We start from the raw sequence: 52,545 nt of genomic DNA on the forward strand, positions 1-52,545 counted from the left end.
TTGAACCCCTGGCGCGCCAGCACGTCGACATGCTCGGCCTCACCGAGCGAGCCCTTCGGATCGGCGATGTAGCGAAGCTCGTATTTGCCGAACATCCAATGCGGGCTCCAGGACGTAGCGACGAACCACTTTTCAGTTCTGATTGCGCGATCCAACGCCGTCAGCATCCCGGCTTCGCTGGAGATCTGAAGCTTGTAGCCGTCGAGGCCATAATCCTTGAGCGCCTTTTCCGAGAGACGCGTCAGCCCGGCGCCCGGATCGATACCCTGAACCGTCGAAGTAAGCTTTTCCTTGATCTCGGGCTTCTGCAGATCCTCGATCGAGTTGAGTTCGCTTTCGGGAATGTAGGCCGGGACGACCCAGCCGAGTTTGGCGCCCTCATAGACAGTGCCGAGGGTCTCGACCTTGTCCTTCACCTTGCCGTAGTAATCGGCATGGGTTTGCGGCAGCCATGCCATCATCATCGCATCGAGATCGCCACGGCTGACCCCTTGATAGAGCGGAGCGACGTCTGTCTGGACAAGCTCGACCTCGTGGCCGAGTTCATCCTTGATGATTTTCGCCGCGAGCTTGGTGACGAATTCCGCATCCGACCATGCTGCCCAGCCGATTTTCACAGGCTTTGTCTCCTGCGCGAAGCTTGCGCCTGCCGGCCCGCCAATAAACATGGCCGCAAGGCCGATGGTTGCGATTGTCTTGAACATATCCAATCCTTCCTATGCATTTCGAATGACAGCGGGCGGAACGCCCGCCGATGAAGACGCTGCGCTCAGGCCGTCTTGGCCTCGGGCTCGCGCTGTGCGAACTTCACAAACGGCAGGCGCCAGGAAGCGCCTTTCTTTCCAAGGCTCTGGGTAAGGCGATCGAGAATGACGGCGAGGATGACCACGGCCAGGCCGCCTTCGAAGCCGGTGCCGACATCGAGCCGCTGGATGCCCGTCAGCACCGTGTTACCGAGGCCGCCCGCGCCGATCATCGAGGCGATGACCACCATCGACAGCGACAGCATGATCGTCTGGTTGATGCCCGCCATGATCGACGGCATTGCGTTGGGTAGCTGGACCTTGAGGAGAAGCTGGGTCGGCGTGCAGCCAAAGGCATTGCCTGCCTCGACGAACTCCACATGCACCTGCCGGATGCCGAGATTGGTCAGACGCACGACCGGGGGCATGGAAAAGATGACGGTCGCAATGGTGCCAGGAACCGCGCCGAGCCCAAAGAACATCGCCGCCGGGATGAGGTAGACGAAGGCCGGCATCGTCTGCATCAGATCGAGCCCCGGGCGGATGACCGCGGCGACGGAATCCCGTCGCGCCATGGCGACGCCGAGCGGCAAGCCGATGATCATCGCGATGACAGTCGAAGCAATGACAAGAGACAACGTCTCCATCATCGCTGCCCACAGTCCCATTTGCCCGACCAGCGAAAGCGACAATCCGGCAAAGACCGCAAAGCCGAATGAGACGCGCCACAGGGCGAGAAGAGCGAAGATCGCTATACCAACCGGCGCGGGAATGCTGAGCAGACCGTTCTGCAATCCGTTCGTCACGAACCCGATCGACGCAGCGATGAAGTCGAGCGCGGGCGAAAAATTGTCGAGGATGTAATTGACGGCCGAATCGATGCCGTCTCCGATGTCGAAGCTCATAATTTTATCCGATTGGCTGGTGAGGTTCAGTTGGCGCGGTCGAGCGTCTCAAGCAGCGCCGACTTGCTGATGGCGCCGATGTAACGGTCTTGGTCGTCGACAACAGGAACCGGCCATGCGCTTGCAGCCACTTGCCCAAGGACACTCGAGAGCTGTTCGCTGGCAAGGATCGGCGCTGCGTCGGCAAGGAAAGCCTTGCGATATGGATCTTCCGCCTTGGAGCGGATCTTCTCCATCAATGACGCCTGGCTGACCATGCCATGGTATTTCATGTCGCGGCCGACGATGATCGCGAACTCCCTGTCGCGGCTCTTCATCTGCTCCAGCGCGGCAGCGGCGGAAACACCCTGACGCTCTATGATGGTGATCTGGGTCTTTCGCGCGACGTCGCCGGCCTTGAAAACCTGCGAGACGTCGACATTGCGGAAGAACGACCGAACATAGTCGTTGGCGGGATTGCCGACGATTTCGTCAGGTGTGCCGACCTGGACGACGTTTCCGTTCTGCATGATGCAGATACGGTCACCGATGCGCATCGCCTCGTCGAGATCATGGCTGACGAAGACGATCGTTCGGCTGTGTTCGGACTGCAGCCGAACCAGTTCGTCCTGCATTTCCGTGCGGATGAGCGGATCAAGCGCCGAAAACGCTTCGTCCATAAGCAGGATCGACGGTTCGCTTGCCAATGCCCGGGCAAGGCCGACGCGCTGCTTCATGCCGCCGGAGAGTTCGTCAGTGCGGCTTTCGCTATAACCGTCAAGCCCGACGGCTTTCAGCGCCACCATGGCCTTCGCCTTGCGCTCGGCTTCGCCGACGCCTGCCACTTCCAGCCCGAAGGCGGCGTTGTTTAGAACATTGCGGTTTGGGAGAAGCGCGAAGGACTGGAACACCATGCTGATGTCTCGGCGACGGAGCTCGATCAGCGCCTTGCGCGACATCTTCGTGATGTCTTGGCCGTCGATCTCGATGGAACCGGATGTCGGCTCGATGAGCCGATTGAGCAGGCGCAGAAGCGTGGATTTGCCGGAACCGGACAGGCCCATGATCACGAAGATCTCGCCTGCCTTGATATCGAAGCTGGCGTCGTTGACGCCAATGGAGCAACCGGTTGCTCGGTGAATGTCTGCCTTGCTCTTGGCGGAGCGAATGAGCTCCAGAGCATCTTCCGGGTATTCCCCGAAAATCTTGTAGACGTCCTTCAATCTTATCTTGGTCGAACTCTCGGACGTGCCGTTCTCATGTTCCATCGTAAAAGCCATAAAAAATTGCCGCCTGCTCAATAGCTGACGCACTCTCCTTGTTTGTGATCTTCAGCATTCCTCAAGCAAATACCGCTCAAGGAAACGATTTCTTTAGGCACCAATTCCATCGCGCGGAATATGGTGAAGTTAATCCTCGGCAATCGTCAGATGAGCATTATTATAATAATACATGCTGCGTTGATGAGCGCGGAGAAACTGTCGTTTCTACAATGGCGAATGATGGCCGAGGCGCAAAGGATTGCCTTTATTACGACACAGAGTTCCGGATGTCCATTGAAAATTCTATTTTTTTGGCAATCTGGGTGCGCCTGAGAAACTCAACGAGGTCCCGTGGACGCCCGAACACCCTGCAAAAGCGCGCATGCGCGTGCTCGGTTTGACGCCGGTTGAAAGGGTTTTCCGGAGTGATATGCGACATCGAGAAGGAACCGCTGACGGCTAGCCGACAACCTCATTGCGGTAGACGCACCATAATCCACCCGCCTGACATATCCAATGAGACCGTGTCGCCTGACCATCACTTCGCACCAGGTTCCATCACAACGATCAAGCCTGAGCAGCACGCCGCCTTGCAAGCTGGCGCGCTCCGTGGCTGTCGCTGCAGGCGCGCTTCTCAGTGCTGCGTTCGAATCCAGCCAGTTTCCGACGGTGGGCCATCCGTTGACCGGAGAGCAGCGCTGCCGACATCCAGCCGATAGCGCCGTCCGCGTCGCGAATCATTCGCCAGTTGCCGGACTCTTCCACAACCCTCGAGCGGCAAACCGGGCGTGACATAAAGCCAGATGATCAGCGAGGCCATCTGGCGCTGGACTCATCGTGTGCAGCGGGCAGCACCTTTGAGGGCTGCCGTCATGCCTTTCAGTGAAAACGAATAGGTCGTTTCCGTGCCGCGGCGTGAGCGCGCATTCAGCGTCATTGTGGCGCCCGCCTTCATGGCGGCTACGAGCTCGGCATCACGGGCCTCGCGTCGCGTCCATGCGGCCCTGCCCTGCGGTGCCAGCGTGAAAGCCTTGTCGCCCACCGCGGCAGTCAGGGTGGAACCGGCCTCGAGATCATAGCCCATGATGGCTTGTGGCACATATCCGGTGGCCGGCCGCGGCGACGGCGCGACAAGGAAGAAGTTGTCGCCGTGGTCGACGTGATCAGGTTTCATCGTCGTTGGGATCGAGAGAATGTAGCAGGTGTCGCGCCCTTCATTTTCGTAGGAATACACGCCCCAGGCGCCGAAGGAGTTGAGCTTTACGGGTTGCGCCTGCGCTGAAGCGTACGTGGTAAGGACGATAGCGCAAGCAGCAATAACTCTGGATTTCATCTTGTTTCCTTTGGCATGGAGGGATCAGGCAGTGCGTTTCGACCGCACACAAGATGCGCCATTCGCGGTCGCAATCGTTGTCAAAGTGTTAACGAAAAGCACCCGAAAAAATGCCCATTGCCGCCGACCAGGCGCAAGTCCCGCGCAATGCACTGCTTGTGCCTCGCCTGACTGAACGTGCGACCTCGATAAAAATATCGTGACCGGATTGTGTTCACTTGAGGGGTCGACATGTGGTCGGTTAGTCGCGAACATGAACGGGAGATGAACAGATGTTTGATCAAAGTTTGGAACGGGCGCCCATGTTCGGCCTAACGTTCGCTTCACAATTCTCTTTGCAACCCATTGACATTGCTGGGGTCGTGGCGGTCAGGACTGCCATCGCCTACTCTGACGTGTTGACGGACGTCGACATTTCGGTAACGCACGAACACGGTGTCATCTACCTGGATGGGGTGGTGTCATCCGTCCGGATGCGCGATGCAGCCCAGAAGATAGCTGCTGAAGTTACCGGTTCACCCATCAGAAACCGGCTTGCGTGGCACATTGACCGTTACCTTTGAAAACGTGACCGTCGGGATCGGTCACGGCATCTTTGCGCCCGACGATTAGCGCTGATCACGACACCCGGCAGGTTCATTCCGCAGCAAGGGTGCGGCCATACATGGCCGTCAAACGCCTGGAATTAACGCGATCGAAAGCCGGTGATGTTAGCACTCCTGGGTTGAAAAGGGAGAGCTGTCATGCTGCCTGCACCATGGAAGCCGATTGAATCCGGTGGCCTGATCCGGCTGGGATCCGCACGCGACGGCGGTTATGTCGTTCCGAAGCGCGCCGTGCTTGCCTCAAAGCGCTTGATCAGCATGGGACTGAACGACGATTGGCAGTTCGAGAAGGAGTTTCGGCAGCTCGCAGGCGTTGGCATCGTCTGCTTCGACCATTCCGTCACTTGGAAGTTCTGGCTGCGGTATTATGTCGAGCAGGTTCTGCGGCTTCGCTGGGGCAGACTGGCGCGATATCTGGATTATCGATGGTTCTTCAGCCGGCCAGGCGTCGAGCACCAGCCCATCAGAATCGGCTATGATCAACCGGGGGAAGTTAGCGTCAAGGGGCTGCTCAAGGAGTTCTCCGAAGACAATATTTTCCTCAAGATCGATATTGAGGGATCCGAGTACCGGATACTGGACGATATCGTGAAATATTCGGACCGCTTTACCAGCGTCGTCATCGAACTCCACGATATCGACATACACGAAGATCGAATCCGCAGGTTTGTGGAGGGAATGTCGAATTTCTCGATCGTTTTCCTTCACCCGAACAATTTTGGCGGCACGGACGATCAGGGCGATCCATTGGTTATCGAAATGTGCCTTGTGAGGAATGATCTGCTGGACCCGGCAGCACCAGGCGAGACACGCCCCGAACTGCCGGCAAACACCTCACGCCTCCCCGATATCGAATTGCGCTTCGCTCCGGTCGGCATCAGTTCGACGGTCGGGCCGCGCCGCGATCTCACGGCTTAAGCTGACATCCACAGCATCCCAGGAGTAGCGGCCCTCGTTGGTACCGCCACTCCGTACTCAGCGTTTGAACAAGGGTGTGCGAACGTGCCCCGAAGCAGCGTATGTGAGCGAGGATTCGAGTTGCTCGAACGGCAAGCCGCGGCGGAGCAGATGAGCGACAGCGACCTCGACGATCAGCGGTGCGAATTTCTCTGCGGGACAGGCATGCACGCCGGCACCGAACTCAAGAAACTTTCTGTCCGCCCGTGTGATATCGAAACGATCCGGATCCGGGTTTAACGCCGGGTCCCGGTTTGCCGCCGCCAGCAATACGATGATCATCTCGCCCTGCCGCACCATATGACCTGCGATCTCTGCGTCACGCGCCATGAAGCGAAAAGTGCTGTTGGTGACGGGATCACACCGCAAAACCTCCTGAATAAGCGGTCGCAGCAATGTCGGATCCGCGACGACCTGCGTGCGCAGCGCCGGTTGGCGCGCCAGCGCCAGGAGCGTCGATCCGATCAGAGACGCCATCGCCACATAGCCCTGAACCAGGTAGCCGATGGCGTTGACGACGACATCAGTTTCATCATCGCACCCGACCCGCCTTGCCTCGTTTGCCAGGGCGTGAAGCAACGGACCGCACTGTTGACTGTCGCGCCTGATCTTCATGACGAGCTCGAACAGCGCCTGGGCGCCGTGGTCGCCCCGTGCGAGCAGTTCTGCTGTCAATGCGGGGATCCCGGTTGCCGCGGCCGCAGCGGCGGCGCCATAATCGCCGAGCCACGCCATCACATCGCCGAAGCTGGCCTTGGGGATGCCAAGCAGTTGCGCGACGACCTGCACCGGCAACGCAAACATGAACGTCATCGTTCTATCCACGCTGAACATCTCTTGTGCGTCACCGTCGAGTTCCATGGCACGCCGATGCGCAACGACAGCGACCTGCCCGAGATCGACGCTACGCAAGGCGCTTGCGACCGCCAGCCTCAACTTGTCACCGGCGTCGTCATCGCGCAGACGCACCAAGCGCCCGAATATCTGGCCGGCCGCGCCACCCAGCAAGGCCTCGGGAATCGGTTCGCTCAAGGGGCGCGTGAGACAGATCTTACTGGTCAGAACCTCCTTGACTGCTGCCGCGCTCGCAGCCACCCACCAGCCATTTGCCTCGTCATGAAAGAACGGCTGCTCTTGTGCCAGACGGCTATAATAGGCGGAAGGGTCACGATGAGATGGCGCAGCACGAACATGCGCGGGTTCGTCGGGGGACAGTATGATTGTGTTCATGGCAATACTCCTGCGTTCGGGCCAATGAGCCGCCTTGTCCCTTAATGTCCCTTGCCTTTGCATTTGTCCAAGTTATAGTATTTCTGATACTGATCAGCTTTATGCATGGCCATGGACAGCGAAGCACTGCTCACATTCGTGACCATCCACCAGGCCAACGGGTTCTCGCGCGCCGCTGACATTCTCGGCCGCTCCCAGCCCGCCATCAGCCGGCGCATTGCCCTGCTCGAAGAGGAACTGGGCGTGCCGGTTTTCGAGCGTGCCGCCGGTGGCATTGTGTTGAGCGAAGCGGGCCGCACCCTGCTCCCACATGCAGAGCGCGTACTTGCTGCGCTCGGCGATGCCTCGAGTGCAATCAAAGCCATGCAAACGAACGTCGTGGGGCGTGTCGCGATCGTCGCTGTTGGCACACTCGCCGGCACGAACCTGACCGTGGTTCTCAAACACTTCACGGCCGAGCATCCCGGGATCGAACTTGCGATCAGCACCGCAACCAGCGCCGAAGTCAGCGAGCTGGTTCGGCGGGGTGAAGCTGCGATTGGTCTGCGCTATCTCCTCGACATCGCACCGGATCTCATCTGCGAGCATGTCGCCTCGGAACCCATGGCCGTCATCTGTCACGCCGACCATCCCCTGGCTGGCAAGGAAATCAAATCTCTGACTGAGCTGCGCCATGAGACCTGGTTCGCTTTCCGCAATTCTTACGATCAGCGCGAAACGTTCGCCGACAACATCTTTGCCCAGTTTCAGGCGCGCGGCGTCGCCGAAATCCGCTGGTCGGCCATAGACAGCCTCAATGCGATGAAACGCCTGGTCGAGGCCGGCCTCGGCATTGCGTTACTGCCGGAAAGCGCGATCGATGAGGAAAGGCGCGGAGGTTCACTCGCCACGGTCGGGGTTGCAGACCTGATCGTCGCAAACCCAATTTACACGGTCACGCGTCGTGGCGGTTATCTCAGCCCCGCCACGCTTCGCCTGCTGGAACTTCTGCGAACATCTCCCAGTTTCACGGGCAACGCTGACCTGCAACCACAGGGCGGGAGACTTGAGTCTTCGTAAGACACAATCCGGTTGGGCAGGTCCTATACAAGCACGTGAGGCTGTAGACGGTCCAGCTTAGCATTGCGGAAAAAGCTGGTGACAGCACAAGACACCTTCGCAGCGGGCGGCCACTTCCTGATGCATTCAATGTGGTTTCGCTATTCCGGCTCGCGCAGATCGCAACGCCGGAGATGGAAAAGGCCGGTGGTGGCGCCATACTCGCTATCGCATCGATGGCGGGTAACGACCTCCGTGCGGTCAATCACATCGAGCTGCCGTGGCCTTGGAGCCATGGCGACCTGTTCCTTGCCAATCGCCGCTTGCCGGATCGGCGGACGGCAGTCCCCGCCGACCGGCGGGCACTGACATCTTTTGCCCATAGGCAGCAAGACCGAATTTCGACGGTTCGCAGCAGCGGCAATCTCACGCGATCTTACGCCCGGCGCGCTCAGCTTACTGTTGGGCTGGGGGCGTGGTTTGAATTTTTTCCTGAACCTTCTTGGCCAGAGCCGGGTCGTTTTGGGCGGCTGTCAGGATAGAAGAGTATTCCTCCACCGAAATAGCGGACGAGGATTCCACAGCCTCCACCATCTGCTTGCTGGCTTCAGTCTGCAGCTTCTCCTTTGCCGCTGCGTCCGTTGTTGCTTCTATCTTCGCGGAATACGCCTGCCGGACCTTGTCGACCTGAAGGTAAGCGACTGCAAATGCCTGGATCTTCTGATCGCTGATGGCATCCGTGCCCTTGCCGGCCTGGCCCTGGGTCGGCTGCGTCTCTTGTGCCTGGGCCATTTCCAAGGCAGACGCCGGACTGAAGGCCGTGAAACTGACAAGTGTGGCGGTCAGCGATGCAATGAGTGCGTAACGATTGATCATGTCCATTCCTCTATAACGTGCCAGGCAGCAATACAGCGCCTTGCTCATTCGCCCCCAAACCGGATGAATGCGGGGCGTGGTCTGGACAATGAAACCCTCGAAAGGGCCAGGTGGGGCAGCGACAGGGCAATTTGCTGACCATTGAACGGCAGCTTTGTGGCTTTCACCGAGCGCCGAAAACGCCACCGCGGCCCTGTCGCCCTGCGGAAATCTTGCTGCGCGGCTGGCTCTTAACTGCAATGCGATCGTCGGCCGCCGCCTTTGTTGGCGAGCCGGTACGCTACGGATATCGAATGTCCAAAGCGCACCGTTTGCGGACGCCAAGGTCGAATAGCGTCATCTGCCGCGTCCGCGATGGTCGTTGAACGCAGCGGTACCAAACTCGACGTTCTTGGCAAGTGCCGGCCATTCGCTCGTCACGCCCGGCTGCACCGGCCGCTCCAGATAGGTCGAAAGAACGACATAGCTCCGGGTCGCCTTGACGCCAGGCGTGTCATACAGGCGCGCCAGCAGTCCTTCCAGCGCATGCGTGCTCTCCGTGCGCACCTTAAGGAGCATGCAGGTGTCCCCCGCCACCGAATGCACCTCCTCCACTTCGGGATGTTCTTCAATAGCAAGCAATGCTGGGGTCTTGCCCCAGCCGGTGGTGTCGACATGAACGAAGGCAAGCAGGGTCTTGCCAACGGCCTCGGGATCGATGAGCGCCGCCACGCGACGAATTGCGCCAGAGCGCCTCAGGCGCTTTACGCGCTCGTGCGCGGCCGGTGGTGATAGTCCGACACGGTCCCCGAGTTCGGCGTAGCTCATGGTCGCGTCCTCGACCAAGGCGCCTAATAGCTTTCGGTCCATCGCATCCAGATCACGTTCGGGATGACGCTTGCGCCGAACCTCTTCTGTATTTTGGTCCATTCTGATGTTTCCTCTTGTGGCAGAATGACATTCTGCAATCATCGCTCCATGACGAATGCAGATCAACATATTTCCACTAAATCAGTCGAGCGCTCCCGCATCCCTCCGTTTGCCTTCGTGTTAACGACCTGCATCGGCGTCATCGGGTCGAACTCGCTGGCGCTGGGGCCGATTGCGCCAGAAGTTGCACGCAGTCTTGACGTGGGCGCTCCGGCCGTCATGACGGCATCGGCGGTTTTTGGTCTCGGTACGGCGGCGAGCGCCATCTTCCTTGGACGTTTCATTGATCGCTACGGCCCGAGCCGAATGCTTGTGATCGCATTGCTTCTGCTTGCGATCGGGCTTGGCGCCAGCGCGGCCGCACCGGCGCTCCCCTTCCTTGTGACAGCACAACTGCTGGTCGGGATTGCCGCCGGCATCGCGCTGCCGGCCATCTACACGCTGGCAGCCATTGTCGCGCCGGCGGGACGCGAGAGCGAGACCATCGGCCTGGTGTTGACGGGCTGGACGCTGAGCATGGTCGCAGGTGTACCGTTGTCGGCGGCTATTGCCGATTTCGCCGGCTGGCGCGTGACCTTCCTTGTCGTCGCCGCGGCCGCCCTTATCGTATGTGCTGCGGTGCGGATGGCTGTCGTCCGGGACGCGCCTCAAGCGGCGGCTTCGTCGCCGTTGACGGCGCTCGGCGTTCGTGGGGCCGTGCCACTTCTTTCCGCCTGCGCCGCTTTCATGGCCGCCTTCTATGGCGTCTATGCCTATATCGGCGATCATCTCCATGCCGCCTTGGAACTGCCCCTCAGCGCCAACGGTTTCATTGCGGCCTTCTATGGAGTCGGTTTTGGAAGTGCTGCCTTCCTCGACCGTCTGATCGATCGCCTCGGTGCCGGGAAATTACTGCCGCTCATTTTTCTCGTTGTCGCCGCAGTCTACGTTGCGATGGCAGCAGCCAGCGGTTCCTACAAAGCCATGCTGGCGGTCGTCTTCTTCTGGGGACTTGCCAACCATCTCGGACTCAATGTGCTCATCATGCGGCTGACGGCGCTCAGCCCCACCCGGCGCGGCGCCATCATGGGACTAAACAGTGGCGTCACCTATCTTGCCCTGTTTGCCGGCACACTTGCCTTTGGCAACCTCTATTCTGCGGCGAGCTTCTTTGCTCTCCCTGTTGCCGCCGGCGGTCTGATGCTTGCGGCAGCGCTTTGCGCGGCTCTTGCACCGCGCTAGAGCATGTCGCGCAAAAGTGCACAGCGGTTTTGCGATTACGACATGCGCAAAAACAAGAGCTTAGAGCGCAGCAAGCGAATCCGAGAGATCGCAACGCGCTTTAGCGGCCCTCGTCGTTCGACCAGTTGGAACGCCGATCAGCGTATAGGCGGGATGGGTTGCCGAGGCGCCTGGTCTAATGCGCGGTGTAGGCGCCATCCACCAGATGGTAGCTACCGGAGATGAAGCTCGCTTGTTCGGACAGGAGAAAACACACAAGAGCTGCAACTTCGTCCGGCGTGCCGCGTCGACCCATGGGCTGAAGCGCCTCCAAGCGTCGGTTGCTTGTCAACTCGGACTGCTCGGATAGCAGTGGCGTTTCGATCATGCCCGGCCCGACCGCATTGATTCGTACGCCCCTTTTTGCATACTCGATCGCGGCGACCTTCGTCAGGCCGACAACCCCATGCTTGGCTGCGGTGTATGCCGATGCGGTCGGCAGGCCGACGGAGCCCAGAATCGACGACATGTTGACGATAGATCCACCACCCTGCGCCGCCATGGCGGCGATCTCGTACTTCATGCAATAGAACACGCCGTTGAGATTGACGCTGATCAACCTTTCCCACTCGTCTACCGGGTAATCAGCCGTCGCCCTTCGAATGCCGTCGACTCCGGCATTGTTGACCGCCAGATGCAGCCCCCCGTGTGTCTGGACAACGGTTTCGACCAGCTTCGCCACGTCGCCGGCTTTGGCGACATCGACCTCCACGGGGAAGGCCGTCCCGCCAGAGGAACAGATCTCGTTGGCGACCGCACGCGCCGCATCGGCATTGATATCCGCTACGACGACTTTCGCCCCCTCTGCGCCAAGCTGACGGGCGACCGCGGCACCTATCCCAGACCCTGCGCCGGTTACAAGCGCGACTTTACCGGCGAAGCCAAGCTCCATTCTGTGTATCCTTATTCAAGAGCCCAATCGACCAGAGGCGGACGCAAGCTGCAAGCAGGTTCATCAATTGTGGCGTGCTTTGTTAGCCTGCACCTGCGAAACGCGAAGTGCAATGGCCTTTACTCTTCCTGCACTACTAGTTTTCTCCTCGGAAAAGCGAAGAATAGCGACTTGGCCAACGAACGCTTGAGTGTTAAAGACGAAACAGTGCTCACCGATTACTCGTAGGTGGATATGAACAGTAACCGCGTTACCCGGCGGGCGATCCTGCTCGGCAGTTTGGCTTTAACGGCATCTGGATGCACATCAACGGCACAACGATTGGGCGAGCCCATCTTTTCTGCCTTCGGAGGTGGCCCGTCTTCCCGCTATCGGCGTCGAGATGTGGCTTATGACGGAGGTGAGCCCCCTGGGACGATCGTCGTCGACACCACGGAACGCTACCTATATCTGGTTGAAGGCGGTGGTCGGGCCATCCGCTACGGCGTTGCTGTCGGCGAAGATGGACGCACGCTCAAGGGCCCGGCGTCAATCGGGCGCAAGGCCGAATGGCCGTCCTGGACGCCGACCGAAAGCATGATGGAGCGCAAGCCGCATTTACGGCAATATGCCGGAGGCGTCAGCGGTGGGAACCATAATCCACTTGGCGCAGCCGCTCTTTATCTCTATCGCGGCGGGCAGGATACCATGTTCCGGCTGCATGGAACAAACGAGCCCTGGACGATAGGCCAGGCAGTATCGAGCGGATGCGTCCGCTTGACCAATGAGGATATCGTCGATCTGTACAACCGAACTCCCGTTGGGGCCAAGGTTCTGGTCATCTGATCAAGCTTTTATGCTCGCCGACGCAAATTGTGTTCTTTTTGCACTAGGCGAGAGCGAAGAACGCCCTATTAATATAAGCGTTGCCTTTGATTCCCATTCCGCATAGAGGAGAGGACTTCTTGATGAGCAGAAATCTAATCATGATCGTTACCTTGCTTTCCGTCGTCGGCCTGAGTGGCTGCGATACTATCGGCAAAGGCAAGGGTAAAGCCCCGCCGCCGGTCGAGTCCGCCGAACCGGCACCGGTCTATAAATAACTTGAACTTCTGATGGGTGGGGAGGGCAAGTGCCCTCCCCACGTCATCCCAACCGGTCGGGCCGGCCGTAAGGCTGCAATGTCTGCCGGGCTGTGCTCATCGGAGTTCAGGAGATATTCCACAGTGATGCCGCATATGATTGGCCGACTAACACTCGTGGCAATGCTCGCGTTTGCGACGGCTGCCTGCGAATCAACTGATAAAAAACCCGAACCGCGTTTTGTCTCGAGTACCAGTGGCGCACCTGCCGTGAGCGCAGGCGTAGCCCGGGAAGCCGGTTACTTTATCGAATTCAGATCCCGATACGCCCTAAGCTACGGCCATACCTATGTGATTTTCGGGCGCACGGATCAGGCTGGTGCGATGATTGATCCCGAAGTCGCGGGTCTTGCACCGGCCAGTACCAGCGCAACTCCCTATGTCCTCGGTCACTTTTTGCCCGTACCGGCCGAAACTGGTGCCAGCGACGGTGATCTTGAGGAGGCATACAGGTCAGCAAGCTGGCGCGTGATGCTGACCGAAGCGGAGTACAACAAGACCGTTGCCGATATCAGGAAACTTAAAGCCAAATCGCGATTCTGGCAGGCGTCGGTTTACAACTGCAATGCCTTCGTCGCAGATATCGCACGTTCCATGGGATATCAGACGCCCAGCATCTGGCTAAGGCCGCAGCAGTTCGTTACAAAACTCCGGCAGATGAACGCGGGCTAAAGGCGATCGGTCCGGCGTTTCGCGCCCAATCGATCGTATATCGCAGAAAGGCTTCGGTGACTTGAAGTGATCATATCGATCGCCGCTCTGGGCAAAATCGTGTGGGTAGTCGGCATCATCGCCTGGTACTTTATTCGTGTGCCGTTCGAACGCCGGGCAAAGCGCGTGCAGGTCGTCAGCACCCGCCGCTCGCCGGTTGACATGTTCGGGCTTGCGTCCGGCCTCCTTGGCCTGGCGATCATCCCAGCTTTCTACGTTGCCACTGGAATGCCGGGGGCCGCCGACTATTCGGCCCGTCCGTGGGCCATCGTGCTAGGCGCAGTCATTTTTTTCTTTGCCCTGTGGGTTTTTCGCCGGACACATAAGGAGCTCGGTCGGAACTGGTCGATCACGTTGGAGATTCGTGACAAGCACGAGCTGATCTCCGGCGGACCGTACGCCTTTGTTCGCCACCCGATGTATACGTCCTTCATGCTGATGGGTCTCGGTCAGGCCTTTCTGCTTTCCAATTGGGTGGCAGGGCTGGCGGGCTTGCTCGGGTTCGCGGTGCTTTTTTTTCTAAGGGTGGACAAGGAAGAGCGTATGATGCTGGAGATTTTCGGGCCGCAGTACCGTGACTACATGCAGCGGACCAAGCGAATCGTCCCGTATCTCTATTAAAGGTGACATGATGCGAGGCCGAGCCATCAAGCTTTCGGTGCCACGGCGCCTTGTCTGTGACCTGATGCGGTTTTCGATCGGGGTGCCGCGCGTTACCGTTCAGCGGCAAATGAACCTCGACCCGCTGCAAAGGGCGAGAATCGCCCAGACCAGCAGGCCGTCTTGGACCGCGCTGTTCTTGAAGGGATACGCGCTTCTTTGTCGGGAGACGCCGGAGTTCCGGCGTGCATACGTCAAGCTCCCCCGACCTCAGCTTTATGAATACCCGGAAAGCGTAGCGTCCATTGCGCATGAACGCGAGCATGACGGCGAGCGGGTGGTCCTGCTCAGCAAGATCAAGTCTCCGGAGCGCCTCCCGATCCCTGAACTGGCCGCCCTGATCGATGCGGCGCGGTCGCGCCCGGTGGCGGAGATAAAGGAGTTTCGGCGCGCGCTGAAGATTGCCCGCATGCCGGGCCCATTCCGTTGGCTGCTCATGTGGCTGGCGCTCAATCTCGGCTCGCGGCGCGCCCACTACTTCGGCACCTTCCAACTGTCGGTCTATTCGGGCCTCGGGGCGGAATCGCTCAATCCCCTGACCCCCCTCACCACCCTCTTCAATTACGGCCCCATCGCCGCGGACGGCACGGTCACCGTACGCATCCACTACGATCACAGGGTCATGGATGGTGCCAATGTCGCGCGCGCGCTGGAACGCTTCGAAGCGATCCTGAACGGTGATGTTGCCCAGGAAGTGTTGGGTCTTTCTCAAGACGAAGCCGTTCACACGCCCTTGCTGTCGCGGAAGACCACATGATGGTACAGGCCGAATTGCGACCGGCGGTCGTGGTCATTGGAGCCTCGCGCGGTATTGGTCGGGCGATCGCCAAAGTTGCCGCGCGAGAAAAAGCACCCGTCGTACTTGTCGCGAGATCCCACAAAGATCTGGTCGCAGTGGCGAGCGAGATTGGAGAGGCCGGCGGCGAAGCATTCGTGCTGGACCTCGACCTGTTTTCGGCCGATACGGCGGCGCGCCTGGAGGATTTCCTCACGGCAAACAACCTTTGCTGCGACGTCCTCGTCAACAGCGCCGGCTACGGTTTGCGGGGGGCGGCAACAACACTCCCCGTCCAAGATCAGTTGGGGATCATCGACCTCAACATCCGCGCGCTTACCGACTTGTCTCTTCATTTCCTGCCGGGGATGGTGGCGCGCGGTCGCGGCGGCGTCCTCAACCTCGGCTCCATTGCCGGCTTCATGCCCGGCCCTAACATGGCGCTTTACTACGCAAGCAAGAGCTACGTGCGCTCCTTTTCCGAGGCCCTTCACCAGGAATTACGCCGTACCGGCGTCACGGTGACATGCGTTGCTCCCGGTCCGGTATCGACCGAATTCCTGCAGCGATCCGGCGCCGATCGCGTGCCGCTTTTCAAGGTCCTGCCGAAGCTTGATGCCGACTATGTCGCCGAGCGCGCTTGGCGCGGGTTCAAGTCGGGGCGGCGTCTCGTCGTGCCGGGAATATCCGCCAAACTTGCGGCGTTTGCCGCAGCGTGGCTGCCATCCGCAGTCATGTTGCCATTGATCGGCCGATTGCAACGTCGCAGCAATGATCCCTGCCCTTGCGGCTCCGGCATAAAATTCAAGGATTGCTGTGGCGCCCGTTCGCGTCGGGATGCCTTGCGGCAAAACACCCCTCTAAACCGCTGATCGGTTTGACACCGTCGAAAAATGCGCCTTCGGATCGCCTCCGGATACCGCAACCAATGTGAGGGGTGCCGTTTGCGAATGCGCTCCATGGCACCTGCGTCAAACGCCTCAAAAATTGGATGTGGTCGATGATGGCGGAGTGACTGGTGATGTCGGAGGATCCCGTCGACGCGTGTACCAAAAAAGCAGTGTCAGACACTTGAAGGCCAGCCAGCGCCCTCCCATCTGCCGGACAACCCGCTGGTCCGGGCCCCTCTGGCGAGACTTCCGGCGCTCTTGCGATGTCGGACCTTATCCGACATCTGCGCCGGCGGAGCTCTATTCCGTGGATACTTCCCTTTTGTTTATCGATTGGCTGGGTACGCCAATCTGGATGTGGCTCAGCTTCATCACGCTGGTCATCGCTATCCTGTCCTTCGACCTTGGCGTGCTGCACAACGATAACAAGGAAATCGAGGTCGGCGAGAGCATCAAGCTCTCAGCGCTCTACATCTCGCTTGGCCTCGCTTTCGGCGGCTGGGTCTGGTGGTATCTGGGCGCCGACGCCGGCCTTGCCTACATGACCGGCTTCGTCGTCGAAAAGACGCTCGCGCTCGACAACGTGTTCGTCATCGCCCTCATTTTCTCATTCTTTGCCGTCCCGCGTCTCTACCAGCATCGGGTGCTTTTTTGGGGCATCCTCGGCGTCATCGTCCTGCGCGCCATCATGATCGGCGTCGGTGCGACGCTTGTCGCTGAATTCTCGTGGCTACTCTACATCTTCGCTGCCTTCCTCGTCGTTACCGGCTTGAAGATGCTGTTCATGAAAGAAGCCGAGCCCGACATCTCCAACAACGCGTTGGTGCGCTTCATGCGGAACCGTTTCAATGTAACGGAGACCCATCACGGCGAACATTTCTTCGTCAAGCGGGCAGATCCGAAGAGCGGCAAGCTGATCTGGTTCATCACGCCGCTGTTCATGGCCCTCGTGCTTATCGAGGTGGCTGACGTTATCTTCGCCGTCGATTCGGTACCGGCGATCTTCGCCATCACCACCGATCCGTTCCTGGTCTATACGTCCAACATCTTCGCCATTCTCGGCCTGCGGGCGCTCTACTTCGCACTGGCAGCGATGATCCACCGCTTCCGCTATCTGAAGCCGGCTCTGGCCGTGGTTCTGATCTTCATCGGTTCGAAGATCTTCGTTGCCGATCTGCTGGGCCTGGAGAAATTCCCGGCGGCGCTGTCGCTTGGCATCACCTTTGCGATCATCGCAAGCGGCGTGATCTGGAGCCTGGTCAAGACGCGCGGGGAGGCGATACCGGCCGAGTAAGTCTCGGCAAAGCGACCTCCGTCAAGACGAGGCGATACGCCCGGAGGCTGCCCAAGAGGGCAGCCAATCCATTTCAGTGACAATCAGCTAAGCCGCGGGTGCTCGAAAGAACGCCCGCGGTTCGCGTTTATCGGATCGGCGTCTGCTCGCCCAAAGCGGCGACCATCGCGCGGATCTTCACGGCTTTCTCGAAATGGTCGAGCCGATGGGTCCTGATCCACCATTCGGCCGCCTCCATCAAAAGCTCTGGGTCTTCGTTTTTGTTGGCAAAGAAGGCATAGAACGAGAGGCCCACCCCGGGTCCCTTTTCAGCGATCTTCCGATCGCAAACTTCCAATATCTTCCGTTGCAAGGCGGTTCTCATGATCCGGCTCCAATGCGTTTGCTGATTGTCTCTGGTGAAGGGGTCGGCTTCGCCCTGCCCGCTCAAAGGGCTCTTTTCAAGACGAGGTCTTAGCCGCAGCCGGTCGGGCTGCGCAATCCTTGACAGGGCGGTCACGATTCATCGGGTGATTGTCTGATTGACCGGCCGTTGCCGCACCCTTGGATGTGCCATCGCACGCAGGGCTTGACGCCAGAATATTGCGTGTATATACACGCAATATGTCCTATTGTTATTGCATCCTCCTGCGCAAAGCCTCGAGACGAGTGACGTCGCTCTATGACGACGCGCTTGCGCCTATTGGCGTCAATCTCGCGCAGTTCAGTCTGCTGCGAAACATCCAGCGGGCGGAGCCCATCTCTCTGACGGATCTCGGCCAGCGCACGGAACTCGACCGTTCGACGGTCAGCCGGAACGTCAAGGTCCTTGAAAAAATGGCGCTGGTCGTAATGGTGAGCGGGCAGGATCAAAGGGAGTCGGCTGTCGAATTGTCCGAGAAGGGGCGGCAAGTCCTGCGTGACGGGGCTCCTCTCTGGGACGGCGTGCAGACGGCAATCGAGGCCAAGCTCGGGGATGAAGCGTCGGCCCAACTGACGGCCCTGCTGCAGGCTCTCTAGTCAAATCAACACAATCGATCGATGGAAGGAAATGGCCGATGTTCGGACCGGTGCTTGCGCGATATCTCGCCAAACGTGACATCCATTATGGCTGGGCTGTCGCGGCCGTTACATTCCTCGTCATGCTGGCGACGGCCGGTGCAATGGGGTCCGCGGGCGTTCTGATCAAGCCACTCGAAACAGAGTTCGGATGGTCGACTGCCGAGATATCGTTTGCGCTCGCCATTCGCCTCGTGCTCTTCGGTCTGCTTGGGCCGTTCGCGGCAGCCTTCATGAACCACTTCGGCGTCAGGAAGGTCGTTTCCGCGGCGCTGGTTCTCATCGTTACCGGCATCATTGCGTCGTTCTTCATGACGCAGTTGTGGCAGATGGTAGCGCTTTGGGGTGTCGTTCTCGGCGTCGGCACGGGCATGACCGCGCTAGTGCTCGGCGCCACCGTCGCCACGCGCTGGTTCGACAAAAGGCGCGGCCTCGTTGTCGGCCTGATGACGGCCAGCAATGCCACCGGGCAGTTGGTGTTCCTGCCCCTCCTCGCCTCTCTCACCGAGGCGATCGGCTGGCGCACCGCCCTCACCGTCGTCATCGCGGTCCTGTCCTTTGCCTTCCTCCTCGTGCTCCTGTTCATGCAGGACCGGCCTGCTGACGTCGGCTTGGCGCCCTATGGCGGCCGGGCGATCGTGCCGGCTCCAGCACAGAAGCATAATCTGCGCACCCTGTTGCTTTCGCCATTGAAGGCGCTGCAGGAAGCGTCCCGTTCAAACACGTTCTGGGTGCTGTTTGCGACCTTCTTCGTCTGTGGCTTCAGTACCAATGGCCTGATCCAGATGCATTGGGTGTCGATCTGCGGCGATGTCGGCATCGCTGCCGTCGGTGCGGCCGGTTTCCTGGCGCTGATCGGCGTATTCGACCTCGTCGGTACGGTCTTTTCCGGCTGGCTCTCCGACCGCTATGACAATCGTTGGCTGCTCTTCTGGTTCTACGGCCTTCGCGGCCTGTCGCTGTTGTTCCTTCCCTTCAGCGGCTTCAACATCTACACGCTGTCGATCTTCGCCATCTTCTATGGCCTCGACTGGGTCGCGACCGTCCCGCCGACCGTGAAGCTTTCGGCGGAACGCTTTGGTGCAGAGCGGGCGGCGCTGGTCTTCGGCTGGGTGTTTACCGGACACCAGCTCGGCGCGGCGAGCGCTGCATTCCTCGCCGGCGCGAGCAGGACGTCGCTCGAGACCTATACGCCAGCGCTTATTGCCGCCGGCTTGCTGTGCATCGTCGCCGCACTGTTGGTCCTGACCATCGGTCAGCGCGCACCGGCAAACCTGGTGCCGCAGGCGGGGTGAAATGCTAGCAGTTGCCGCCGCAGTTCTTCATTGCGGCCGGCAATCGACTATTGAACTGCCGTGGTCCCGTAAACGAGGTTCGGCAGCCAGAGCGAAAGCTGCGGGAACATGCTGAGCATCAGCAACAGCACCATCATCATCGCGAGATAGGGCAGCACTTCGCGTGCATAGGCCATCATCGGAACCTTCAGCACCATCGACGAGATGTACATCAGACCACCGACCGGCGGCGTAATGCCGGCAATGGTCAGGTTGGTGATGAAGACGACGCCGAAATGCACGCGATCGATACCGACGCCGTCGATGATCGGGATCAGCATCGGCGTGAGGATGATCAGCGCTGCCGACCCCTCGATCGCCGTACCGATGACGATCAGAAGCACGTTGATCAGCAACAGCATCAACAGCGGGTTGTCGGTTGCTGCACCCAGCCAGCCGGACATCGCTTGAGGCACCTGTTCCCAGGCGAGATAGAAACCGAAGGCCGCGGCCGCGCAGATCATGATCATGACCACGGCCGAATCGCGCACCGACTCGGCAAGCACTTCCGGGATCTGGCGGATGGTGAACTCACGGTAACCGAAGACCGCCACGAACAGCACGTAGACGACGACGACTGCACCAGCCTCCGTGGTGGTGAACAGCCCATAGCGAGTTCCGGCGAAGATGACGATCGGGATCGACAGCGCCCAGAGACCGTCGACCAGCGCCTTCATCGCTTCGGCACGGCTCGCCCGCTCCTTGCGCAGCGGCTTGTAGCCACGCTTCTTGGCAATGAAGTAGGTGGTGATCATCAGGCCGCCGGCAAGCACAAGGCCGGGCACGACGCCAGCCGCAAACAGCCGGCCGATCGAGGTTTCGGCAAGGAAGCCATAGACGATAAGACCGATCGACGGCGGGATCAGGCTGGTGATAATGGCGGCCGATGAGGTGATAACCGCAGCGAAGGCACGGCTGTATCCCCGCTCCGACATTTCGACGCCCAGCGTCTTGGCAAGCATCGCCGCATCGGCGTTGGCGGATGCAGTCAAGCCGCCAAGCAGCGTGCCGAGAACCGTGCACATCTGGGCGAGTGCCCCGGTCATATGGCCGACGAGGACGTCTGCGAGGTTGAGCAGCCGGCGGGTGATGCCCGAGGCGTTCATGATGCAGCCGGCGAGTACGAACAGCGGCAGCGCCAGCAGCGACACGGACTGGCTACCTTCGGCCATTTCCTGGGCGAAGTTGGCAAGTGGAATCATGTCCATGTTGATGAGGAAGAACGCCAGCGCGCCGATCGCCATCGCCCAGGTGATCGGGGTGGACAAAAGGAAGAGAACGACGACCAGCAGCGACGGGCCGGCAAGATGAAAGAAGGTCATATCAGCGATTCCACATTGCGATGCACCCGCGCGGTCCACGGTCTCTCGACGATCAGGTGCTGAACGAACATGCCGGCGGATGCCAGGGCGAGCGGGCCATAGGAGAGGCTGCGCGACAGGTCGAGCGCGATGGTGTGGACCTGGCGCGACGTCCATGCCTGCCAGGCAAACAGCACCGTCATCACCAGGAAGAAGACGGCGAGCAACAGGTAATTGAACCAGGCAATCGCCTTCTGCCAGCCTGCGGGGAAGGCCGTGACCAGCACATCGATCGCCGCATGCGTCCCCAACCGAACACCGGCAACGGCGCCGAAAAACACGAGATAGGCAAAGGCCATGATCGCCAGTTCGTAGGTCCATGCAGCCGGCTGCGGGAAAATATAGCGACTGACGACACCCCAGAGGATCGAAAAGACGATGACGATGAGCGCGACAACGCCAATCGCCTCGTCGGCGCGGCGAAAACTGAGAAGAGGAATTGTCTCTTCCTGAAGGTGTGAGGTTTCCATGGCGGCCTCGGTCATGTGAAGAGAAGGATATGGGTGGCCGATAGCGCCACCCATTTGCGGTCGGCTGTACCAGTCTCACATTCCCTGTGAGCTGATCTGCCAACCCGGCGTCGACCGTCGAGCCGACGCCGGGTTGGCGGCGGGAGCGAGCGTGTCCGCCTACTCGGCCATCGCCTTCTGGACGCGGTCGTAGATGCCGGGAGTAATGTTCGGCACCTTGTCATAGGCGATGCGCGACGCCTCGACGAAGGCTGGAACGTCGACGTCTGTAACGATCTCGACACCGGAGTCGGCGAGCTGTTTGGCATAGGCGTCGTCGGTTTCGAGCGTCATCTCAGTCAGTTCCTTGGCGATCGTCTGCCCCTCCTCCAGAAGGATCTTCTGCAGATCTTCCGGCAGGCCGTTGAAGAACTGGCTCGATGCGACCCAGGCGGTGAACATGATCTGGTGGCCGGTCTTGGAGACGACCTTGCGGGTCTCGTTCAGCTTCGCACCGGCGATCGAACCGAATGGCCCTTCAGCGGCATCGACGACGCCGGTCTGCAGCGCGTTGTAGACATCGCCCCAGGGAAGTTCCGTCGGGCGTGCGCCGTAGCTGCCAAAGGTCGCCATCATGATCGGCGAGGACGGCACGCGGATCGTCACGCCGGCAAGATCGGCCGGGGTACGGACGGGCTTGTTGGAGATGATGTGGCGGTAGCCGAAGAGGCCGTTGGGCATGATGATCTTGATGCCCTGCGCCTCGAGCTTGCCCGACAGTTCCTTGTAGAGGTCCGATGCAAACAGGCGGTCCGTGGCCTCAAGACTCGGATAGACGTAGGGGCCGGCCAGGATCGACATATCGGGCACGAACTGACCGAGCTGGCCGTAGTCGGTGGCGCTGAGCAGGCTGGCGCCGCTCATCACCATCTCATTGACCTTCTTCTGCGCGCCGAGCTGGTCGCCGGTCATCACGGTAATCGCGATTCGGCCGTCAGAACGCTTCTCGACGCGCTCGGAGAAGGTCTTCATCGCCTTGACGATCGGCTCGTTGGGATTCACCTGCGAGGTCGAAAAACGCAGGCTGTATTCCTGCGCATTGGCGCTACCGCAATAGGACAGAGCGGCGATGGCAGCCGCGAGCACGAACTTCTTCATTGGATCCTCCTGTTCCGGACTCCCCTCCGGAATTCATTCATAAGCGAATGAATAAGTTATTTACGAATGAGTCACAAGCGTCAAGTGGAATGTCTCGGTGCCGCGGCTGTTCGAAGGTGAGAGCGCCATTCCGCGTCCCGTTGGCGGAAAAAGCAAAAGCCGCCGCAGAGATCCTGCAGCGGCTTCAAGCAACACGTTTGAATTCACACCTTATATATGAATACCCTCTCAGGGATAATCGGCGCTACTAGCCCTTGAACGTGTAATCCTTGATGGACTGCGGCTTCATCTCGATCGAAAAGCCTGGACGTTCCGGCGGCATGTAGGCGGCGTTGTGGATGATGCACGGCTCGAGGAAGTGCTCGTGCAAATGGTCGACATACTCGATCACCCGGCCATCCTTGGTCCCAGACACGGCGATGTAGTCGATCATCGACAGATGCTGGACGTATTCGCAGAGCCCTACCCCGCCGGCATGCGGCCAGACTGGAAGCTCATACTTCGCCGCCACCAGCAGAACCGCCAGCACTTCGTTCAGGCCGCCCATGCGGCAGGAATCGATCTGCACCACGTCGATCGCGCCCTCGGCGATGAACTGCTTGAACATGATCCGGTTCTGGCACATCTCACCGGTTGCGACTTTCACCGGGCCGATCGCCTCACGGATCTTACGGTGGCCGGCGACATCATCGGGACTTGTCGGTTCCTCAATGAAGAACGGCTTGGCAAAGGCCAGTTGTTTGACCCAGTCGATCGCTTCACCGACCTCCCAGACCTGGTTAGCATCGATCATCAGGTAGCGGTCCGGGCCGATGACTTCGCGTGCAATGGTCAGGCGCCTGATGTCGTCGGCGAGATCACGCCCGACCTTCATCTTGACGTGATTGAAGCCCTGGTCGATTGCCTCCTGCGCCAGCCGGCGAAGCTTGTCGTCGTCATAGCCGAGCCAACCGGCAGACGTCGTATAGCAGGCGTAACCTTCGCTCTTCAGCGTCGCGATACGCTCCGCCTTGCCGGCTTCGGCACGCTTCAGGATCGCCACGGCTTCGTCGCGGGTCAGCACATCGGTCATATAGCGGTAGTCGACAATGTCGGCGATCTCTTCCGGCGACATGTCGGCGACGAGTTGCCAGACGGGCTTGCTGGCTTCCTTGGCGAGCAGATCCCAGATCGCGTTGACGATGGCACCGGTGGCCAGATGAATGGCCCCCTTCTCCGGGCCGATCCAGCGCAGCTGGCTGTCGCTGGTCAGATGTCGCCAAAAGCGGCCTGGATTGGCGAGTATCTCCGCCGTATCGCTGCCGACGACGAGATGCTGCATGGCTTTGATCGCCATGCAGCAGATGTCGTTGCCCCGCCCGATCGTGAACGTCAGGCCATGGCCCGCCAATCCGGGGCTATCGGTGTCGAGGATGACATAGGCCGCGGAATAGTCAGGGTCCGGGTTCATGGCATCGGAACCGTCGAGGCTCTGCGATGTGGGAAAGCGCAGATCGAAGACGCGCAGATCGGTGATGCGGGTCATGTTTGCTCCAATGAGAATAGATCAGTCGTCCGCGCGTACGGACTGCTTCTGGGTGCCGAGACCTTCGATGCCGAGTTCGACGACATCGCCGGCCTTGAGGTAACGCGGCGGCTTCATGCCCATGCCGACGCCCGGCGGCGTACCGGTCGAAATGATGTCGCCCGGCTGCAGCGACATGAACTGCGACAGGTAGGAGACGAGATAGGCGACACCATAGACCATGGTCTTGGATGAGCCGTTCTGCATCGTCTCGCCGTTGACCTTGAGCCACATCGGCAGGTTCTGCGGATCCGGAATCTCGTCCTTCGTCACCAGCCATGGGCCGGTCGGGCCGAAGGTGTCGCAGGACTTGCCCTTGGTCCACTGTCCCTGGCGCTCGATCTGGAACGCGCGCTCTGACACGTCGTGGACCGTGCAATAGCCGGCGACATAGTCGAGGGCTTCGGCTTCGCTGACATACTTCGCCTTGCGGCCGATGACGACGCCGAGTTCGACTTCCCAGTCGGTCTTCTCGGAGCCGCGCGGAATGACGAGGTCATCGTTCGGACCGACGATGGCCGACGTCGCCTTCATGAAGATGATCGGCTCGGAGGGAACGGTCGCACCCGTTTCGGCGGCATGGTCGGAATAGTTGAGGCCGATGCAGATGAATTTGCCGGTGCCAGCGACGCAAGGGCCGAGGCGCGGGCTGCCGGCCACAGCCGGAAGGCTGGCAAGATCGAGCTTGGCCAGCTCCGCCAACTTGGCAGGATCCAGCGCTGCTCCCGAGAAGTCGGCGACATGGCCGGAAAGATCGCGAAGCGTGCCGCTCGCGTCGATGATTGCAGGCTTTTCCTGCCCCGGTTCGCCATAACGAAGAAGTTTCATGGTGTCATATCCCTGATTTGAGTGCTCAGATGGTCCAGCCGCCATCGATGGCATAGGCCTGCCCGGAGGTATAGGTCGCGCCGGCGAGGTAGAGGGCGAGATCGGCGATCTCTTCCGGCGTGCCGATCCGGCCCATCGGCTGACGGGCGATGAAGGCGGCCCGCGCCGCGTCGTAATCGCCCTGTGCCCGCATGCGATCCTGCAGCGATGGGCTTTCGACCGTACCAGGGCAGATGGCATTGCAGCGGATGCCGTCGGCGACATAGTCGGCGGCAACGGATTTGGTCAGGCCGATGACGGCCGCCTTGGTCACGCCATAGGCAAAGCGGTTCGGCACGCCCTTGATGCTGGACGCAACCGAAGCCATGTTGATGATCGAGCCGTCCTTGCGCGAAAGCATGCCCGGCAACACGGCCCGGATGGTGCGGATCATCGCCTTGACGTTGAGGTCGAAGGCGAATTCAAGGTCGGCATCCTTCATGTCGAGGATCGAGCCGGCATGCACGAAACCGGCGCAATTGAAGAGCACGTCGACCTGACCGATCTTCTCAACCAGCGCCTCGACAGCGCCTGGGTCGAGAACGTCGAGCCGATGGGTTTCAACAGAGGCTTCTGCGGCCAGCGCTGCGAGTGCCTCGGTGTTGATGTCGGTGGCATGCACCTTGGCGCCGGCCTTGGCAAAGGCAAGCGCGGTGGCGCGGCCGATGCCCTGGGCTGCGGCGGTGATAAGGACGACCTTACCCGAAAGACCCGTTGTCATTGTTGACCCCTCATGCTTTGCGTTCGACGACCAGGATATGATCGGCGGCGAGGACGACCTCGCCACGCTGGTTGATAACTTCGCACCGTTCGACGACACGTCCCGCCTTCGGCCGCTTCGGATCGTCCTCCTTGGCGGAGATCGTCACGCGGGTGCGGATGGTGTCGCCGATATGAACCGGACGCACGAACCGTAACCGATCATAGCCATAAGAAAAGGCGACGGGATTGATCAGCGACGCCGTCAGGCCGACGCCGATGGAAAAGATCATGGTGCCATGGGCGATCCGCTGGCCGCCGGGCAAGGTTTTGGCGAATTCCGCGTCCATGTGGTGCGGGAAGAAGTCGCCCGTATGCCCGGCATGGACCACGAAGTCGGTCTCGGTGATCGTACGGCCTGTGCTCAACCTGACATGGCCGAGTTCATAGTCTTCGAAATGGATTGTCTGTTCCAACATCGTCAACGTCCGGGAAGTGGCGCGATCGCGGTTGCAGGCCGCGCGCTGGATTGGTAGGCGGCCTCGACCAGCGCCATCGTCTGCCAGGCGTCGTCGACTGCGCCGATCAGCTGCTCGTCCTCGCCACTAACGAAGCGTTGCAGGTTGGCCATGCGATTGGCAAAAGCGTCTGGGAACCAGGCGCCGTTGAGCGGCACCTCCACCCATTCCGTGCCACCGGCTGGCCGGATCCACAGTTCGTCGGGCTCGCCGCGCGGATAGTCGAGATTGACGCCCAGCTTGACGTATGCCGCCCCCTCGGTTCCCGAGATACGGAACTCGCAGGCCTGGAACTTGCGGCCGAAATCATGGTCGTGATTGACCGAAAGCACGCAGCGCACCTGGTCGCCGTAGTCGAGAATGGCGGCCGTGCGGGTCTGCGCCACCTCATGATTGGGATGGCCGATCGTCTTGGCGTGCACACCGTCGGGATTGCCGAGCAGTCCGCGGATCAGGTCGAGATAATGGATCGAGTGCATGGCGATCTCGATCCGCGGCAACCCTTTGAGGAACGGCCAGAGACCCCAGGGCGTGGCAAGTGCAAGCCACGCATCGAAGTCGACGATCTGGCCGAGATAGCCTTTTTCGATCGCGTCGCGCAGCGCCAGCATCATCGGGGCAAAGCGAAGCTGGAAATTGACTGCCGCCTGCAATTGCCGGTCACGGCAGATGTTGAGGATCTCCGTGGCTGCTGCCAGATCTGCGCCCATCGGCTTCTGGATCAGGGCGCCCGATCCTACTGGCAGTTTCGACAGGATTGCAGCATGCGCTGCCGGCGGCGTCGCCAGATCGAAGATCGCATCTGGGATTGCCAGCGCCTCGGTCTCGGTCGCAAACGCTCGGATGCCCCATTCGGCAGCAAGCGACGCCGCCTTCTTGACATCGGGATCGAAGATGCCGGCGACGGGAAGGCCTGCCTTGCGATAGGCCGGAAGATGCGCATCACCGACAATGCTGCCGGCGCCGAAGATGACGATCGGGCGCGGTTTTTCGGGTGTCGGCCAGGATTGCTGCAGCGACGTCGGATCGAACTGGTCAGTCACGATGCAAGACCTTTCCGTCGTGGTGGAAGACTTCCTCCAGCATCGCCCACCACTCGCCATCCCCGCGCGTTTCGAGCGGCTTCTGGCATGGCATGCAAACCGACCACCATTCCTGGTTCTTCGGGTGCGCGGCCATCCTGGCCATGTCGGCTGCGAAATCCTCGCCGACATATTCCCAGTAGCCGAACAGCAGGTTTTCCGGCTCCTTGAGGAAGATGGAGTAATTCGTGACGTTGCATTCGGAGATCAGCGTAAGGATCTCCGGCCAGACGGCAGCGTGCAGCGTCTTGTATTCGGCGATCTTGTCGGGCTGAAGACCGATCACCATTCCCATTCGTTGCATGGCGGCCTCCCTACTTCACGAATTCCCGGGTGAACTCGTTGATCGAGCGCGCCTTCACAGCATCCCAGTCCCAGGCAATGCCGATGCCGGCTTCAGACGGCGCAATGGCGCGTCCGTTACGGATCTCCATGCCCTTGGTTGTCAGTTCATCGAGCTGCGGAATGTATTCGACATATTTGCCGTTCGGCACGGCGCAGACAAGGCTGACATGCAGTTCCATCAGGAAATGCGGGCAGACCGGAATATCGAAAGCCTCAGCAGCGTGCGCGACCTTCAGCCAAGGCGTGATGCCGCCGATGCGGGCGACGTCGACCTGGACGATCGAGCAGGCCCCCTTCTGCATGTACTCACGGAAATGCCGGATCGAATACATGGATTCGCCGACGGCGATCGGGGTCGGGGTCGAGCGTGTCAGGCGGATGTGGCCGTCGAGATCGTCGGCCGGCAGCGGCTCCTCGATCCAGGCGAGATCCAACTCCTTCAGCCGAGCGGCCCGGCGGATCGCCTCGTCAACGGTAAAACCCTGGTTACAGTCGGTCATGATCTCGAAGCCATCACCGAGCGCTTTGCGCATCGCCGACAGGCGATCATAGTCCTCGGAGCCGTGCGGCTTGCCGATCTTGACCTTGGAGCCGGAAAAACCCTTGGCCTTGGCCTGAAGCGCATCCTCGACGAGGGCTTCCTTTTCGATATGCAGCCAACCGCCTTCGGTGGTGTAGAGCGGGCAACTGTCCTTGGCGCCACCGGCAAGCTTCCAGAGCGGCAGCTTCTGTTTCCGTGCGCGCAGGTCCCAAAGGGCGGTGTCGACGGCAGCGAGTGCCAGCGCCGTTATCGGGCCGATCGTCGTCGCATGGGTGGCAAATTCCATCTTGTGCCAGATGGCTTCGATGCAATCGACGTCCTCGCCGATCAGGATCGGAACGAGGTGGTCGGACAGCAGGCGCATGACGGAGGAACCGCCCGTGCCGATCGTGTAGCTGTAGCCCGTCCCGGTCGCGCCGTCGGAATCCGTGATCGTGACGATCGGCGTTTCCTGGCTGACGAAGCTCTGGATCGCGTCGGTCCGCTTCACCTTCGGCTGCAGATCGACCATACGCAGTTCAATTTTCTCGATCCTTGCCATGTCAGCCTTCCAGAGCCTTTCCTGTCTCGATGTCGAAGAGATGGGCGCGGGAGAGATCGAAGCTCATGCGCACACTTTCGCCTGAGCGAAGCGGACGCGGATTGAGCATGCGCGAAACCCAGTCGCGGCCATTGAATTGGATGAACACCAGCGTCTCGTTGCCGAGCGGCTCGGTGATGGTGACGGGCAGCTCAACCTCGTGCACGGCAGCGGCATCGCCGGCATGAAGGCCATGGCCCGTGGGGTAGATATCATCGGGCCGCAGGCCGAATGTGACCTTCTGGCCGGCGCGGAGCGCGCCGACAAACCGCGGCGGGATGGGCAGACGGACGCCGGTCGCAAACACCAGCTGGCCATGGTCGACCACGGCCTCGTCCATGTTCATCGGCGGCGAGCCGATGAAGCCGGCAACAAACTTCGTCGCGGGTTTCTGGAAGACTTCTTCCGGTGTTCCGACCTGTTCGATATGGCCGTCGCGCATGATGACGATGCGATCGGAAAGCGTCATCGCCTCGACCTGGTCATGCGTCACATAGATCATCGTCGCCTGCATGCGGGCATGCAGCTTCTTGATTTCGGTGCGCACCTGGGTGCGCAGCTTGGCGTCGAGGTTGGACAGCGGCTCGTCGAACAGGAAGACGTCGGGCTGGCGCACGATCGCACGGCCCATCGCCACGCGCTGGCGCTGGCCGCCGGACAGCTGCGACGGGCGACGTTCCAGCAGATGGCCGAGATCGAGAATGGTCGCAGCCTCATCGACGCGCGCCTTGATGTCGTCAGTAGAGCGGCCGGCGATCTTCAGCGAGAAACCCATGTTCTCGGCGACCGTCATATGCGGATAGAGCGCGTAGGACTGGAAGACCATCGAGATGTTGCGGGCGCGCGGCGGCAGGTCGTTGACCTTGCGGCCACCGATCTCGATGGCTCCGCCGCTGACATCTTCGAGGCCGGCGATCATGCGCAGCGTCGTCGATTTGCCGCAACCGGACGGGCCGACCAGGGCGATGAACTCGCGGTCTTTCACCTCGAGATCGATGCCGTGAACGACTTCGAGCGCGCCATAGCGTTTGACCAGTTTCCTGAGGGTGACAGGAGCCATGAATGTTATCCTTTCACCGCGCCGAAGGTGAGGCCCGAAACGAGGTGCTTTTGAATGATGAAGGTGAGCGTGAGCGCCGGGACGATCATGACCACGGCGAGCGCGCACATACCGCGCCAGTCGATCGTGAACTCGGCGGTGTAGTCGAGCAGGCCGACGGGCAGAGTTTTCGAGTTGACCGAGCGGGTGATCTGCGAGGCCAGAGCATATTCATTCCAGGACGTGAGGAAGGCGAAGATGCCCGCGGAGGCAATGCCGGGGCCAGCAAGCGGAAACTCCACCTGCCAGAATGCCTGCCAGGGTGTGCAGCCGTCGATCTGGGCGGCTTCCGCCAGATCCTTCGGTACCTGACGGAAGAAGCCGTCGATCAGCCAGATAGTGAAGGGCACGTTCAGCGCGACATAGGTCAGGATCAGCGAGAAATGCGTGTCGATGATGCCGGTGCGGGCATAGATCATGAAGAGCGGGAGGGACAACGCGATGCCGGGAACGGCGCGCGTCAGCATGAAGCCGAGGAAAATCGCCGACTTTGCCTTGAAGCGGTAACGGGCAAAGGCATAACCACCGGCCATGCCGATCGCCAGAGCGATCACCGTCGACGTGACGGAGATGATGAGAGAGTTGCGGAAGTAGTCCCAGACGGGAACCCCGCCCTGCCCGGCGCCGGCGAACATGGCGCGGTAGGCATCCAGCGAAATGCTTTCCGGGATCCAGACCGGCGGCTTTGCCATGATCTCGACGGTCGGGCGCAACGACGACAGCACGATCCAGAGGCCCGGCAGGCAGATCACGGCCATTGCGAGAAACAGCCCGATCAGATGCGCCGTCTTCAGGAGGCGCCGGCGCAGGCGATGTGACGAATTGATATCCATTACCACTCGGCTCCGATCTGCTGGCGCGCGGCGGCGAGCTTGCGGAAGAAATAGACGGTGAAGACGATCGACAGCAGGATGGCGACATAGGCCATGGCGTTGGCCATCCCCATGCGGGCGTCGGCGTAGGCCGTGCGGCCGATCAGGGTCCACAGAAGCTCGGTGCGCTTGGCCGGGCCGCCATCGGTCATGATCTTCACGATGTCATAGGCGCGGGCGACGTCGAGCGAGCGGATCGTCATGGCGATGAAGGCAAAAGGCATGAGATAGGGCCAGGTGACGTAGCGGAATGTCTGCCATGGCGTGCAGCCATCGACATGCGCCGCCTCGACCGGGTCCTTCGGCATCGCCAGAAGACCGGCAAGAATGAGGATCGCGAAGACCGCAGTCGACGACCAGACCTCGGCAATGATGATCGAGATCAGCGCGAGGTTGCCGTCAATCAGCCAGGGGATGGCGCGGTCCGTCAGCCCGAGCGACTGCAGCGCATTGTTCACGAAACCGATGTTGTCGTTGAACATGAATTTGAACTGGAAGCCGACGAGCACCGGTGAAAACATCATCGGGAACATCATGATGGTGCGCAGCAGCCGCTGGCCGTGGGTGGCCTTGTTGACAAGGAGCGCGAGGCCGAGGCCAAGCAGCATCTCCGTGTTCAGTGCGACGGTGAGCAGAAGGACGGTGCGGCCGAAAGCGACCCAGAAATCCCAGTTGCTCAGCACGGTGATGTAGTTGCGCAGACCGACGAAGATCCAGAGCGATTCAGGCTTGGTCAGCCGGAACGGCGTGAAGCTCGAATAGAAGGAGAAGAGCAACGGCACCACGATGACCGCTGCCAGCACGACAAAGGCCGGTAGCAGCAGAAGGACCGGTGCGGACAGTTTCTTGAGCTTCATCAGGCATTCCTGAGGGTGACATCACAGTGCCGCGCGTCAGATATGACGCGAAAAAGACGCTGCAAGGCATTAAACTTGCTGCATAATCCTTCCTGACCATTTCCGATCCAGGGAGTTACGCAGTAAATGACGAAGGCGGCGCCGACACCTTGGTATCGGCGCCGCCTTCCTGTCTCTACTCAGAGCTTTCCTGCGTCTTCCAGGATGCCGGTCGCCTTTTCGGCGGCAGTGTCGAGCGCTTCCTTCGACGTCTTGTCGCCGAGGATGGCGGCCTGGAGTTCAGGATAGACGGCGTTGGAGATTTCGATCCATTCTGCAGTCTGCGGAACCGGGAATGCATGCTTTGCCGCTTCCTGGAAAGCCTGCAACACCTCAGTCTTGTAGGCATCGCCCTCGGCGGCCTTGATGTTGTATTCCCAGACGGCGGTGCGCGTCGGCAGCGGACCGGTCGCCGATTCCAGCTTCTGGCTATCCTCGTTGGTCAGCCACCAGACGAGCGAAGCTGCCGCTTCCTTGTTGGCGCAGTCCTCGGTGACCGAGAAGCCGTGGTGCCCGGACCAGCCCGTGCGCTTGCCCGAGGAACCTGCCGGCTGAACCTTGACGCCGACATTGCCGGCAACCTTCGACGACTTCGGATCGTTGAAGAAGCTCGCCCAGCCAGGCCAATCGAGATTGACGGCGATCGAGCCGGAAGCAAAGCCCTGGCCGAGATCGTCCCAGAGGTAGTTGGTCGTGCCCGGAGGAACGGCCTTGTCCTTGTAGAGCTTGACGAACCAGTCGAGCGCCCGGATGCCGGCTTCGGAATTGAAGGCCGGACGTCCATCCTTGTCGAGGTATTCGCCACCTTCGGCGACCAGCATTTCATAGAAGCGGCCATTGATGGCCTCTTCCTTGCCGGCAAACTGCGTACCGTAGAAGTTCGGCGGGGCCGCGAAGAATTCTGCCTGGTCGCTGACCTGCGCCCAGGTATCCGGCGGCGTGAGGTCGTAGCCGTATTTTTCCTTGAAGGCGGCCTTCTTGGCATCGTCCTGGTAGAGGCTCTTTTGATAGTAGAGCGCCGACACGTCGAACTGCGCGCGTGGAAGCATGACGAGCTTGCCGCCGAGCGTCGAGGCGTCGATGACAGCCGGCACGAACTTTGCGATTTCTTCCGGCGGAAGCAGTGCCAGGAGATCGGTATAGATGTCGGGGTATTGCGGGGCGAAGGAAGAGTGGTTGGAACCGACGCACCAGCTGATACCGCCCGTGGCGATATCCGACTTGATCTCCTTGTCGAGTTCGAAGTGATTCTTCTTCGACAGGATATTGACCTTGGCGCCGGTCGCCTTCTCCCATTCGGCGATGCGCTCATAGAGCTTTTCGTATTGCTGTCCGCCGATCAGCTTGGCGTCGATGGTGACGCCTTCGAACTTGCCGGGCAGTTCCGCGGCGCTGGCCGCTCCCACTGCGCAGGCAAGCATGATGACTCCGGCCGAGACGCCGGAAAGCAGCCTGTTCATAACCTCTCCTCCACTGTAGCGCGCCCTCATCCCGGCCCGCATTTCTCATTTGTGAGAAACTAATTCATATACAAACAACAATTTTATCGCTCGTCAAGGGTGAACTTTCTTTTGTCGGCGGCTTTCTCTGCGTATATGGATATCGATATTCACTAAGGAGGACGCCCATGGACACCGAAGAGTCCGATCGCTACCGCGCCCCCGCGCTGGACAAGGGACTTGATATTCTCGAACTGCTGGCGAGCGTCGATGGAGGCCTGACGCAGGCGGAAATATCGAAAAGGCTCAATCGGAGCCCGAACGAATTCTACCGGATGCTCGACCGGCTCGTGCGCCGCGGCTACGTCACGCGAATCGATGGCGATCGCTATTCCCTGACGTTGAAGCTTTTCGGCCTGGCCCAGCTTCACGCACCGGTGCGGCGGCTGGCCTCCTATGCGACGCCACTGATGCGCGATCTTGCCCAGCGGTCGAAGCAGGCCAACCAGTTGGCCGTGTTCGATCGCGGCTCGGCCGTGGTCATCGCCCAGCAGGAAGCGCCTGATTACTGGGGTATCTCAATCAGGGTCGGCTCGCACATCAGCCTGTTCGATACTGGCTCCGGTCACATCCTGCTCGCCTTCCGCACGCCGGAGGAGCGGGAAATGATGATCGCCGAGCACGCGCGCAGCAAGGACGAGATCTTGCTTGGTCCGGAATTCTATGCCCGGCTCGACCAGATCCGCGAGCGTGGCTACGAAATGATGGCAAGCGCCCAGACGGCCGGCGTCTACAACCTCTCGGCGCCCATTCTCGGGCCTGACGGCCGTGGCATCGCGGCATTGACCATTCCCTATATTGCGCTGGTCAATGCGCCATCTGCGCCTGATATCACCGAGACGATCTCGCTCCTGCGCAGCGCGGCAACACAGCTTTCGGTGCTCGCGGGATCGGATGTGGCGCAATCGTCGGAATGAGCAGGTGCCGGATCTACGGTCGGCACACGACGTCCGCGATCGCTGCATACTGTCAATTTCTTATTTGAATGATCTCTTCTCGTGTGAGAGTGTGAGGCGTATGGAGGAAGCCGCATCGTGATCGTTGATACCCATCTGCATCTCATCAACAAGTCCGCGTTGACCTATCCCTGGCTGACGGGCGTCCCGGCGCTGGATCGGGATTTCCTCTATTCGACCTATGAGGCGGAGGCCCGGCGTGTCGGCATCGGCACGGCGTTGCACATGGAAGTTGACGTCGATCCCGGCGAAATGGAGCTGGAGACGTCAGAAGTTCGGCAACTCTCGCAAAGAGCGGGCAGTCTGCTCAAGGGGGCAATTGCCGCGTGCCGGCCGGAAGAGGACGGCTTTGCCGCCTATCTCGAACGGCAACAGGACGATCCCCTCGTCAAGGGGTTTCGCCGTGTCCTGCATGTGGTCCCGGACGATTTGTCGGACGGCGCCCTCTTCCGCGAGAACATCAGGCGGCTTGGCGGTAACCGTTTTACCTTCGATCTCTGCGTCCTGCCGCACCAGATCCCCAAAGCGATTGCCCTTGCCGATCTCGTGCCCGATCTGCAGTTCGTGCTCGACCATTGCGGCGTTCCCGATATCCGCAACGGCGCCGAACATCCCTGGCGTGACCATATGCGCGAGATCGCAAAGCGGCCGAACGTGGTTGCCAAGATATCCGGCGTCGTCGCCTATGCGGATGAAAGCTGGAATGTCGAGACGCTACGACCTTACGTCGAGCATACGATCGCTACTCTCGGCTGGGACCGCGTCGTCTGGGGCAGCGATTGGCCCGTCTGCACGCTCGGCGCCAACCTTTCAACCTGGGTTGCGACCACTCACGCGTTGCTGGAGCACTGCAGTCCGGACGAGCGGACAAAGCTGCTGTCGGCAAACGCACGTCGAATCTGGAATCTCGCGTAAGGAAGCAACGCGGCCCATTGTGGCCACCCACCCTCACGACAAAGCCTGAAACCGCTAGGTCGGCCTTTTTTGCTGAACACCGGAGATGAGCCGATCGCTTATCTCCGGTGTTTCTCTTTACGCCGCCGCGAAGCTTTCGGTGAAAAGCCGGTTGAGATCGTCAACGACCTGTCGCGCCATCTCCTTGCGCAATAGCCCGTCATTGATGCGATCCGAGGCCGCCTGCTGGAACGGCATGTAACCATCGTGTCGGGGACGCACCCAGGCGGTTTCGAGCGTCGCACGGGTCGCGCGATAAAAGTTTGATGTCGCCGCGTTCACCGCATCGTCGTCCCAGGCGTCGCCGTGTCCCGGCTGTCCGCCGCCAAAGGCGTAGGCCTGGCGCTGGACCGCACCGCTTGCAACCCAATAGGCAAAGTCGGTCGCGGCGTCGATGGACGACGAGAAGCCGGAGACGGCAATGCCCGTTCCGCCAAGCGCCGAACCGCTTGGGCCATGCTGGCCGGCGACCGGAATGTCGCCAAACCGGATGAGCGACGGCCGGAAACCGGCAACCGAGTAGCTGACGTAGCCGTAGATTAACGGCGCGCAGGCGGCTTTTGCCTCCGGGGCCGACATCGCCTCCAGCACCGCGATCGGATCCATCGCGAAGCAGGCGGGGTCGATCAGCGATACAAGCTCGGAGAGCATCTCGAAGGCGGCAACGCCTCCGTCACGGTCCACCAGGTCCGCTTGTCCGCTCACTGCGCAGGGGTGACCGAGATTGCCGCAGAGCGTGTAGAAGCTCATCAGCGAATGCGGCGGTCGCAGCGGCAGCAGCACCGCACCCTTGCGCGCGAGGTCCAACATGCCGGACCAGCTCGAAACACGCTCTCCGAGATCAGGGCGCCAGGCCTGGACCTGTGCCGCGGCATCGATCGGAAAGGCCCATTGGCGCCCGTTCCAGCTGTAACTCGGATAGGATTGCCCGACCGACCCGGCTGCAAGCACGGAACGTTCCGCTTCTCGACCGGCCACATCAAGAGGCGCAAGGCACCCTTCATTGGTGATCTGCCCGACATGCGGGTGATCGATAACGATCAGATCGTATGCCTTGGCGAGCTCCTCGACCGGATAGGTCTCGAAATCCTGCAGCGAGCGCTTCTCCCAATGGATGGCAACCCCGGTCTTTTCCTGCCAGAGTCTCGAACACGCCACCATGGGGTCGTAACCGCGTGGATGGCTCCACGTCATGCCCTTGAGGGTGACGGTCATAGGCCGAACTCCTTGCGGATCGATGCACTGTGTTCGCCGATTCTGGGGGCAGCGCGATCGACCTGGGCGCGCCGACCGTTGACCCGCAGCGGCGAACGCGTGGTCAGGATTGACACGTCGTCTTCGCGGTTGACCGTCTGCAGCATGTCAAGGGTGCGGAAGCCGTCGCTTTCCAGCAGTTCGTTCCAGTTGAGCACGCGAGCGCACCAGATGTCGGCCGGCTCGAGCACGGCCAGCCAATGGTCCACCGTGTTTTCGCCGATGCGCTCGGCGATCAGGGCCTTGATCTCGTCTCTTGCGGAAAACCACGAAGACGGGTCGTCGCAATAGGGCGCGAGCTGCGGCATCTCCAGGAGGTCGGCAAGTTTCGAGATCGGCGTCATCGCGATCGCGAGGTAGCCGTCCTTGGCGGGGTAGACCCCGTAGGGCGCCGACAGATAGGCGTGGGCGCTGCGGAAATCCGAGCGCTTCGGCAGCCGCCTGCCGTCGTTGAGATGGGTCGTCAGCACCTCGAACTGGAAGTCGACCAGCGCTTCGAGCAGGCTGGTTTCAATCAGGCTGCCCTTGCCGGAGATGCCGCGGCGGACGAGACCAGCAAGAATGCCCTGGGCGGCTGCAGCGCCGGCAAGCATATCGCCAATGGCAAGACCGAAGGGGACCGGCCCTTGCGCTTCGTCGCCGTTCAACCACATCACGCCGGAGCGCGCCTGCGCCAGCAGGTCCTGACCGGGCCGCTTGACCCAAGGGCCCTCCTCTCCATAACCGCTGATCGAAGCGTAGACGATGCGCGGGTTGATCGCCCGAACGGCCTCGTAGTCCAAGCCCAGCCGTTGAATGACGCCAGGTCGGAAGTTCTGGATCAGGACGTCGGCCTTGGCGAGCAGCGCCTTCAGCGCCGCGACATCGGATTCGTCCTTGAGATCGATTGCCAGACTTTCCTTAGCGCGATTGATCGCATGGAAGATGGTGGAATCGCCACCGATCTCGGTGTCGCTGAGATAGAGGCGGCGCGATAGATCGCCGCCATCCGGGCGCTCGATCTTGATGACGCGCGCGCCCAGGTCCATCAGCCGTAGAGAGCAATAGGGACCGGAGAGAAACTGGCTCATGTCGACGACGACAAGGCCGGCCAAAGGCAGTTCGTTTTCCTCGTGCATCGCTGTTCTTATTTCTCTGTCTTGCCGACGAAGTCAGCCGGATTGTTGTACTTCACCGTCTGCAGATGCTCGCAGTAGAGCACCAGCTCACCCTCGTTCTTGAAGACCTGATAACTGGCCCGGATCAGGCCAAGCTCCTTGTAGCGCGGTGTTTTGTCCATGTTGGTGCGGATCGTGTAGATCGTGTCGCCCAGAAAGACCGGCTTGATGAAGCGCAGCTTGTCATAGCCGTAGGAAAAAGCGTTGACGCAGTTGGTGGCGACGAGGCCGAGGCCGGCCGAAAAAACGAAGGCGCCAGCCACCAGTCGGCGGCCGAAGATGCCTTCCCGTTCCGCGAACATCTGATCCTGGACATAAGGGTGGATGTCGACGACCAGCGTGTTGAACAGGTGGCTGTCGCTCTCGGAGATCGTCCGGCGCAACGAGCGGATGCGCTGGCCGACCGGCCAATCCTCGTAAAACCAGTTTTCGGCATTCCACACCGGAAGGGCAGCGTGATCCTCCGGCATGTCGGTGGGGCGTGTCGTAGACACGCCAACGGTTGGCGAGAATTCATTCATGAGAAAACCCTGCGCTGGCTCGTATCCGCATTGGCAGCTGGCAGCGAGTGGTCGCGCTTATCATATGGGCGCGGCTGTGCTGGTTGGGCATTATCTCCTCCATGAATTTTCTTATGTAAAGATACTGTTCACATATGGAGGCTTTTTGCAAGATGCAAATGACCATTGCGCCCGGCCTGATCTGCCGGCCAAGAAAGCCATGGATCGAAAGAAACGCTGCAGAGCGGTGAGTGAAAAATGGTGCCGTCCCAAGCGGCGCAGGATGCGAAATCTATCGGGTGCTCTTGCGGATGCGGCTCACCTTCTCGTCGCGAGGCTTGGATGCCTGAGGTTGAGGGCCGGGTTGCTCTTCCTCCTCAACTACCGCTTCGAGCCTGCCGACGACGGAAAGAACAAGAAAGGCGGATCCTGTCGCAAAGGCAGCGATGATCCAGTGGCCGAAGCCGAGAGCGAGGCCAATGGCGCCCGCCAACCACAGACTACCGCCGGTCGTCAGGCCCTGGACCTGTCCGCGCGACAGTACGATGGTGCCCGCCGCAAGAAAGGCGACGCCCGCGGTGACCGCTTCAACGACGCGCAAGGGATCGATCCGGACCCGCTCGTCTATGAAGCCCTTCATATAGACGCTTTCAAGCGAGATGACTGCAAAGGTGCAGGCGGCGAGGCACACGAGCATGTGCGTCTTGAGACCGGCCGGGCGGGCTTTGGCTTCACGCTCGAAGCCAATGATCGAGCCCATCAGCAAGGCCCCGAGAATGCGCGCGAAGATGACCGGATAGGGAATCTGCGACGGCGGAAACATGTCTGCTACGATTTGCTCCATGCGGAACCAACGCGAGTGCTTCGCATTGGTTCCGCATGATGGCGCCGCCTTCCGCCCGGTGGGCGCGCGTCGAGCGGCCCGTCCCCGCCCGCTCGTTTCAGTGTGGCTTTGCTTTAGTTGCCGAGTGCTGTGAATGCGGCGTCCAGCCGTTCCTGCGCCTTCTTCGGGTTCTTGGCGCCCTTCGCCGCTGCGAGGTTGGCCGGGCTGTCGCCGACCTGAACCACGCCGACCATGCCCATGCCGTAGTGCGGCGTGCATTTCACGCCGTAGATGCCGGGTGCAGTGAAGGTCACCTTGTAGTTTTCGTTGATTTTGCTCTTGAATGCCTCTGCGCCATCCGGGATCATGCCCTTGATCGTTTCGACGTTGTGGCCCTTGTCGGTCGGGATGAACGTCACCGTGTCGCCGGCCGCAACCTTCAGCGACGCAGGTTCAAACACCATCGCGCCTTCCTTGCCCTTGTTGAGCATGTGCACTTCGAAATCCGCGGCGGTTGCGGGCGCAGCGATAAGCATGACCGCCATTGCGAGGCCCAATCCGCTCTTGATTGCTTTCAACATCGTCTTCTCCGTTTGACCGAGCAGCCCGTGCTTGGGTTGTTCGCCGCAGTATTAGTCCGAAGGCCGTGCACCTAATTTGATGCGCGTCAAATTGGATGCGGATTCCCGGCGACGGTGAATTGACACTAATTAGGACTCCTATATATATCAGGAATGGCAAAGAACACGACGACACCGCCTGCAATTATCGACCGCATAGGCGACGGGTTCGCACGGATAGCGACGGCGATGCGGACCGAAGCATGGACGGCAGCCGACGTGATCGGGTTGAACCCGACACAACTGCAGATCCTGATCTTTCTGGTGGGCCGTGGCAAAGCTGGCATGCGCGTCAAACAGATCGCAGCCCATCTCGGCGTCAGCCAACCGACTGCGACGGATTCGATCAATGCACTGACGCGCAAGGGTTTTGTCGAGAAGCTGGCGGACCCTTCGGATGCGCGGGCCGTAGCGGTGGCCGCGACGGCCGAAGGCGAGGCCGCCGTGCGCCGCGCCGGCATGATTGCCTCGCGACAGACGCTGCCTTTGCGTCGCTATCGACGCTCGGACAGGAAGATCTGCTGCTTCATCTGGTCAAGATCATCCGCACGCTGCAGGCGTCCGGCGCCATCCCGGAACAACGCATGTGTGTGAACTGCCGATACTTCCAGCCCAATGCCTATCCGGGTTCGAAAGAGCCGCACCATTGCGCCTTCGTCAACGCACCGTTTGGCCAAGCGGATTTGCGCATCGATTGCGGCGAATACGAAACGGCAGACGCCTCAAGCCAGGCCGCCGCCTGGAAGATATTCAACCGTGGCGCGGCCTGAGGTGGGGCAGATGCAATGAAGGACACCACCGACCCATCATTTGTTTCGACCAATGCACCGGCGCTGCCACGCCCCAGCGTGCTGACGTCGGCACCAGGACAAACCGCTTCACCCTCGGGACCAAAGGATTTCACCGCATTCAAGCGCGCTTTCGGCCCCGATGATGTCGGCGCGGCCCGTCGACTGCCATCGGCGGACCGGCATTTTCTCCCTCCATGCAAATAGAAAGAGAAAACCATGAGCAGAATTAATCTAGTTGACCCCAAGACGGCAACCGGTGCCAGTGCAGAACTGCTGGGCAGCATCCACGCGGCCTTCGGCGCGACACCGAACATGTTCAAGGCGGTGGCCAATTCCCCGGCGGCACTTGCCAGCATGTGGGGTTCGTTCGGCGCGCTTGGCAATGGCCGGCTCGGCGCCAAACTCGGCGAGCAGATTGCCGTCGCCGTCGCTGACCGCAATGATTGCCACTATTGCCTGGCGGCGCATACGGCTCTCGGCCGCAAGGCCGGCGCGACAGCGCAGGACATGGCTGACGCCCAACGCGGCCACTCCGCTGATCCGAAGACCGCGGCGGTGCTTTCATTCGTCCGCATCCTGGTCGACGAACGCGGTCAGGTCTCGGATGCTGACGTCAAGGCGTTGCGCAATGCCGGCTTCGACGATCAGGACATTGTCGAGATCATCGCGCACGTGGCGCTCAATCTCTTCACCAACTACATCAACGTGGCCCTCGCCGTGCCGGTCGATTTCCCCGGCGTCAAGCTCGTGCGCGAAGCGGCCTGACATCCCGCCGGGCAGGTCCTGCCTGCCCGGCCCCTCCCAAAAGGAATGGCCTCATGATCGCTGATCTCTCAAATCAGGCGCCGGAACTGGACGTGAGCAACTGGTTCAACACCGCAACGCCGCTGAGCCTCGGCATGCTGCGCGGACGCGTCGTCTTCATCCACGCCTTTCAGATGCTTTGCCCCGCCTGCGTATCGTACGGATTGCCGCAGACCCAGCGCGTGCAGCGGCTGTTTCGCGACACCGATCTCCAAGTGATCGGCCTGCACACGGTTCTCGAACATCATACGGCGATGGGTCCGGAGGCCCTCAAGGCGTTCATCCACGAATACCGTCTAAGCTTTCCGATCGGCGTCGACGCGGCATCACCCGATACGCCGATACCGCGCACGATGCAGGGCTACGGCATGCGTGGCACGCCCACGACCATTATCATTGGCCGCGACGGCAAGGTCCGCCACCATCGATTCGGGATCGAGGACGATCTGCTCGTCGGAGCTTGGCTGGCGACAGCACTTGCAGAACCGCTGCCGGCAACGACTGTGCCGGTGGACATCGCCGGCTGCACGACTGACGGCTGCGCAATTCCCGATGAGATTTCACGTCGAATAGAGACAGGAAAGCGATGACACTGAAATCGGCCCTGGTGATCAGGCATGTTCATTTCGAGGATCTCGGCACCTTTGCCGCTCCCCTTCGCGCTGACTACGGGATAGAATACCGCGATGTCGGAACTGCCGATTTTCTGGATTTCGCGCCGGACGCCCCCGACCTTGTCGTTGTACTCGGCGGACCGATCGGCGCCTACGAGGACCGGACCTACCCGTTTCTGCAGCGGGAGGTCGAGGTGCTGGCAGCACGACTGAAGACCGGTCGGCCGACCCTCGGCATCTGCCTTGGCGCGCAGCTGATTGCGCGCGCAAGCGGCGCGCGGGTCTTTCCATTGGGGATCAAGGAGATCGGTTTCGACCCGATCAGCCTTAGCGAGGCCGGCCGTGCTTCTCCGCTTCGTCATCTGGATGGCGTGCCGATGCTGCATTGGCACGGCGATACCTACGATCTTCCCGCCGGCGCCACTTTGCTGGCGTCGACCCCAAAGACCGTGCAGCAGGCGTTTTCCATCGGCAACAATATTCTCGGGCTTCAGTTTCACCCCGAGGCGGATGCGGGAGTGGCGTTTGAGCGGTGGCTGGTCGGTCACGCCTGCGAGCTGGTGGCGGCAAAGATCGACATCGGAAAACTTCGCGACGATGCGACGCAATACGGGGCCACACTAGCGACGGCCGCCGACTCGATGATGACGGCATGGTTGGAGCAGTTGCATGCGGCCTGAGCAAATAAAGCCGATTGCCCTCAATGCATTGCTGGTGGGTTCACTGACCGCCATCGATGAACGCGGGACGCAAAGCGGTATCGACAAGAAGCCGGTCGCCGGGGCGTTGCACCTGTCGCCGACCGGCTTCGTTGGCGATCACCAGGGCGACCTTAAACGACACGGCGGCATCGAGAAGGCTGTGCACCACTACCCCGGCGATCATTACCGGCTCTGGCGGTCGGAGATCGGCCCGGCAGCGGTTCTCGATCACCCTGGAGCGTTCGGCGAAAACCTGTCGACATCCGGACTGACGGAAGATGATGTGGCCGTCGGAGATCGGTTTCGCCTGGGCCGTGCCCTGCTCGAAGTCAGCCAGGGCCGGCAGCCGTGCTGGAAACTGAACAAGCGCTTCGGTCAAAGCGACATGGCCCGCCGTGTCCAGCAATCCGGTCGCACCGGATGGTACTACCGCGTGATCGAGGAAGGGCGCGTTTGCGCGGAAGACGCCCTCGCTCTGGTCGAGCGCCGATACCCGACTTGGACCATCAGGCGACTCTGGCATTACCTCTACGTCGACACGATGAACCGGGACGCCCTTCAGGAGATTGCCAACCTCGATATCTTGCCGACGAACTGGCGCGACTACGCGATCAAGCGGCTGGCGACCCGCAAGGTCGAGGACTGGACGCGGCGTCTTGAGGGCCAGCACGAAGGGTAGATGTGGCCCCGGCTTGCTTGCCCGGCAAACGTAGAAAGCCTGCTCTGTGTCAGGCGATTTGCACCGCAGGCCTCGACCGGGACTGGCTTGCGAGACGCTGCGCGACCTGATGAGCGACGAAGATCGCATGATCATTCACCTGCGGCAGCCCCATCAACTCGCCGAATGTGCCGCGGGCAAGCGGGCCGGCGATGAAAAGCGCGTCGTCGCTTTTTCCGTCGCGGTCGGCTGCGCGGCTTTGTTCATCGCAGGCAAGGCCGAGGCCCACCCCATCCAGTTGCAAATGGCCAGCATCGGCCATATCGGCCAGCCAACCCTGGCTCCTGAGGATAGCCGTGTGCGCCGGGCCGGTGGTCACGACGCAGGCGTCAAATGTCATCTGCTCGCACTTGCCGGTATGACGGTGTCTAACCTCGGCGGTGATGGTCTCGCCGGCCCGGGCTATCTCTTTCACCGATCCGCCAAGAACCCTCACATCGCCGTGGTCAAGCCCTTGGCCGATGACCGCATCTATCTGTGGTGCGACCCGGAAGCGATGCACATCCCAATAGGGCCTCAGGTGGCGAACAAGTCGTTTTCGCTCCGGGATAGGTAGGGCTCCCCAGATTTCGCCGCCCTGGGCGCGCAACGCGTCGAAAACCGCGTGCCAGCTATGACCCGCCGTCGGCGCCTCCTGAACTGCCTGGCGTATCCTACGCAACAGCGAACGAGCGGTTCGCGAAGGATCGGTGACGAAATCGCCAAATGGCTCCTGCGCCGTTGTCGCGTGTCCCCTCGACCGAAGCCCCCGGCGGGAAAGGGCGGTGATCGGCCCTCGGTGGCCGTTTCGTCTGAGCGAGGCGATGACATCGGCCGAAGTCAGTCCGTTGCCGATCAGGAGGACGCGATCCTCCCCGCGGATTACGGATAGGGCGCCTGACAATGTCGAGTCGGCGACGAAACGTGGATGGCTGGCGAGCGCTTGGCAATGTGCCGGGGTGCACACGGTGCCGGGTGGGTCGTGGCAACGATGGCGATGTCGGCCAGGATATCAGTTCCTCCATCGGCCGCGATCCGCCATTGCTCGCCCGTCCTGACGATCTGGGCCACCCGTTCGTGACAGTGCTGGACCTGACCGCTCCGAAGAAAAGGTGCGATGAAGTCGCCGACATAGCGGCCGAAGACCGCGCGCCGAGGGTAGAGATTCCCGTCTTCGGTCAGCGCATCCTGGTCGTCGCGCGGCTCACCTTCAGCGGCCAGCCAGTGCAGAAAATCGTCCGGCTCATCCGGTATCAGGCTCATGCGCGCCGCCGGTACGTTGATGCGATGCGCCGGATCGGAGGTGTCGTAGGCAAGACCAGCACCCAGGCGCCCCCGAGGCTCGAAGACGATGATATCGACCGCCTGACCGGTCGTGTTCTTGGCTAGGTTGGCGGCAACCGCCGCCCCGGTGAAGCCACCGCCGATGATTGCGACAACCGGTCGGCGGGGTCGACGCTTCACGATTGCGACACCTTTAGCTTGGGCCTGTGGTCGCCGGCAATGGTCTCGCCGAACGGACCGGTATTGATCGATGTTTCGCGCGCGGGAACCGCGTGACCCAGCGGCAGGTTTGGCAGCACGAGCTCGCCGAAGCGATAGGCCTCCTCCAGGTGCGGGTAGCCAGACATGATGAACGTATCGATGCCGATCTCGCGGTACTCTTCCATCCGCGCCTTGACCTGATCCGGATCACCGACAAGGGCGGTGCCCGCACCGCCGCGCACAAGCCCGACGCCGGCCCAGAGGTTGGGCGCCACCTCGAGCTTGTCGCGCCGGCCGCCATGCAACCGGCTCATACGACTTTGACCTACCGAATCCATACGCTCGAACACCTTTTGTGCCGCGGCGATCGTCTCGTCATCGACATATTGTATCAGGTCGTCGGCCGCCCGCCATGCTTCCTTTGCGGTCTCGCGCACGATCACATGCAGCCGGATGCCAAATGTAACTTCCCGGCCCTCGGCCTCAGCCAGTGCGCGCACTTCGGCAATCTTTCTGGCGACATCTTCCGGTGGCTCACCCCAGGTCAGATATTTGTCGATCGTTCTGGCCGCCACCTCCTGGCCCTTGCCCGAGGAACCGCCGAAATAGAGCGGCGGATGCGGCGTCTGCACCGACTGGAACAGCAGCTTGCCGCCTTCGATATCGAAATGTTTTCCCTTGAAAGTAACGTCTTCGCCGCGAAGGACTGATTTGTAGACGTTGAGAAACTCCTCGGTGACTTCGTAGCGCTCGCCATGCGACAGGTGGATGCCATCGCCCTTGTTTTCCGTCGGGTCGCCGCCCGTCACCACGTTGATCAGCAGCCGTCCCTCGGAAAGCCGGTCGAGCGTTGCCGTCATCCGGGCTGCCAGCATCGGTGAAAGCAGTCCAGGCCGCACCGCAATCAGGAAGCGCAGCTTCTCGGTCAAGGGTGCCAGGGCTGACGCCACCACCCAGCTGTCCTCGCAACTGCGGCCAGTGGGGATCAACACACCGTAGTAGCCCAGCGCATCGGCCGCCTGGGCGACCTGTTTCAGATAGTTGAGGTCGACATTGCGCCCTCCCCGTGATGTGCCGAGATAGCGGCTGTCGCCGTGAGTGGGCAGGAACCAGAGAACGTTGACTTTGTCAGGCGTGTTGCTCATGCGAATTCTCCTCGGACACGATCGACGGCAGGCGCCAGACAGGGCCGGCAGTCCAAAAAAGATAAACTCTATAAAATTTATTGACAATGAAAAATCCGGCGATCATTTTTGAGTAGAGGAAAAATTTTTTCCCGGATCGCGGCTTCACGACCGGGAAGCAGGTCAAATTTTTCGAGGATTTTGCCATGAACATCGCTCTCGCCGCTTCCAGTGCATTCACGACATCAAGTCATGCGATCGATCGCCCTAACCCCATCACGCCATCGGAACTGAAATCCGCCATGCGCAACCTGTCGGGTGGCGTCTCGGTCATCACCGCCGGTATCGGCGACGATCGCACAGGCGCGACGGTAACGTCGGCAACGGCGCTTTCGGTCGATCCACCGACGATGATCGTCAACATCAACCGGACGTCATCCACCTGGCCGGTGATCGAGCGTTACCAGCATTTCTGCGTCAACATTCTCGCAAGCCAGCAGCAGCACGTGGCCGAGCGCTTCGCGGGCTTTGGTGGTCTCAAAGGCGCGGCACGCTACGGCGGCGCAGACTGGCGGACCCTCGTCAGCGGCGCTTCCGCCCTGAATGGGGCACTTGCCGCGATCGATTGCGAAGTCGAGGAGATCATCGAGCGTCATAGCCACGCCATCATCCTGGGACGGGTCCTGGCGATTGCGGCAGGCTCAGGCGAACCCGTCCTCTACCACAGCGGCCGTTACGGCAGTTTCCTGCCGTAACTGGAGGGGACCACGTTCGAGCGGGCAAAGATGATGCCCAATCGACCGAAGTTTGGAATGGCTTCATACCCCGTCGCACAAACGGGGTATTTTTTATCTCTATAAAATCCATGGGTTTTGAGATTATCAATACAGGCTCCACGACGGGGCCATCGGCAAACCGTTGAGGAGCAGGCAATGACAATAGCAAGACGTACCCTTCTGGTATCAACCGCAGCGCTGGTGTTGGCGACGCAGGGACTGCTTGCGGCTCAGGCCGCGGACACCACACTGACCATCGGTTATCAGCCGATCGTCGAGCCGTCGCGCGTGCCGCAGGCCGATGGCACCTATGAGAAGGTGACCGGCGCGAAAATCAACTGGCAGAAGTTCGACGGCGGCGCCGATGTCATCGCGGCGCTTGCATCCGGCTCGATCGATATCGGCTATGTCGGCTCGTCGCCGCTGGCGGCTGCGGCAAGCCGGGAACTGCCGTTCGAAACCATCTTCGTCGTCGGCCTGATCAGCGACGCGGAAGCCCTGGCCGTCAAGGGCGTAAGCAAGCCCGAAGAACTCGCCGGCAAGAAGATCGCAACACCCTTCGTGTCGACGGCTCACTACAGCCTGCTGACGGCGCTGAAGCACTGGAACATCGATCCTAAATCGGTGGAGATCCTCAACCTGCGCCCGCCGGAAATTGCGGCGGCCTGGCAGCGTGGCGACATCGACGGCGCCTATGTCTGGGATCCGGTGCTGTCCGAGATCAAGAAGACATCGACCGTCTTGGCCACCTCTGCCGACGTTGCCCAGTGGGGTGGCCCGACCTTCGATGCCTGGATCGTCAGCAAGAAATTCGCCGAAGAACATCCGGATATCGTCACCGGGTTCGTCAAGGTGACCGGTGATGCCTATGCCGACTACCGGGCCAAGCCGGAGACATGGAATGCCACATCGGAGCAGGCCGAAAAGATCGCCCGCCTGACCGGCGCCAAGCCGGAGGACGTGCCCGCCCTGCTCAAGGGATATTACTTCCCATCGTTGGAGGAGCAGGCAACATCCGATCTTCTCGGCGGCGCAACGGCCAAGGCCATTGCAGAAACGTCGGCCTTCCTGCTCGAGCAGCAAAAGATCCCGGCAGTTCTGACCGATTATGGCCCTTACGTTTCGGCGCGCTGGGCGCAGGAAGCCGCCAAGCTCTCGTTCTGAGCAAGGCGGGATTGCCGCGGGAACGGTTGGCGACACGACTGAGGGCGTGAAACGCTAGCCCATCCTTCGGCCCACTTCATGGATCATGGGGACGACAAAATGTCCGTGCTTGCGCTCGAGAATATCTCTTTACGATACGCGCCTGGCGAAGGGCGATCGCAAGCGCCGCTGGTTCTGGATCGGATCAATCTGGAGATTGCCGGCGACGATTTCGTCGTGGTCATCGGCAGATCCGGTTCGGGCAAGACGAGCCTGCTCAATCTGGCGGCCGGCTTCTTGACGCCAAGCAGCGGCCGGATCGCGCTTGATGGCCGGTCGCTGTCCGGCCCCGGTTCCGGCCGCGCCGTCGTCTTTCAGGATGATGCGCTTTACCCATGGCTGAGCGCGATCGACAATGTTGCATTCCCTTTGCGCCTGCGGGGTGTCGGCAAGGACCAACGATTGAAGGAAGCCCAGTCGCTGCTGGAGCGCGTCGGTTTGCCGGATGCGGCAGAGCGCAAGGTCTGGGAGCTTTCCGGCGGCATGCGCCAGCGTGTCGGCATTGCCAGAGCCCTGGCTTCGCAGCCACGGTTCCTACTGATGGACGAGCCGCTCGGCGCATTGGATGCGCTGACGCGTGTGCGCATGCAAGGCTTTCTCCTGGACATGTGGCGGGCCAGCCGGGCCGGTGCACTGCTCATCACACACAGCATCGATGAAGCCTTGATGCTAGCGACGCGCATCGTCGTCTTGACCGCGAACCCGGGCCGGATCGCCAAGATCATTCCGGTCAGCTTCGGTCGGGACTATCTCTCCGGAATACCTCAAAACGAGCTGCGCGCCGCTGCCGAATTCAAGCGGTTGCACGATGATTTGACCGGTCTCATTCATTCCGAAGACGAAGGTGTGGCAGCATGACCCTTTCCCTGGAAGCGACGTCCACCCGCCCCGATCCAAGCGGCGAAATCGAGGTCAAGCCGCCACGCACGCTGCCCGTTCTTTGGATTTCAGCAGCAACCGTCGCTGCGCTGGTCGGCCTTTGGAGCCTCGTTTCCTCCTATGGCCTGGTGCCGCCGCTGTTCCTGCCATCGCCGCTCGCGGTCCTTCGGGCGCTGAGCGGCCTGACGCTGACGGGCTTTGTCGACGCGACACTCGCCCAGCATATCGCCGCCAGCCTTTCACGTATCTTCGGTGCGCTTGGTGCCGCGCTCATCCTCGGCGTGCCCGCGGGCCTTGCGATCGGCACCAGCCGTTGGGGCAAGGGCATTCTCGATCCGATCGTCGAGTTTCTGCGTCCGCTGCCGCCGCTCGCCTATCTGCCCCTCGTCATCATCTGGCTTGGTATCGGCGAGGCATCGAAGATCGCCGTGATTGCGCTCGCAATGCTGCCGCCGATCATTCTCTCGACGGCTGCGGGCGTGAAATCCGCATCGCCCGACCACATTAATGCCGCGCGCGCTTTCGGCGCATCGCGACGGCAATTGCTGCTGCATGTGATCCTGCCGGGCGCGCTGCCATCCATTCTCACCGGCACACGCATTGCGCTCGGCGCCGGTTGGTCGACCCTGGTTGCCGCCGAGCTCGTGGCGGCGACACGCGGCCTTGGCTTCATGATCCAATCGGCGGCCCAGTTCCTGGTCACCGACATCGTCATAGCCGGCATCGTGGTGATCGCTGCCGTCGCCTTCCTGTTTGAAGTCGTTGCACGACGGATCGAGCGGCGGCTGGTGCCGTGGTCGCACCACCGCTGACGGGCAACCACGGCTCTTCCTATGCAGACTTCTGCGTCACCCGGCGGCGCGTGGCGATCAATCGGGCGGCAGCATAGGTTTGCGTGACGATCTCGGGCACCAGATCGATATCGGGCAGGCTACCGAGACCCAGGGGGCCGATCGCATAGAGGTTGGCCGTTGGGTGGCTGTCTGAAAGCACCTCGCCTGCCGGGCTGACGGCGAGGCCGAGCCCGAGCTCGTCCGGCTGCGCCAGACCGCCGGCAAAGAGGTTCTGAATGACCGGGGCCTTGAGGTCAGGCGCAGAGCAGCGACAGTCGATGACCTGATCTGCCACCAGCAGATCTTCCTGCGGCGCTCCTGCCCAGCGGACCATGAGCCCGTCCGGCCGCCGCCGCCCGGCCCAGCCCTTGCGCACGACGGTGCGGCCGTCGGCCAGTTCCTGCTGCAGTCGCAGGTGCATTGGCGCCGGCAGGCGGTTGCGATGGCTGTCGTAGATCGAGCGCAGATGACGGTTGAACTGACGCTTCTCCTGTTCTGGCAGAGCTTGCCACAGAGAACGCGCGCGGCGCCGGAGCCCGTTCATGGCGGCCTGCCAGCTCAGACCGTTGGCCTCCGCCTCGGCGCAGGCTTGCCTGACGAAGCGGACGATGTCGCGTAGCCTCGTCGGCATCGGATCCACCGGGAAAGTCGGCGCTGCTGAAAGCCGCGTGTGCGATTGCGGCAGGAACCCATGCCGCGAAATGATGGTGATCTCGCCGGCATAGCCGTTGTCGCGCATTTGCAGCAGGCGATCGACGACACGCACCCCGCTGCCGAGCAGCACCGCATGGCGCGGCACCACCAGACGCCGCGCTCTCACCAGGGGACGTTCATCGTCCGCAACCTCCATTTCAAGCGCGCGGATACCGAATCCGGTGGCGAGTACCGCAACGTCGCATTCGATCGAGCCTTCTTCCTGCAGGACCAGGAAGCGCCCGGATGGCAGCTTTCGCAGGCCCAGCACCGCCTGGCAGGAGAGCTGCATGGAGATATCCGGCCGCCGCGTCAACGCTTCGGAAAAGCGCTGGTAGACGTAGTCGCTGAAGATGCTCTTCGGTACGAAGATCTGCTGGAAGCCTGGAATGGCGGCTGAGACGGCGGAGCGAAAATCCTGGTTGGCACAGAGCCAATCGTTGAAATCCTCCGGCTGTCCGGCGGCCACCGACAGATCGCGCACGCGGCTATTGAGGATTTCGCCGCTCTGGGCGGCGGCCATGACCTGCCCGCCACTGATGGTCGGTTGCGGGTCAAAGAGATGAACATGAAATGCTGTTCGCACCGACTTCATCAGCGCGATCGCCATCATGATCCCCGAGAAGCCGCGGCCAATGATGGCAATGCGCGGCTTTTCCCGAGGGCTGTCACTGTCGGGCGAAATCTTGGCAAACAATCCGTGGACAGTCATGTGAGCTCCCTTGTGGCCCGACTGCGGTCAGTCGGCAAAGTTTGAAACGCATGGCTGTTCCGATCCCGAACACGGATCGGACCTTGGGGTATCGCCCAGCACCGAGATCGGCCGCTGACGGGGCTCAAATCTGCAGTGTCGGGGATGGTGCCGCCAGCCGCATGGGCCGGCGAGGAGGTATCCGTTGTTCTGGCTGGCCTGGCACCTCGGCACATGGTCATCCCTATACGGCATACTCTATAAAGTTTATGCGCTATTAAAACGCGATTTCCAGCGGACATCAAGCCCTTTGTGTCGCCCCTGCGTTTCGAGCCGCACGTAGAAGGTGAAACCGCGCCGGTATCTATCGGCCAGCGACGACGCGACCCTCCCGGTTTTCAGCGATTTGTGCAGCGCTCGCCGGGGGCTGTTCGCGCCGTGCGATGCCATTCAGGACTGTCAGCAGGTCGTAGCCGCGCGACCACCGGCCAAAACCGCTCGCGACATTGATGTGCCCGGCATGACCGAGATCGACGAGCCGGCTGCCCCAGCGGGTCGAGATGTGCCGCAATCGGTCGAACGACATATAGGGGTCGTTGAGGCTGCCGACGATCAGGCTCGGAAACGGCAACGGATGCTCGGGCATGGCGCCGAACGCGATCGAGCCGGGATGCAGCCGCCCCGTCACGTCTAGATCGCAGGGCGCCACCAGAAGCGCGCTTCTGATCTGCCGTGCCAGCGGTCGACGCGCCAGACTGGCAACGAGGATGCAGCCCAGGCTGTGGGCAACAACGTCCACGACACCGTGACGGAGAATGGTGCGCTCCAGCGCGTCACGCCACCGCTCGAGCACCGGATGGTCCCAGTCATCTTGCTCGACGAGCGTCGCCCGCGGCTGGTCGTCCAGCCAGTGACGCTGCCAGTGCCCCGCGCCCGAGCCGAAAAGACCGGGGATGATCAAGGTTTTTGCCATGGTATCAGCCTCTTGCGACACGGGCCAAGTGGCGGTGCGCCGATCGTCTTCCTATCAAACAATTCATGGGGCGATTATGCGAAGGCAACTGGCATGAGGTAAGCAAGGAATACCCAATATCCATAAAATCTATAGCATAGCTTTCTGCGGCTTTGAATCAGTGCACTGAAATTGCCGTATCGGCTGTGGAACAATGCTTGAGGCAGAGTGTTTCCTTTGACGCGTTTCTCAGCGAAATCAGTTTCGTTTTGAGGCCCCCGGCAGTCAAAAATTGCGTTGTTGGTGCCTGCGAAATTGATAGTTTGACGCGAGGACTTCGGCGGCAAGCGCAATCGAAGTTTTGAGGAGTGGTGCTGTGTTCGGCCAACTCGACAAGCCGGGCGAAAGAACAGCAAGGTTGGCGGCGGACCAGATAGGTTTTGCCCGACCGGCGGTGCTAAGGCGTCGGGTTTGTTTGAGCTTGATCGGAATGGCGATCGCCTGGTTGGAAACGGCCGGGTCGATCATTGAGGACCGCTTGGGTTTTTTGCCTTGGGCATGAGAGGTGAAGTTGGATTTGAGAGAGCATGGCCACAACAGGCGCTGGCGGTTTCGTCAGCCGAGCGTGCTTCCGGGGTTCGGTCTGGCGCTCGGCGTCACGCTATTCTGGCTGGTGCTGATCATCCTCATTCCGCT

56 protein-coding genes and 3 pseudogenes (1 of these 59 running past the window's edge) are annotated in these 52,545 nt (G+C 60.9%); 25 read left to right on the forward strand and 34 right to left on the reverse strand.

Annotated elements, in window-relative coordinates; genetic code table 11:
- The 4 genes from BKP54_RS19590 to BKP54_RS19620 all read right to left on the reverse strand — a co-directional run.
- Nucleotides 1-704, reverse strand: the 5' portion of a protein-coding gene (locus BKP54_RS19590; protein WP_057207995.1) for a glycine betaine ABC transporter substrate-binding protein. The gene continues 163 nt to the left of window position 1, outside the view; 704 of the gene's 867 nt are visible here — the first part of the coding sequence; it begins with the start codon at nt 702-704; its stop codon lies off the left edge, out of view.
- Between the two features lie 65 nt (nt 705-769).
- Nucleotides 770-1,648, reverse strand: a complete 879-nt coding sequence (locus tag BKP54_RS19595) for a proline/glycine betaine ABC transporter permease (protein WP_057207997.1) — start codon at nt 1,646-1,648, stop codon at nt 770-772.
- Between the two features lie 26 nt (nt 1,649-1,674).
- Nucleotides 1,675-2,907 carry a glycine betaine/L-proline ABC transporter ATP-binding protein ProV gene (gene proV / locus BKP54_RS19600; protein WP_084814729.1) on the reverse strand — a complete coding sequence of 411 codons (1,233 nt, stop codon included), beginning with the start codon at nt 2,905-2,907 and terminating at the stop codon, nt 1,675-1,677.
- Between the two features lie 814 nt (nt 2,908-3,721).
- Nucleotides 3,722-4,222, reverse strand: a complete 501-nt coding sequence (locus BKP54_RS19620) for an invasion associated locus B family protein (RefSeq protein ID WP_084814732.1) — start codon at nt 4,220-4,222, stop codon at nt 3,722-3,724.
- Between the two features lie 272 nt (nt 4,223-4,494).
- Here BKP54_RS19620 and BKP54_RS19625 point away from each other — a divergent pair, with 272 nt between their 5' ends.
- Entirely contained in the window at nt 4,495-4,785 is a 291-nt protein-coding gene (locus BKP54_RS19625; protein WP_057208004.1) for a BON domain-containing protein, read from the forward strand.
- Between the two features lie 180 nt (nt 4,786-4,965).
- A complete protein-coding gene (locus BKP54_RS19630) occupies nt 4,966-5,745 on the forward strand; it encodes an FkbM family methyltransferase (RefSeq protein ID WP_025428767.1) in 780 nt (259 codons plus the stop codon).
- 57 nt (nt 5,746-5,802) lie between these two features.
- Here the strand turns inward: BKP54_RS19630 and BKP54_RS19635 are convergent, their stop codons facing one another.
- Nucleotides 5,803-7,014: a cytochrome P450 gene (locus BKP54_RS19635; protein ID WP_158071709.1), complete on the reverse strand. Its 1,212-nt coding sequence runs from the start codon at nt 7,012-7,014 to the stop codon at nt 5,803-5,805.
- A 105-nt stretch (nt 7,015-7,119) separates the two neighbouring features.
- On the opposite strand from BKP54_RS19635, the gene BKP54_RS19640 reads away from it, so the two are divergent.
- Nucleotides 7,120-8,073, forward strand: coding sequence for a LysR family transcriptional regulator (locus BKP54_RS19640; RefSeq protein ID WP_084814734.1), 954 nt, complete (start codon nt 7,120-7,122; stop codon nt 8,071-8,073).
- A 122-nt stretch (nt 8,074-8,195) separates the two neighbouring features.
- Nucleotides 8,196-8,303: pseudogene (locus tag BKP54_RS36600) on the forward strand (7-alpha-hydroxysteroid dehydrogenase); the annotation flags it as partial.
- 205 nt (nt 8,304-8,508) lie between these two features.
- On the opposite strand, the gene BKP54_RS19650 reads toward BKP54_RS36600, so the two are convergent.
- Both BKP54_RS19650 and BKP54_RS19660 read right to left on the reverse strand, forming a co-directional pair.
- A complete protein-coding gene (locus BKP54_RS19650) occupies nt 8,509-8,928 on the reverse strand; it encodes a DUF4168 domain-containing protein (protein ID WP_107027250.1) in 420 nt (139 codons plus the stop codon).
- A gap of 336 nt (nt 8,929-9,264) precedes the next feature.
- A complete protein-coding gene (locus BKP54_RS19660) occupies nt 9,265-9,837 on the reverse strand; it encodes an Lrp/AsnC family transcriptional regulator (RefSeq protein WP_057214751.1) in 573 nt (190 codons plus the stop codon).
- 48 nt (nt 9,838-9,885) lie between these two features.
- On the opposite strand from BKP54_RS19660, the gene BKP54_RS19665 reads away from it, so the two are divergent.
- Nucleotides 9,886-11,058: an MFS transporter gene (locus BKP54_RS19665; RefSeq protein ID WP_084814746.1), complete on the forward strand. Its 1,173-nt coding sequence runs from the start codon at nt 9,886-9,888 to the stop codon at nt 11,056-11,058.
- A 175-nt stretch (nt 11,059-11,233) separates the two neighbouring features.
- Here the strand turns inward: BKP54_RS19665 and BKP54_RS19670 are convergent, their stop codons facing one another.
- A complete protein-coding gene (locus tag BKP54_RS19670; RefSeq protein WP_084814738.1) occupies nt 11,234-11,989 on the reverse strand; it encodes a glucose 1-dehydrogenase in 756 nt (251 codons plus the stop codon).
- Between the two features lie 234 nt (nt 11,990-12,223).
- On the opposite strand from BKP54_RS19670, the gene BKP54_RS19675 reads away from it, so the two are divergent.
- The 7 genes from BKP54_RS19675 to BKP54_RS19705 all read left to right on the forward strand — a co-directional run bounded on the left by BKP54_RS19675 (nt 12,224) and on the right by BKP54_RS19705 (nt 17,440).
- On the forward strand, nt 12,224-12,814 hold the full coding sequence (locus BKP54_RS19675; protein ID WP_025428760.1) for a L,D-transpeptidase: 591 nt from the start codon (nt 12,224-12,226) through the stop codon (nt 12,812-12,814).
- A 122-nt stretch (nt 12,815-12,936) separates the two neighbouring features.
- Nucleotides 12,937-13,071: a hypothetical protein gene (locus BKP54_RS19680; RefSeq protein ID WP_025428759.1), complete on the forward strand. Its 135-nt coding sequence runs from the start codon at nt 12,937-12,939 to the stop codon at nt 13,069-13,071.
- Between the two features lie 126 nt (nt 13,072-13,197).
- A complete protein-coding gene (locus BKP54_RS19685) occupies nt 13,198-13,782 on the forward strand; it encodes a hypothetical protein (protein WP_084814739.1) in 585 nt (194 codons plus the stop codon).
- A 72-nt stretch (nt 13,783-13,854) separates the two neighbouring features.
- The gene (locus tag BKP54_RS19690; protein WP_025428757.1) at nt 13,855-14,442 is read left to right on the forward strand and encodes a protein-S-isoprenylcysteine O-methyltransferase; all 588 of its coding nucleotides are present in this window, start codon (nt 13,855-13,857) and stop codon (nt 14,440-14,442) included.
- Nucleotides 14,443-14,452: 10 nt separating this feature from the next.
- Nucleotides 14,453-15,238, forward strand: a complete 786-nt coding sequence (locus tag BKP54_RS19695) for a hypothetical protein (RefSeq protein ID WP_057208092.1) — start codon at nt 14,453-14,455, stop codon at nt 15,236-15,238.
- The gene (locus BKP54_RS19700) at nt 15,235-16,128 is read left to right on the forward strand and encodes an SDR family NAD(P)-dependent oxidoreductase (RefSeq protein ID WP_057208021.1); all 894 of its coding nucleotides are present in this window, start codon (nt 15,235-15,237) and stop codon (nt 16,126-16,128) included. The genes BKP54_RS19695 and BKP54_RS19700 overlap by 4 nt, the downstream gene beginning before the upstream one ends.
- Nucleotides 16,129-16,453: 325 nt before the next feature.
- The gene (locus BKP54_RS19705; protein WP_084814740.1) at nt 16,454-17,440 is read left to right on the forward strand and encodes a TerC family protein; all 987 of its coding nucleotides are present in this window, start codon (nt 16,454-16,456) and stop codon (nt 17,438-17,440) included.
- Nucleotides 17,441-17,567: 127 nt separating this feature from the next.
- Here the strand turns inward: BKP54_RS19705 and BKP54_RS19710 are convergent, their stop codons facing one another.
- Complete coding sequence (locus BKP54_RS19710; protein WP_057208094.1) at nt 17,568-17,804, reverse strand: DUF6500 family protein; 237 nt, start codon at nt 17,802-17,804, stop codon at nt 17,568-17,570.
- Between the two features lie 239 nt (nt 17,805-18,043).
- Between BKP54_RS19710 and BKP54_RS19715 the strand changes: the two genes are divergently transcribed.
- Nucleotides 18,044-18,439: a MarR family winged helix-turn-helix transcriptional regulator gene (locus BKP54_RS19715; RefSeq protein WP_025428752.1), complete on the forward strand. Its 396-nt coding sequence runs from the start codon at nt 18,044-18,046 to the stop codon at nt 18,437-18,439.
- A 38-nt stretch (nt 18,440-18,477) separates the two neighbouring features.
- Nucleotides 18,478-19,773 (forward strand): MFS transporter, encoded by a 1,296-nt coding sequence (locus tag BKP54_RS19720; protein ID WP_025428751.1) that lies wholly within the window; start codon nt 18,478-18,480, stop codon nt 19,771-19,773.
- A gap of 47 nt (nt 19,774-19,820) precedes the next feature.
- Here BKP54_RS19720 and BKP54_RS19725 read toward each other — a convergent pair whose 3' ends face one another.
- From BKP54_RS19725 to BKP54_RS19790, 14 genes are all read right to left on the reverse strand, one after another.
- Nucleotides 19,821-21,134 carry a TRAP transporter large permease gene (locus BKP54_RS19725; RefSeq protein ID WP_025428750.1) on the reverse strand — a complete coding sequence of 438 codons (1,314 nt, stop codon included), beginning with the start codon at nt 21,132-21,134 and terminating at the stop codon, nt 19,821-19,823.
- A complete protein-coding gene (locus BKP54_RS19730) occupies nt 21,131-21,643 on the reverse strand; it encodes a TRAP transporter small permease (protein WP_025428749.1) in 513 nt (170 codons plus the stop codon). Before BKP54_RS19730 ends, BKP54_RS19725 begins: the two co-directional genes overlap by 4 nt.
- Before the next feature lie 159 nt (nt 21,644-21,802).
- Complete coding sequence (locus BKP54_RS19735; RefSeq protein ID WP_025428748.1) at nt 21,803-22,780, reverse strand: C4-dicarboxylate TRAP transporter substrate-binding protein; 978 nt, start codon at nt 22,778-22,780, stop codon at nt 21,803-21,805.
- A 247-nt stretch (nt 22,781-23,027) separates the two neighbouring features.
- Nucleotides 23,028-24,305: an L-fuconate dehydratase gene (locus BKP54_RS19740; protein WP_084814741.1), complete on the reverse strand. Its 1,278-nt coding sequence runs from the start codon at nt 24,303-24,305 to the stop codon at nt 23,028-23,030.
- A 21-nt stretch (nt 24,306-24,326) separates the two neighbouring features.
- Nucleotides 24,327-25,172 (reverse strand): fumarylacetoacetate hydrolase family protein, encoded by an 846-nt coding sequence (locus BKP54_RS19745; protein WP_057208024.1) that lies wholly within the window; start codon nt 25,170-25,172, stop codon nt 24,327-24,329.
- A gap of 25 nt (nt 25,173-25,197) precedes the next feature.
- Nucleotides 25,198-25,932: an SDR family oxidoreductase gene (locus BKP54_RS19750; protein ID WP_057208026.1), complete on the reverse strand. Its 735-nt coding sequence runs from the start codon at nt 25,930-25,932 to the stop codon at nt 25,198-25,200.
- A 10-nt stretch (nt 25,933-25,942) separates the two neighbouring features.
- Entirely contained in the window at nt 25,943-26,389 is a 447-nt protein-coding gene (locus tag BKP54_RS19755) for a MaoC/PaaZ C-terminal domain-containing protein (protein WP_025428744.1), read from the reverse strand.
- A gap of 2 nt (nt 26,390-26,391) precedes the next feature.
- Entirely contained in the window at nt 26,392-27,471 is a 1,080-nt protein-coding gene (locus BKP54_RS19760) for a Gfo/Idh/MocA family oxidoreductase (RefSeq protein WP_057208028.1), read from the reverse strand.
- Nucleotides 27,464-27,814: an L-rhamnose mutarotase gene (locus tag BKP54_RS19765; RefSeq protein ID WP_057208030.1), complete on the reverse strand. Its 351-nt coding sequence runs from the start codon at nt 27,812-27,814 to the stop codon at nt 27,464-27,466. Before BKP54_RS19765 ends, BKP54_RS19760 begins: the two co-directional genes overlap by 8 nt.
- Nucleotides 27,815-27,824: 10 nt before the next feature.
- Nucleotides 27,825-28,937, reverse strand: a complete 1,113-nt coding sequence (locus tag BKP54_RS19770; protein WP_057208031.1) for a mandelate racemase/muconate lactonizing enzyme family protein — start codon at nt 28,935-28,937, stop codon at nt 27,825-27,827.
- Between the two features lies 1 nt (nt 28,938).
- The gene (gene ugpC, locus BKP54_RS19775) at nt 28,939-30,036 is read right to left on the reverse strand and encodes a sn-glycerol-3-phosphate ABC transporter ATP-binding protein UgpC (protein ID WP_025428740.1); all 1,098 of its coding nucleotides are present in this window, start codon (nt 30,034-30,036) and stop codon (nt 28,939-28,941) included.
- Between the two features lie 5 nt (nt 30,037-30,041).
- Nucleotides 30,042-30,908, reverse strand: a complete 867-nt coding sequence (locus BKP54_RS19780; RefSeq protein WP_025428739.1) for a carbohydrate ABC transporter permease — start codon at nt 30,906-30,908, stop codon at nt 30,042-30,044.
- Complete coding sequence (locus BKP54_RS19785) at nt 30,908-31,804, reverse strand: sugar ABC transporter permease (protein ID WP_025428738.1); 897 nt, start codon at nt 31,802-31,804, stop codon at nt 30,908-30,910. Before BKP54_RS19785 ends, BKP54_RS19780 begins: the two co-directional genes overlap by 1 nt.
- Nucleotides 31,805-31,983: 179 nt before the next feature.
- Nucleotides 31,984-33,264, reverse strand: coding sequence for a sugar ABC transporter substrate-binding protein (locus BKP54_RS19790; RefSeq protein WP_225906524.1), 1,281 nt, complete (start codon nt 33,262-33,264; stop codon nt 31,984-31,986).
- Nucleotides 33,265-33,470: 206 nt separating this feature from the next.
- Between BKP54_RS19790 and BKP54_RS19795 the strand changes: the two genes are divergently transcribed.
- Nucleotides 33,471-34,259 (forward strand): IclR family transcriptional regulator, encoded by a 789-nt coding sequence (locus BKP54_RS19795; RefSeq protein WP_057208037.1) that lies wholly within the window; start codon nt 33,471-33,473, stop codon nt 34,257-34,259.
- 117 nt (nt 34,260-34,376) lie between these two features.
- A complete protein-coding gene (locus BKP54_RS19800; RefSeq protein ID WP_057208039.1) occupies nt 34,377-35,213 on the forward strand; it encodes an amidohydrolase in 837 nt (278 codons plus the stop codon).
- Nucleotides 35,214-35,330: 117 nt separating this feature from the next.
- Here the strand turns inward: BKP54_RS19800 and BKP54_RS19805 are convergent, their stop codons facing one another.
- From BKP54_RS19805 to BKP54_RS19825, 5 genes are all read right to left on the reverse strand, one after another.
- The gene (locus tag BKP54_RS19805; protein WP_057208041.1) at nt 35,331-36,467 is read right to left on the reverse strand and encodes an ABC transporter substrate-binding protein; all 1,137 of its coding nucleotides are present in this window, start codon (nt 36,465-36,467) and stop codon (nt 35,331-35,333) included.
- The gene (locus BKP54_RS19810; RefSeq protein WP_025428733.1) at nt 36,464-37,624 is read right to left on the reverse strand and encodes a CaiB/BaiF CoA-transferase family protein; all 1,161 of its coding nucleotides are present in this window, start codon (nt 37,622-37,624) and stop codon (nt 36,464-36,466) included. Before BKP54_RS19810 ends, BKP54_RS19805 begins: the two co-directional genes overlap by 4 nt.
- Before the next feature lie 8 nt (nt 37,625-37,632).
- The gene (locus BKP54_RS19815; protein ID WP_025428732.1) at nt 37,633-38,184 is read right to left on the reverse strand and encodes a MaoC family dehydratase; all 552 of its coding nucleotides are present in this window, start codon (nt 38,182-38,184) and stop codon (nt 37,633-37,635) included.
- A gap of 271 nt (nt 38,185-38,455) precedes the next feature.
- Nucleotides 38,456-39,007 carry an MgtC/SapB family protein gene (locus BKP54_RS19820; protein ID WP_057208043.1) on the reverse strand — a complete coding sequence of 184 codons (552 nt, stop codon included), beginning with the start codon at nt 39,005-39,007 and terminating at the stop codon, nt 38,456-38,458.
- A 113-nt stretch (nt 39,008-39,120) separates the two neighbouring features.
- A complete protein-coding gene (locus BKP54_RS19825; protein ID WP_107027273.1) occupies nt 39,121-39,531 on the reverse strand; it encodes a pseudoazurin in 411 nt (136 codons plus the stop codon).
- 264 nt (nt 39,532-39,795) lie between these two features.
- On the opposite strand from BKP54_RS19825, the gene BKP54_RS36605 reads away from it, so the two are divergent.
- Complete coding sequence (locus BKP54_RS36605) at nt 39,796-40,200, forward strand: helix-turn-helix domain-containing protein (protein ID WP_245317862.1); 405 nt, start codon at nt 39,796-39,798, stop codon at nt 40,198-40,200.
- 25 nt (nt 40,201-40,225) lie between these two features.
- Here BKP54_RS36605 and BKP54_RS36610 read toward each other — a convergent pair whose 3' ends face one another.
- On the reverse strand, nt 40,226-40,519 hold the full coding sequence (locus BKP54_RS36610; RefSeq protein WP_245317863.1) for a hypothetical protein: 294 nt from the start codon (nt 40,517-40,519) through the stop codon (nt 40,226-40,228).
- Between the two features lie 94 nt (nt 40,520-40,613).
- Between BKP54_RS36610 and BKP54_RS19835 the strand changes: the two genes are divergently transcribed.
- The 4 genes and pseudogenes from BKP54_RS19835 (at nt 40,614) to BKP54_RS19850 (ending at nt 43,195) form a co-directional block, all read left to right on the forward strand.
- Nucleotides 40,614-41,162: a peroxidase-related enzyme gene (locus tag BKP54_RS19835; RefSeq protein WP_057208047.1), complete on the forward strand. Its 549-nt coding sequence runs from the start codon at nt 40,614-40,616 to the stop codon at nt 41,160-41,162.
- 53 nt (nt 41,163-41,215) lie between these two features.
- Nucleotides 41,216-41,689: pseudogene (locus BKP54_RS19840) on the forward strand (TlpA disulfide reductase family protein); the annotation flags it as partial.
- Between the two features lie 98 nt (nt 41,690-41,787).
- Nucleotides 41,788-42,495: a glutamine amidotransferase gene (locus tag BKP54_RS19845; RefSeq protein WP_198956849.1), complete on the forward strand. Its 708-nt coding sequence runs from the start codon at nt 41,788-41,790 to the stop codon at nt 42,493-42,495.
- Nucleotides 42,485-43,195, forward strand: a complete 711-nt coding sequence (locus BKP54_RS19850; protein ID WP_057208052.1) for an MOSC domain-containing protein — start codon at nt 42,485-42,487, stop codon at nt 43,193-43,195. Before BKP54_RS19845 ends, BKP54_RS19850 begins: the two co-directional genes overlap by 11 nt.
- Nucleotides 43,196-43,244: 49 nt before the next feature.
- Here the strand turns inward: BKP54_RS19850 and BKP54_RS19855 are convergent.
- Together BKP54_RS19855 and ssuD are read right to left on the reverse strand one after the other, a co-directional pair.
- A pseudogene (locus BKP54_RS19855) lies at nt 43,245-44,680 on the reverse strand (FAD/NAD(P)-binding protein).
- Nucleotides 44,674-45,843, reverse strand: a complete 1,170-nt coding sequence (ssuD, locus tag BKP54_RS19860) for an FMNH2-dependent alkanesulfonate monooxygenase (RefSeq protein WP_057208056.1) — start codon at nt 45,841-45,843, stop codon at nt 44,674-44,676. Before ssuD ends, BKP54_RS19855 begins: the two are co-directional and overlap by 7 nt.
- Before the next feature lie 185 nt (nt 45,844-46,028).
- On the opposite strand from ssuD, the gene BKP54_RS19870 reads away from it, so the two are divergent.
- The 4 genes from BKP54_RS19870 (at nt 46,029) to BKP54_RS19885 (ending at nt 49,492) form a co-directional block, all read left to right on the forward strand.
- Nucleotides 46,029-46,577, forward strand: a complete 549-nt coding sequence (locus BKP54_RS19870) for a flavin reductase family protein (protein ID WP_057208060.1) — start codon at nt 46,029-46,031, stop codon at nt 46,575-46,577.
- 177 nt (nt 46,578-46,754) lie between these two features.
- Nucleotides 46,755-47,762, forward strand: coding sequence for a taurine ABC transporter substrate-binding protein (tauA, locus tag BKP54_RS19875; RefSeq protein WP_057208062.1), 1,008 nt, complete (start codon nt 46,755-46,757; stop codon nt 47,760-47,762).
- A 99-nt stretch (nt 47,763-47,861) separates the two neighbouring features.
- Nucleotides 47,862-48,659: an ATP-binding cassette domain-containing protein gene (locus tag BKP54_RS19880; RefSeq protein WP_057208107.1), complete on the forward strand. Its 798-nt coding sequence runs from the start codon at nt 47,862-47,864 to the stop codon at nt 48,657-48,659.
- Nucleotides 48,656-49,492, forward strand: coding sequence for an ABC transporter permease subunit (locus BKP54_RS19885; protein WP_057208064.1), 837 nt, complete (start codon nt 48,656-48,658; stop codon nt 49,490-49,492). Before BKP54_RS19880 ends, BKP54_RS19885 begins: the two co-directional genes overlap by 4 nt.
- 19 nt (nt 49,493-49,511) lie before the next feature.
- Here BKP54_RS19885 and BKP54_RS19890 read toward each other — a convergent pair whose 3' ends face one another.
- The 3 genes from BKP54_RS19890 to BKP54_RS19900 form a co-directional block, all read right to left on the reverse strand.
- Nucleotides 49,512-50,918, reverse strand: a complete 1,407-nt coding sequence (locus BKP54_RS19890; protein ID WP_057225221.1) for an FAD/NAD(P)-binding protein — start codon at nt 50,916-50,918, stop codon at nt 49,512-49,514.
- Nucleotides 50,919-51,261: 343 nt separating this feature from the next.
- On the reverse strand, nt 51,262-51,870 hold the full coding sequence (locus BKP54_RS19895; RefSeq protein ID WP_057208068.1) for an alpha/beta hydrolase: 609 nt from the start codon (nt 51,868-51,870) through the stop codon (nt 51,262-51,264).
- Between the two features lie 264 nt (nt 51,871-52,134).
- Nucleotides 52,135-52,377 carry a hypothetical protein gene (locus tag BKP54_RS19900; RefSeq protein WP_057208070.1) on the reverse strand — a complete coding sequence of 81 codons (243 nt, stop codon included), beginning with the start codon at nt 52,375-52,377 and terminating at the stop codon, nt 52,135-52,137.
- Between the last annotated feature and the right edge of the window lie 168 nt (nt 52,378-52,545).

Origin of the sequence: Ensifer sp. 1H6, assembly GCF_001976035.1 — a bacterium.
In the GTDB taxonomy this organism is placed as follows: Bacteria; Pseudomonadota; Alphaproteobacteria; order Rhizobiales; family Rhizobiaceae; genus Ensifer; species Ensifer canadensis.

Excerpts from the sequence above, each read along its gene's own strand:
- BKP54_RS19595 (WP_057207997.1), bottom strand. The coding sequence starts at position 1,648 with ATGAGCTTCGACATCGGAGACGGCATCGATTCGGCCGTCAATTACATC.
- proV (WP_084814729.1), bottom strand. The coding sequence starts at position 2,907 with ATGGCTTTTACGATGGAACATGAGAACGGCACGTCCGAGAGTTCGACC.
- BKP54_RS19620 (WP_084814732.1), bottom strand. The coding sequence starts at position 4,222 with ATGAAATCCAGAGTTATTGCTGCTTGCGCTATCGTCCTTACCACGTAC.
- BKP54_RS19625 (WP_057208004.1), top strand. The coding sequence starts at position 4,495 with ATGTTTGATCAAAGTTTGGAACGGGCGCCCATGTTCGGCCTAACGTTC.
- BKP54_RS19630 (WP_025428767.1), top strand. The coding sequence starts at position 4,966 with ATGCTGCCTGCACCATGGAAGCCGATTGAATCCGGTGGCCTGATCCGG.
- BKP54_RS19635 (WP_158071709.1), bottom strand. The coding sequence starts at position 7,014 with ATGAACACAATCATACTGTCCCCCGACGAACCCGCGCATGTTCGTGCT.
- BKP54_RS19640 (WP_084814734.1), top strand. The coding sequence starts at position 7,120 with ATGGCCATGGACAGCGAAGCACTGCTCACATTCGTGACCATCCACCAG.
- BKP54_RS19650 (WP_107027250.1), bottom strand. The coding sequence starts at position 8,928 with ATGATCAATCGTTACGCACTCATTGCATCGCTGACCGCCACACTTGTC.
- BKP54_RS19660 (WP_057214751.1), bottom strand. The coding sequence starts at position 9,837 with ATGGACCAAAATACAGAAGAGGTTCGGCGCAAGCGTCATCCCGAACGT.
- BKP54_RS19665 (WP_084814746.1), top strand. The coding sequence starts at position 9,886 with ATGACGAATGCAGATCAACATATTTCCACTAAATCAGTCGAGCGCTCC.
- BKP54_RS19670 (WP_084814738.1), bottom strand. The coding sequence starts at position 11,989 with ATGGAGCTTGGCTTCGCCGGTAAAGTCGCGCTTGTAACCGGCGCAGGG.
- BKP54_RS19675 (WP_025428760.1), top strand. The coding sequence starts at position 12,224 with ATGAACAGTAACCGCGTTACCCGGCGGGCGATCCTGCTCGGCAGTTTG.
- BKP54_RS19680 (WP_025428759.1), top strand. The coding sequence starts at position 12,937 with ATGAGCAGAAATCTAATCATGATCGTTACCTTGCTTTCCGTCGTCGGC.
- BKP54_RS19685 (WP_084814739.1), top strand. The coding sequence starts at position 13,198 with ATGCCGCATATGATTGGCCGACTAACACTCGTGGCAATGCTCGCGTTT.
- BKP54_RS19695 (WP_057208092.1), top strand. The coding sequence starts at position 14,453 with ATGCGAGGCCGAGCCATCAAGCTTTCGGTGCCACGGCGCCTTGTCTGT.
- BKP54_RS19700 (WP_057208021.1), top strand. The coding sequence starts at position 15,235 with ATGATGGTACAGGCCGAATTGCGACCGGCGGTCGTGGTCATTGGAGCC.
- BKP54_RS19710 (WP_057208094.1), bottom strand. The coding sequence starts at position 17,804 with ATGAGAACCGCCTTGCAACGGAAGATATTGGAAGTTTGCGATCGGAAG.
- BKP54_RS19715 (WP_025428752.1), top strand. The coding sequence starts at position 18,044 with ATGTCCTATTGTTATTGCATCCTCCTGCGCAAAGCCTCGAGACGAGTG.
- BKP54_RS19720 (WP_025428751.1), top strand. The coding sequence starts at position 18,478 with ATGTTCGGACCGGTGCTTGCGCGATATCTCGCCAAACGTGACATCCAT.
- BKP54_RS19725 (WP_025428750.1), bottom strand. The coding sequence starts at position 21,134 with ATGACCTTCTTTCATCTTGCCGGCCCGTCGCTGCTGGTCGTCGTTCTC.
- BKP54_RS19730 (WP_025428749.1), bottom strand. The coding sequence starts at position 21,643 with ATGGAAACCTCACACCTTCAGGAAGAGACAATTCCTCTTCTCAGTTTT.
- BKP54_RS19735 (WP_025428748.1), bottom strand. The coding sequence starts at position 22,780 with ATGAAGAAGTTCGTGCTCGCGGCTGCCATCGCCGCTCTGTCCTATTGC.
- BKP54_RS19740 (WP_084814741.1), bottom strand. The coding sequence starts at position 24,305 with ATGACCCGCATCACCGATCTGCGCGTCTTCGATCTGCGCTTTCCCACA.
- BKP54_RS19745 (WP_057208024.1), bottom strand. The coding sequence starts at position 25,172 with ATGAAACTTCTTCGTTATGGCGAACCGGGGCAGGAAAAGCCTGCAATC.
- BKP54_RS19750 (WP_057208026.1), bottom strand. The coding sequence starts at position 25,932 with ATGACAACGGGTCTTTCGGGTAAGGTCGTCCTTATCACCGCCGCAGCC.
- BKP54_RS19755 (WP_025428744.1), bottom strand. The coding sequence starts at position 26,389 with ATGTTGGAACAGACAATCCATTTCGAAGACTATGAACTCGGCCATGTC.
- BKP54_RS19765 (WP_057208030.1), bottom strand. The coding sequence starts at position 27,814 with ATGCAACGAATGGGAATGGTGATCGGTCTTCAGCCCGACAAGATCGCC.
- BKP54_RS19770 (WP_057208031.1), bottom strand. The coding sequence starts at position 28,937 with ATGGCAAGGATCGAGAAAATTGAACTGCGTATGGTCGATCTGCAGCCG.
- ugpC (WP_025428740.1), bottom strand. The coding sequence starts at position 30,036 with ATGGCTCCTGTCACCCTCAGGAAACTGGTCAAACGCTATGGCGCGCTC.
- BKP54_RS19780 (WP_025428739.1), bottom strand. The coding sequence starts at position 30,908 with ATGGATATCAATTCGTCACATCGCCTGCGCCGGCGCCTCCTGAAGACG.
- BKP54_RS19785 (WP_025428738.1), bottom strand. The coding sequence starts at position 31,804 with ATGAAGCTCAAGAAACTGTCCGCACCGGTCCTTCTGCTGCTACCGGCC.
- BKP54_RS19790 (WP_225906524.1), bottom strand. The coding sequence starts at position 33,264 with ATGCTTGCCTGCGCAGTGGGAGCGGCCAGCGCCGCGGAACTGCCCGGC.
- BKP54_RS19795 (WP_057208037.1), top strand. The coding sequence starts at position 33,471 with ATGGACACCGAAGAGTCCGATCGCTACCGCGCCCCCGCGCTGGACAAG.
- BKP54_RS19805 (WP_057208041.1), bottom strand. The coding sequence starts at position 36,467 with ATGACCGTCACCCTCAAGGGCATGACGTGGAGCCATCCACGCGGTTAC.
- BKP54_RS19810 (WP_025428733.1), bottom strand. The coding sequence starts at position 37,624 with ATGCACGAGGAAAACGAACTGCCTTTGGCCGGCCTTGTCGTCGTCGAC.
- BKP54_RS19815 (WP_025428732.1), bottom strand. The coding sequence starts at position 38,184 with ATGAATGAATTCTCGCCAACCGTTGGCGTGTCTACGACACGCCCCACC.
- BKP54_RS19820 (WP_057208043.1), bottom strand. The coding sequence starts at position 39,007 with ATGGAGCAAATCGTAGCAGACATGTTTCCGCCGTCGCAGATTCCCTAT.
- BKP54_RS19825 (WP_107027273.1), bottom strand. The coding sequence starts at position 39,531 with ATGGCGGTCATGCTTATCGCTGCGCCCGCAACCGCCGCGGATTTCGAA.
- BKP54_RS36605 (WP_245317862.1), top strand. The coding sequence starts at position 39,796 with ATGCGGACCGAAGCATGGACGGCAGCCGACGTGATCGGGTTGAACCCG.
- BKP54_RS19835 (WP_057208047.1), top strand. The coding sequence starts at position 40,614 with ATGAGCAGAATTAATCTAGTTGACCCCAAGACGGCAACCGGTGCCAGT.
- BKP54_RS19845 (WP_198956849.1), top strand. The coding sequence starts at position 41,788 with ATGACACTGAAATCGGCCCTGGTGATCAGGCATGTTCATTTCGAGGAT.
- BKP54_RS19850 (WP_057208052.1), top strand. The coding sequence starts at position 42,485 with ATGCGGCCTGAGCAAATAAAGCCGATTGCCCTCAATGCATTGCTGGTG.
- ssuD (WP_057208056.1), bottom strand. The coding sequence starts at position 45,843 with ATGAGCAACACGCCTGACAAAGTCAACGTTCTCTGGTTCCTGCCCACT.
- BKP54_RS19870 (WP_057208060.1), top strand. The coding sequence starts at position 46,029 with ATGAACATCGCTCTCGCCGCTTCCAGTGCATTCACGACATCAAGTCAT.
- tauA (WP_057208062.1), top strand. The coding sequence starts at position 46,755 with ATGACAATAGCAAGACGTACCCTTCTGGTATCAACCGCAGCGCTGGTG.
- BKP54_RS19880 (WP_057208107.1), top strand. The coding sequence starts at position 47,862 with ATGTCCGTGCTTGCGCTCGAGAATATCTCTTTACGATACGCGCCTGGC.
- BKP54_RS19885 (WP_057208064.1), top strand. The coding sequence starts at position 48,656 with ATGACCCTTTCCCTGGAAGCGACGTCCACCCGCCCCGATCCAAGCGGC.
- BKP54_RS19890 (WP_057225221.1), bottom strand. The coding sequence starts at position 50,918 with ATGACTGTCCACGGATTGTTTGCCAAGATTTCGCCCGACAGTGACAGC.
- BKP54_RS19895 (WP_057208068.1), bottom strand. The coding sequence starts at position 51,870 with ATGGCAAAAACCTTGATCATCCCCGGTCTTTTCGGCTCGGGCGCGGGG.
- BKP54_RS19900 (WP_057208070.1), bottom strand. The coding sequence starts at position 52,377 with ATGATCGACCCGGCCGTTTCCAACCAGGCGATCGCCATTCCGATCAAG.